We start from the raw sequence: 54,511 nt of genomic DNA on the forward strand, positions 1-54,511 counted from the left end.
ACATCGTCTGCAACGGCATCGAGCTGTCCTCCGGCGCCATCCGCAACCACGAGCCCGACGTCATGCTCAAGGCGTTCGAGATCGCCGGTTACGACCGCGAGACCGTCGAGCACGAGTTCGCGGGCATGCTCCGCGCCTTCCGCCTCGGCGCCCCGCCGCACGGCGGCATCGCCCCGGGCGTCGACCGCATCGTGATGCTGCTGGCCGACGAGCCCAACATCCGCGAGACGATCGCCTTCCCGCTCAACGGCAACGCCCAGGACCTGATGATGGGCGCCCCGACGGAGCTGGACGAGTCCCGCCTGCGCGAGCTGAACATCCAGCTCCGCAAGCCGGCGGCGACGGCAAAGGACAAGACGGAGAAGTAGCCGCCCGCTTTTCTCCTGGTTCCACGTGAAACAGCCCCCGGCCGGACAGGCCGGGGGCTGTTCGCTGTTATGCCGTCGTCGGCGGGAACGGTGCGCGGCGCGGGGAGCAGGTGAAGCGCCGCCTCGGCCAGTTCCGTGAGCGGAGGCCGACCTCGCACGGGGGCGCGGCCTCCACGGCACCTCGTTCCAGGGGCGGTGTTGAACTCATGGGGGCAAGTCAGCCTCCAGCGAAGCCCAGGACCAACCCGGTATGCGGGGGCGTAGGTGGCAGCGGACTCATAATCCGTCGGCCGTGGGTTCGAGGCCCACCCGCCCCACTGCGAGCCGCAGGTGAAGAATCGTTCTCACCTGCGACTTTGGCGTTCCCGGGGTCTGTCGTGCCATCAGGCGAGCCGAGCTCAAGCCTTTGGCTGGGAACGACCTGGAACCAGAGTCCCCCGGCTGGTCCTCATCGCGACGCTGGCGCGGCACGAGCGCCGCCGCCTTCTCGGCCGCGTCCCGCCCGACTCCACCCAGCAGGGCCCTCGTCGACCGCTTGCCCAAGGACCAGGGCGCGGCCCTGCGTATCCGCCTCGACCTCGACCAAGCCGAGCCCGGCCTGCGGGAAGCCGTCGCAGGTCTGCGGCGCCAAGCCGACGGTTCAGCTGGCGACGGCGACGGTCTGCGCAGCGCTATCGCTGCCCGCCTCGCGGACCAGGCCGCTGGGCTGAACGTGTAACTGATCGACCATGCTCTGCGGGCCTGTCTGTGGGGGTGGGGCCGCAGGCAACGCTTGAAGTGAACTCTGCTGCACGTTCGTCCGTGTAACTCGCCGCACAGGAGCGTTGGTTGGTGTCATCATCGCTGCGTGATCACAGGCATACGGCGTCGCGTGGCGCAACGTCAGAGGCTGAAGGCTGATGCGGCGATACGGAAGCTGCGCACGGATCTTGATGTGCTTGGTCTTGAGCCTGCACCCGGTTCGGTGAGAGTGGCGCTTCGAGCGCGATATCAAAGAGCACCGGCCAGCTGGGCAGCATTACTAATTGTGGGATTCTTTGGGCTCAGATGTGTGTCGAAACTGGTGGCGGGTTACATAGACCTCTATGCCCCGGGATGGCTGATAAATGATCTAGAGATACAGGCTCCTGCGTCTGCTCTGAGTAGGGCGGCCTGGCTCCAATTTGTCCGAGATTTTATCGTAGTCGGTAGTTGGCTCCTTCTTGTGCGGCGCGTCATGGTCTCCTTGGGGGTTCGCTTCCGATTGGATGCACTGATGTTTACTCGCGTCGTCATCTGGGTGGATCTAATAGGGGAATGCGCGGATGTTTATCGCTCCGCGAGCAACCGCGCTTTCCATTTGCGGAATCTGTCTCTCAGGTATGCCGTGATGCGGGTGTACGGTGCGCGCTCGATGAGAGGCACTGTTTCCCCGTTCTCCTGGCGGCGTGCGCCGTTGAGGGGGCATGCCTTCAGTGTTGTGGCCGCGCTGAGGGCCGCCGAGTCTCGCCTGGATGTTGAGCCTAGGGAAGCAGCTAGAGAGTTGGCGCGCCTGCTGCTCAAGATCAGCCAGCGATACGCGGATGGGCAAGTGGGGGCTTTGCTCGATCCTGGTGAGCTGACAGCTCCTGCAAAGAGGCGTGAAGCCCTGCGACTCTGCGCTGCGGTCCTGCTTGTCGCTGGGGTTGCTGTTTGTGCTCCCTTGTTACATATTCCTATCCCAGTCGCCGTGGCTGCGGCGGTTATTGCGATTGCGTTGGTCTATCGCAGTGCGCTGGCTACAGGTCTGGGCGTACTGGCTCTACTGTTGCCGCTTTTCTTTCCAGGTAAGTAGTTATCGTGCCGGAGTCATGCTGCGAAACTCGCACCACGTGTCTACTGCCGAAATCAAGGGCGCTCGATGCGGGGCAGGGTCGGACACTGCGCGGCTCTTCCACACGGCGGACACCGTTCGGGCAAACGTGGTGATTGCGGGTGGGGTCGCGGTTTGGTAGGCGGGAACCGATTGGGCGAGCCTCTCGGCTTGTGCCGCGCTGTGGCCAGCGTGGATGAATCGAGGGATGGCGAATGCAGTGTCGGCCCACGCTGGACCAGGGCAGGCAAGGGCCCAGTCCAGTACGCGGATTCCGCCCGTAGTGGTGAGCATGTTGAGCGGCGACACGTCCGAGTGGACGAGGGTCTGGCCTTCAAGGTCAGGAGAGCGGTCCGAGGGGAAGAAGCCAGCCCAGCGGACACGCAGGGGCTTCTTTCGGACCTGCTCGGGCCACGGCGCCTCGGACATGACGGCAAGCGCGTCGAGGAAGGCGCAGAGGTCACGAGAGCCGGGGCTGAGGTCCGGGTGCGGACCGACGAGGTACTCGTAGCCGGCGAGCAGCCACCCGCCGGCGTCGACCTGCCAGAGCACGCGGGGGGCGAGCGGTGCGACGCGGGTCACGCGCGCCTCGTAGTCGTACATCCACGCTGCGGGCTCGTCGCTGCGGGTGCCCTTGACGAAGACGGGCCCGGCGGCGGTGTGGAGGGTGCAGGCGAGACGGGCCATTACGCCGGTCTCCGCGGTCTCCGCGTGCTCGACGGGCCCGGTGTAGGCCTCGACGGCGCTACGGGACTCGGTCGGGAGCTCAAGCCATGCGGTGCGGTCCACCCGCGTACTCCTCGTGCAGAACGGAAGCCGGTCCCCGGCTCGGCCACAGAGTGGCACAAGCCGAGGACCGGCCGCAGGCGGTACGTCAGGCGTACTTGGGACTGTTGTGGCAGTTGGCGTGGCACTGCGAGCAGTCGGCGAGGTCCAGCTCAGGCCAGAACTCCATGTCGATCACGAACCCGGCCGCGACGATCGCGTCGACCGTCCGGGCACGCAGGGCCTTGCCGCCGCCGTGCTCCTCCTTGTCGAGGAACCCGGGCTGATGGTGGACGAACTTGCCGATCGTCCCCGAGCAGAAGTCCTGGTACGCCTGCGTGTGCAGCAGGAAGGCGTGCCAGAAGTCATCGACGAGCGGCGACGGGCTGAGCGGGGTGTCGCTGTACGCGCCGGCCGCGAGGAAGGCGATCATCTGGCCGACGCCGCGGTCGGCCTTGTCGTCGGTCAGCTCGGGGAACTTGGCCTGCATGTTGTACACGAGCGTCGCGCGCAGCTTGGCGCCGATCAGATTCCGCGCGTCGGTCGCGGGACGCTCCTGGATTACGGTCACGGTCCTTGCCTCCTTGGTCAGTGGTGCCTGGACGTGCTGTGTGGCGCCTCGGCCGGCGCGACTGGGGACGGTGCCGACCGAGGCGTGCCCCGCCCGCCCGGGGCCTGTCGGGTCATCCGAGCAGGCGGGGAGATCAGAGCGCCGGGAATCCGGCGTCGGTGACGGCCATCGCCGACGGTGCGTCGCGGTGGCCGAGTTCACCAGTGGTCATGGTGGCGAGCGTGGCGAATCCCGCGGCGGTGCCGAGCACCCATATCCAGCTCAGGAAGCGGCCCACCGGATCACCGGATGCGGCCCCGCGCTGCGCAGCATGGCGCGCGGTCACGCGGCGTTCTCCTGCGCCTGCTCACGCTGGGCGATGAGTCGCTCGAACTGGATCGCGTACAACTCGACCTGGTCCGGGGTGAGGACGAGTAGGGACTCGGCCGTACCGTCGTCGTCGTAGTGGACCAGGACCGGCAGCGCGCCTTGCTGGGCCCGGTGGTCGTACACGGCGTCGCGTCGCATCGGGGTCACGTATGTTGCCTGTGCCGGGACGGGGCGCAGGGTTGTTCCGTCGGCCGGCGCCGACCACTCGTCGCCACCGCCCGGCGGACGCAAGTGGTACGTGCTGGCGCCCACTCTGGGCAGCGTCACGACGACGCCGATTCGGCCGTCCTTGGCGGTGTCTCGGGCGAGGTCGCCGAGCCGTGGGTAGAACGGTCCGGCCGTCCCTAACTCGCCACCCTGTGAAGGGAGATGGGGTGTTGGTCGTCCTGTCATGCCCCAGAAGTTAGGGGCACTTCGGGGGCCCAATATGAATCGGAGGAATACCGCCCTCATCCGTCCAGGTGAAAGCGGTCTGACATGCGGCGCAGCTTCTCGCGGGTGGCGATTCGCTCGGCGTAGACAATGCCTCGGAGGGTCGACCGGGCGATCGGATGGTTCCGTACGAGCTGGGGAGCGATTCGCTCCGCGGTCTCCAGCTCGGCGAGCGCGCGGTCGCGGTTGCCGTCCCACAGCCACGCGCGGGCGAGGTCCATGTGGTGGTGGCCCTGGCGGGAGTTGGGAAGGGCTGCGACGAGCTCGGGGGCCGTGCGGCGGTTTATGACGAGCGCCTTGGTCTGCTCGCCGGTCTCCAGGGCGACGCTGATCGCGTGGATCTGTACGTTGCCGGGGGAGAAGGTGACCGAGTGCCGGTCGTAGATCGGTGGGGCGTGGTTGCCTGCCATCCGGCTGGCGGCGTCGCGAGCGTGGTTGATCCGCTCATCGGCCTCCGCCGACCGGCCGGCGCGGGCCGCGGCGACGGCGGCGCGCAGGTGCAGCGTGCCCCACATCCGTAGGGCGAGCGGCTCGCCAAGCTCGTACTCACGCTGCACGCTGGCGATGGCCTTGTCGGACAGGGTGAGCGAGTCGTCCCAATCGGCTGTAGCCCACATGTCCCAGACGCGCATCCAGTCGGCGAGGGCGGGCATAACGGGGTCGGCCGAGAGGCGGGCGGCCCATGCGGCGCGCTCGGCAGCCATGGCGACGAGCTCGGGGTGTCCGAGGGCGTGCGCGGCGGTGTGGGCGAACTTGCACGCCACTGCGTAGATCGCGAACGCTTCCTCGCGCTCGTGGCCGGTCGCGGCCTCGGCCAGGGCGCGAGCCTCGCGCAGCAGGTCGGGGAGGGTAGCGAGGATCGCTGTGTTGGCCGCAGCGTCCCGCAGGCGGTGCAGGCGGGTCATGTCCCGCCACAGTTCGCCGGACGCGCGCGGTGCGCCGTCGAAGATCGGCGCGAGGTCGTAGCGGCGCAGCTCGCGCAGGATGGACGCCGCCGAGACCTGCCACTGATTCTCGGCGGGGCTGCTCGCGTACGGCCGGCCGATCAGGTCATTGGGATGCACGTGCAACTCGGCAGCGACGAGGTTCAGCAGCCCGACCCGGTCCAGTTCAATCAGGCCGCGTTCCATCTTCGACACCCAGCCCTGTGTCTTTCCAAGCGCAGCAGCGAGGTCAGCTTGCGGCATCCCGAGCCGCAGCCTGGCTCGACGTACCCGACGGCCGATCTCCTCGGCTTCCTCCAACATCAGTGCACTCCCAAGGTGGTGGCAGGCCGTAGCCGCTGAGGCTGTTGCCAGGACGTCACGGCTCATCCGTTTGGGTTCATCTCTCAGCACGGTACCCATGCGACCGGCCCGATGGGGAGCAAGCGATGTGCCCAGCGACCGCGTCCGTGAGAATGCCTGCCGTGAACTACTTCACTGAGACGGGCTGGATGGCCTTCTTCTCCGGCACGGACACCGAGATCGGCCGACAGCGTGGCGTCGAGGCGTGGCACCCGACGACCGGACAGGCCCTCGTCGTAGACCCTCAGCGAGGCAAGCTGAGGCCCGTAACGGACTTTGAGGACTTCTCCCATCTGGAGCGAGTCCACCGGATCGTAGAGGTCATGCCAGGTGGTGGATGGCGAGCGCATTGGGACGACGAGGGCGGAGCACCGCTCACTCAGCCGGTGCTGGCATGGCTGATCAGCTCGGAGGGCAGCGCCACACCCGTGACGGTGGAGCCGAACGGAGACATCGACAGCTCCGGGACAGCGGATCGAATCCTTGCACCGGGGCAAGAGTTGCGTGACGGGTAGTGCTTGGTGCCGCCTGTCTATCGTCCCCGCAGCGCGCGGCTTGCCGCGTCCAGGTGCGGCGCCGACAGAGCGAAATGGTTCACCGGGTTGCGGTAGCTGTATGAGCCGTCGCAGACCCAGGTACCGCCGTTCTCACGCCAGTTCGCCGGCGTCCACTGGCCCTGATTGAGCAGGAGCAGCCTGGCGAGCTCAACAGGGTCCTCGATGATGCTGAGGGCGCTCAACGCAGCGGCCAGACGGGGCGCTGCGGTTTCGGGTATGTCGGCATCCCCGAGCATGGGGAAGAGCAGGAGCAACCGGGCGTTCGGGTCTGTGACACCCGTGAGGGCTTTCTGGTCAGCCGCGGATTCCAGTTCGGACCAGGACAGCCCAGGCCCCATGAAGTGGCCGTCGTCCACGGCGAGTGTGACGGCTTCCTTCCACTCGGGGTGGAAGAGCAGGTAATCGACGCCGCCGTCGCCTTCGAGGTTGCGATAGACGACGTTGAGGACGTATCCGGAGTGCAGGTGCACGGTGAACACAGGCCACTCGTCCGAAGGCAAGACCATTTTGTAGAGCTTCTGAGCGTCGTCCCAGTCCGGGCCGAAGGCGACGGCTTGCGCTTCCTCACCCCGCAGGCTTGAGCCGAGGTGGCATGGCCAGAAGAGCGGCAGGTCGAGGAACCTCGTACCGTCCGCCAGTGGGCCCACTTCGTAACCCGCGATCTCCAGCATTTGGCAGATGATCGCATGGCGGGCCACCGAGCCTGTGGGCGACTCTGCAACGGCCGATCGGCGTCGGCTCGGGATCGCGTCGGCGGCTCGTCGTGTCTGCCCAGCCCGGCGGCAGCTTGGCAGTGGGCTGGGAACCCGATGGGAACGGACGCACCGGAAAGCGGCGGCAGGGAGCGCCACGGCGAGGTGGTGCGCGCAGGCCGTGACCAGCCGGAACGGCAGGGTGGATCCGGCGGCAACCTCCGGACTGTCCTCGATCGGACTCATAATCCGTCGGCCATGGGTTCGCAAGTGGCCCGGCACGAGTAAATGTTGTGATGTGCCCAAGTAGGGGTGGTGAGCATGTCCGTAACCCAGATCGACCTGGATGACGAGGCGCTGGCTGAGGCGATGCGTCTGATGGGTGTGACGACGAAGAAGGAGACCGTCAACATGGCTCTGCGGGAGTATGTGGCTCGCATCAGGAGGCTTGAGGCTGCCGAGAAGCTGGCCCGGCGGGGCGAGAGCGTGGTGAGTTCGAGAAGGCCGCAGCTGCGTACGGCGCTGCCAAGCGCGCGGCGGGCGGCCTTTGAATGATCACGTATCTTGTTGACACCTTTTTCGTGCCCCAGGGGCGCTGCGCCCCTGGGAGGGGCACATCGCCGGAGGGTCCGGCCCCGGGTGCCGCAGCCGTCCCAGTGGCTGCAACGCCCACCACTGCTCGAAGTCACCGGGAATGACCTGCGTGGGGAAGTTGCCAGAACTTGCCACCACGCAGAGCCGGTTCATGCTGCGGCCAGTAGCTCGCACCAGACGAACTTGCCGGAGTCGCCGGTGCTGCTGAGCGGATACCAGCCCCAGCCGTCCGTGCTGTTGCGGACCAGGTCGAGACCGCGCCCGTTCTCGGCTTCCGCAGATGAGTGCAGGGGTGGCGCTGGTGGGGTGGGGTCCGCGTCCCAGACGCCGATGCGCAGTACGCGGCCCGCCCAGCGCAGGCGTAACGCGGCCGGGCCCTTGGTGTGGCGTACCGCGTTGCTTACCAGCTCGGTGGCGACGAGTTCGGCGGTCTCGGAGAGGGGCAGCAGGTCGTGCAGCGTGAGGATCAGACGCAGAGTGCGTCGGGAGACCGTGACCGCGCGGGGGTCGTGGGGGATGTACAGCGTGTATTCCCAGGAGGCGTCGGTGTGCGTGGGCGAGTTCGGCATACGGGAACTCCGTTGAATGCGAGGGCGGTTGTTGGGCGCGGCGGTTCGTGGGCGGTGGCATGTCGCACCCGCCATGGCATGGCGGGGCGGTGCGCTTCCGGGGTCCCGGCGTTTCGCAGCGTGTGCGATGCGTTACCGACCGTAGGGGTAAAGCTTTCCCCCGGTCAAGCCTGGCTGTGATACTCGTACGGTCAACTCACCTGAAAGAGAGGCAACATGCCCGGCAGACGTGTCATCACCGCACGGCAGGAACGGCTGGGAGCTGAGCTGCGCAAGCTTCGTGAGCGGGCAGGCATGACGGGTCGTGACGCTGCCCGAGCCATGGGAGTGGCCGAGAGCAAGATGTCCAGCATGGAAGCAGGCCGGGTCGGTGTCAGTGCCGAACGTGTGCGGCACCTGGCCAGCCAGTACGCGTGCGACGACGCGGTGTTGGTGGATGCGCTGGCAAGTATGGCGATTGAGCGCGTTCGCGGATGGTGGGAGCAATACCGGGAACAGGTGCCCTCCGGATATCTGGATCTGGCCGAGCTTGAGCACCATGCCGCCTGGCTGAAGAACTTCGAGACCGTGCATGTGCCAGGGTTGCTACAGACGGAGCAGCAGGTCCGGGCCATTTTTGCCGCGACCGTGCCGGAACTGTCCGAGGAAGAACTGGAAGTGCGGGTGGGGTTCCGGATGAATCGTCAAGTGGTGTTTGCCGAGGGGCAAATGGACCACTACGAAGCGGTGATTCACGAGGCTGCTCTCCGGATCAGGGTCGCCGATAGCAAGGTTGCACGAGGCCAGCTTCTGCACATCCTGGATCACTCCGAGCTCCCGCACGTGACGGTGCGGGTCATTCCTTTCGACCTGGATGGGTTCGCAGGGATAGGTGATCCGCTGGTGTATGCGGGTGGGCCCGTGCCACCGCTCGACACCGTTCTTATGGACACCCCGCATGGCGGCGCCTTTCTGGATGCGCAGGCGCAGCTCTGCCGGTACCGCGAGGTCGTGCGCAAGCTGGAGGCGGTCTCGCTGGGCGTCATAGAGTCGAGGGACTTCATCCATCGCCTTGTGCGGAGCATGTGAAAGGTCCCGGAATGACAAAGGGCGTCGTCTGGCAGAAGTCCTCGTTCTCCGGCGGGGGCGATTCATCCAACTGCGTCGAGCTCGCCGCACACAACAGTCGGATACGCCTCCGCGAGAGCGATGACCCCGGTACGGAGCTGGCGGTCACCCCGGCCCAGCTGGTCCGGCTCCTGGGCGGTGTGAAGGGCGGGCAGCTCGGCCGGGCGCACGACGGCACGGATCTCTGACCTGTCCTCAGCCTCCGGGTGGTACGGCCGTATGGCCCTCTTGCGGGTTCGCGCTCGCGTGTCGCGGCGTTAACTGGGTTGGGCGGGACGAGGCGTGACGGGGAGCTTGCCCGCGCTGTCTTCACCCACGACCGCTGAGGAGTACCCGTGTCCGTGTACCGTCCGTCGGCCGCCCGGCGTCCCCCGTACGCCGTCTGCGCCGGAACGTGCGCCGCCGTGCTCCTGCTGCTCACCGCCTGCGACAACACCTCCGACTCCGCCACCGGCCCCCGCAAGGGCCGGGTGACCGCATCGGCTACCGCCGGTGTCGCGGGCCCACAGGCCGACGGACAACGGGGGCGGGCCGCCCCCGGTCCGTATTCGCCGCGCATCCGCCCCCGCGAGATCCCCCGGCTGGGGCCGCGGACCAGGACCGCGATCCCGGCGGACTCGCGGCAGGCGCTGGTCGTCACCGGTGACTCCTACGACTCCAGCCTGTCCACCGCGGTCCTGTACACCCGCGACGACGCCGCCCTGGGCTGGCGCGCGGCCACGGACAGATGGCCGGCCCGCAACGCCCTGTACGGCTGGACCGACGAGCACTGGGAGAACGACCTCCGCACCCCGACCGGGGTCTACGGACTGACTTCCGCGGGCGGCCTGCTCGATCCCCCGGGCACCATACTCCCGTACAACCAGAGCCCGGCGTTCGCCGTGAGCGGCGAGGGGTTCGACGGGGATTCCCTCGAAGGTTCCTTCGACTATGTCGTCGCTGTCGACTACAACCGGATCCCCGGCGCATCTCCCCTGGACCAGACGCGTCCGCTCGGCCAGAAGCGGGGCGGCGGCATCTGGATCCATGTGGACCACGACGGCCCGACCCAGGGCTGTATCTCGCTCCCCAAGGGCCGGATGAGGGAACTGCTGCAGCTCCTCGACCCGGCGAAGAAGCCGGTCGTCGTGATGGGGGACGTACCGGCACTGGAGCGGTGAACCGGGAACGGGCCCGGCCTCCGGCCCGTACGCTGGACGCAGTCCGGTTTCCAGCAGGAGGCAGTGATGATCGTGGTTGAGGAGAGTGTGTTGACCCAGGAGGTCTTCGAGGACCTCGCCCGTCACGCCATACGTGCCGAAGAGGCACTGCGTCTGGAGTTCGTGAACGGGAAACTGGGGGTCAAGGCTGTGCCGGACGGGGATCACGGGCGGATCATCGCCTGGCTGATGCAGATCTGTATCCAGTTGGGGCGCGGCATGTGGCTCTTCGGTGAGCAGGGGCTGCATGTCGAGACGTATCGCAAGGGCAATGCGCGTCCTGACGCCGTACTCGCCCCGCTGGAGAACTTCGTCGGCCAGGGCGAGTGGGCCAGCCCCGACGGCGTCCTGATGGTTGTCGAGGTCACCTCCTACGACGAGGACACCGACCGCCGGGACCGCGTCGAGAAGCCGCGCGCCTACGCCGAGACCGGCATTCCCGTCTACCTGCTCATCGACCGCGAAACCTGCGAGGTCAAGGTGCACTCGGAGCCCGATGGCGTGCGGTACGAGCGCGTGGTGACGGTGCCGTACGGGAAGGCCGTCGAACTGCCCGACCCCGTGGGCATCGAGCTGGACACCGAGCCGCTGAAGAACTGGGTCCGCTGACCCGAAGGCGGTGGAGCACGGGAAAGAGCCGGGACCGATCGCGCGGTCCCGGCCCTTTCCCGGTGTACGTGCGTGCGTCCGCTTACGCCGGCTTCTCCTCCAGGCGGGGGAACAGCACCGCGCCCTTCGTCACCGTCACGCCCGCCGGCAGGAGGCCCCATGTGCCGGCGTCCTGGACGCGCTGATCGGACAGCGCACCCAGGGACGCCTCGGCGCCGAGGGAGTCCCACAGCTTCTGCGAAGTCTCCGGCATCACGGAGTTCAGCAGGACCGCGACACCGCGCAGAGACTCGGCCGCCGTGTAGAGGATCGTCGCGAGGCGGGCCTGGCCCTCGGGGGACGTGTCCTTGGCGACCTTCCAGGGCTCCTGCTCCGTGATGTAGCCGTTGACCTGCTTCACGAAGTCGAAGACCGCCAGGATGCCGGCCTGGAAGTCCAGCTCCTCGCCGATCTTCCGGTCGGCCGTGGCGACGGCCTTCGCCAGCCCCTCCTGGACCGCCTTCTCGGCGTCACCCGCGGCGGTGGCCTCAGGGAGCGCCCCGCCGAAGTACTTGCCGACCATGGCGGCGACGCGCGAGGCGAGGTTGCCGTAGTCGTTGGCGAGTTCGGAGGTGTAGCGGGCGGAGAAGTCCTCCCAGGAGAACGAGCCGTCGCTGCCGAACGCGATGGCGCGCAGGAAGTACCAGCGGTATGCGTCGACGCCGAAGTGCGAGGTCAGATCCTGCGGCTTGATGCCCGTCAGGTTCGACTTCGACATCTTCTCGCCGCCGACCATCAGCCAGCCGTTGGCCGCGATCCGGCCGGGCAGCGGCAGACCCTGCGCCATCAGCATCGCGGGCCAGATCACCGCATGGAAGCGGAGGATGTCCTTGCCGACCAGGTGGACGTTGGCGGGGAAGGTCCCGTCGAACTTCTCCTGGTTGGCGCCGTAGCCGACCGCCGTGGCGTAGTTGAGCAGGGCGTCGACCCACACGTAGATGACGTGCTTCTCGTCCCACGGCACCGGGACGCCCCAGTCGAAGGTCGAGCGGGAGATGGAGAGGTCCTGCAGGCCCTGCTTGACGAAGTTCACGACCTCGTTGCGGGCGGACTCGGGCTGGATGAACCCCGGGTTGTTCGCGTAGAACTCCATCAGCTTCGGGCCGTAGGCGCTCAGCTTGAAGAAGTAGTTCTCCTCCTTGAGGATCTCCACCGGCTTCTTGTGGATCGGGCACAGCTTGACGCCGTCCTCGTCCTCGATGAGGTCGCCGGGGAGCTTGTACTCCTCGCAGCCCACGCAGTACGGGCCCTCGTACCCGCCCTTGTAGATCTCGCCCTTGTCGTACAGGTCCTGCACGAACTCCTGCACCCGGTCGGTGTGCCGCTTCTCCGTCGTACGGATGAAGTCGTCGTTCGCGATGTTCAGGTGCTCCCAGAGGGGCTTCCATGCCTCCTCGACGAGCTTGTCGCACCACTCCTGCGGAGTGACGTTGTTCGCCTCGGCAGTGCGCATGATCTTCTGACCGTGCTCGTCCGTGCCGGTGAGGTACCACACCTTCTCGCCGCGCTGGCGATGCCAGCGCGTGAGCACGTCGCCTGCGACGGTCGTGTAGGCGTGGCCCAGGTGAGGAGCGTCGTTGACGTAGTAAATGGGGGTCGAGACGTAGTACGCCGTCGCCCCCTGCTTCTCGGATCCAGTGGCCGCCATGGTCGAAATCCTAACGGCCTGCGGAAGATCGACTCACACCGATAAACCGGGCCTCCGGTGCGGAGATCTCTACGAAACATTCCTTCCGGTAACAAAGACGCATCCTGGGAGGGAGTGAACACGCATGCACGAGGCAGGGGACATCACGATGCGGGTACTGGTTGCCGAGGACGAGGAGATCCTGGCGGAGCTGGTCGCCACCGGGCTGAGGCGGGCGGGGTTCGCCGTCGACACGGTGTACAGCGGCGATGCCGCCCTCGCCTACCTGGGGCTGCACGACTACGACGTCGTCGTCCTCGACCGCGACCTGCCACGGGTGCACGGCGACGACGTGGCGCGGGGGCTGGTCGCCTCCGGCTCGCGGACCAGGATTCTGATGCTCACCGCCGCCAGTTCCATCGAGGACCGGGTCGCGGGCCTCGACCTCGGCGCCGATGACTATCTGGGCAAGCCGTTCGAGTTCCCCGAGCTGGTGTCGCGGGTACGGGCGCTGCGGCGGCGCAGCGCCCGCCCCGTACCGCCACAGCTTCAGCGGCACGGTGTCCGGCTCGACACCGTACGGCGCACCGCTTCCCGGGACGGGCGGGAGCTGGACCTCTCGCCGAAGGAGTTCTCCGTGCTGCAGCTGCTCCTGGAGGCCGACGGCGGGACCGTCAGCGCGGAGGAACTGCTGGAGCGGGCCTGGGACGCCAACGCCGATCCTTCCCCAAGCTCTCAACTCCGTTCGAGCAGGGAGAGACCCCACTCCGGCGCCGTCCGCGTCTGCATGAGCGAGCTGCGGGGGAAGCTCGGGGAACCGGCCCTGATCCGTACGGTGCAGGGCGTGGGGTACGCCCTGTGAAGCGCCCGTCGCGCGTTCCGCATGCCCCGCATTCCACGATCCGGACCCGGATCGCGCTCGTGTACGGCGGGGTGTTCCTGGTTCTCGGGATGGGGCTGCTCACCACCGTCAACCTCGCCTCCCGCGCGGGTACGGACTCCCAGGCGCGCGCCATCGCCCGCACGGCCGCGGTCGTCCAGCCCGGATACGCGGTGAACGGCCCGCTGGTCACCCGGCAGAGTCTCGGGCCGCCCACCGTCTACGACCTGACCGACCACGTCAGCGACGCGGCCGGTCACCAGCTGCTCATGTGGTCCGCGGCCTCGCTGCTCGTCATGACGGCCTGCGCGGTCGGTGTGGGGTGGTGGACCGCGGGGCGGGTCCTGCGGCCCGTCCACGCCATGATGGCGAAGGCGCGCCGGCTGTCCGAGCACACCCTGCACGAACGGATCGCGTCCAGCGGTCCCGACGACGAACTGAAAGAGCTCGGCGAGACGCTCGACGCGCTGCTGGCCCGGCTGGAGAAGGCGTTCGACAGTCAGCGCCGGTTCATCGCCAACGCTTCGCACGAACTGCGGACACCGCTCGCCACCCAGCGGGCCGCCATCCAGATCGGCCTGGACGACCCGACCCAGGAGGATCTCGTACGGACCCGGCGGACGCTCCTGGACAACAACCGGCGCAGCGAACGGCTCATCGACGGGCTGCTGCTCCTGGCGCGCAGCGAACGCGGGCTCGCGGCGAGCGAGCGGGAGGCGGTGGACCTCGCCCAGGTGGTGGCGGAGGAAGCGGCCCGGCATCCGGGCGTCGAGGTCGATGCCGGACCCTGTGCGGTACGGGGAAACCGGCTGCTGCTCGCTCAGTTGCTGGCGAATCTGCTGGCCAACGCCGTCATGTACAACGTGCCCGACGGGACGGTGGAGGTGTCCCTGCTGATGGCCGGTGACGAGGGACTGCTGGAGGTGCGCAACACCGGGCCCGTGGTGGACGCGGCGGACATCCCCGGGCTGTTCGAGCCGTTCCGGCGGGGTGAAGGCAAGGACAGGATGGGGCGCGGTTCCGGGCTCGGACTCTCGATCGTGCGTTCCATCGCTGTGGCGCACGGCGGTACGGTCACGGCGGTGCCGGGCCCCGAGGGTGGGCTCGCCGTGACCGTACGCCTGCCGGTGGATCAGTCCTCGGTCGCCGCTTCGCGGGCCGCGATCCAGGCGGGGAGGGCGGCGAGGACCTCGCGGTAGAACGTGGTGTCCGCGACCTCGCGGGGGGCGGGGCCCGCGTGGAAGAACCCGGCGTTCGGGGCGTTCAGCTTCCGAAGGAAGTCGAAGCCCTTCGCGTCCTCGTCGCCGAATGCGACGAACTGGAAGAACAGCGGCAGCCGCGCCGCCTCGGCCAGCGCCTGCTTGGCGGGCTGCTTGGCGTCCGGCGGGCCGTCCGTCTGGAAGATCACCAAGGCCGGGCCGGTGGCCTCCGACTTCTCGTAGTGCGCGACGACCTCTTCGACGGCGCGGTGGTAGTTCGTACGGCCGAGGCGGCCCAGGCCCGCGTTCAGTTCGTCGATCCGGCCCTCGTGCGAGGTGAGGTCGACCGTGCCGGTGCCGTCGATGTCGGTCGAGAAGAACACGACGGGGACGGTGGCGTTCTCGTCCAGGTGCGCGGCGAGGGCCACGGTGCGGTCGCCCAGGTGCTGGGCGCTGCCGTCCTTGTAGAACGGCCGCATGGAGCCGGAGCGGTCGAGGACCAGATAGACGGTGGCGCGCAGCCCGGTCAGCCCGTGTGCCTTCAGCCCGGCCTGGGCGGCCGTGTACGAGTCGACGAGCCCGGGCGCACGGGACTTGACCTGGGCGAGGGGGAGAGCGGGCTCGGGGGCCGTGTCGGTCGCGGCGGACGCGGCGGGCGCGGGCGCAGGCTCCGGTTCGGCCTCGGCCGGGGTCTCGGCTTCGGCGGCGACGGGCTCGGGCTTCGGCTCGGGCTCGGGCTCGGCTTCGGCGGTGACGAGCTCGGGCTTCGGCTCGGGCTCGACCTCGGTCTCGGCGGCGGGTGCGGCCACCGATTCGGTCTCGGCGGGGGCCTCGGCTTCGGAGGCGACGGGCTCGGGCTCGACCTTGGCCTCGGCGGCGGGTGCGGCGTCCGGCTCGGTGGGGGCCTCGGGCGCCTTGACGGGCTCGGCCTCGGCCTCGGTCTTGGTCTCGACCTTGGCCTCGACGGGCTCGGGCTCAGCGGAAGCCTCGGCGTCGACGGTGGCGGGTGCGGCCACCGGTTCGGCCTCGGCGGGGGTCTCGGCCTCGGCGGCGACGGGCTCGGGCTTCGGCTCGGCCTCGGCGGCTACGGGCTCGGGCTCGACCTTGGCCTCGGCAGCGGGTGCGGCCACCGGGTCGGTCTCGGCAGCGGGTGCGGCGTCCGGCTCAGCGGGGGCCTCGGGCGCCTTGACCGGCTCGGCCTTGGCCTCGGCGGTGACGGGCTCAGCCTCCGGCTCGACCTTGGTGGCAGGCTCGGCCACCGGCTCCGGCTCGGTCCCGGCGGTGACGGGCTCAGCTTCGGCGGGGGCCACGACCTCGGCCTCGGCGGCAGCAGGCGTGGTCTCCGGCTCCGCCTCCGCAGCGACCGGCTCGACTTCGGCTTCCGCAGCGACCGGCTCGGCCTCGGCGACGGGCGCAGCCTCCGCAGCGACCGGCTCGATCTCCGCCTCCGCAGCGACCGGCTCGGCCTCGGCGGTGACGGGTTCGACCTCTGCTCTGCCGGTCTCCGCAGCCACCGGCTCCGCAGTCTCGACCTCCGGCTTCGCCGACTTCGACATCGGCTTCGGCTTCGGCTGCGGCTTCGGGGCCGAGCCCTGGGCCGGGACCGTGGGGATGGACGCCTTGTCGAACGCCGCCGCCACCAGGTCCGAAGCCAGACCGCTGTTGATGGTGGACGACCGGGGAGAGGCGGGGGCCGGTACCGAGGCATTGGTGGCCGGAGCGGTTTCGCGTACCGGGACGGTCTCCGCAGCCGGCTCGTCCACCGTCACCGTGATCGGCTCCGACTCCGCGGGCGCTGTGCGTTCGGTCTGGGGCGGGACCGTGGCCGTCGGCGCCGGCGCGTCCTGCTCCGCACGGTCGCGGCCGAACACCTTGCGCAGCAAGCTCCGAATGCCCATGGGTGAGGCCTTTCGCGTGAGTTGGGTGCGATAAATGTCCGACCTGCGGGAATTCATCCCTGGCCAGGACGGATACGTAAGGTTAGCGGCCGGATCCGGCCGTTCGGCGGTGCGGCCCGCCCGTGGGACAACTGAGCCGCAGCCGAGCCCTGGCCGAGTCCTGCGCGCATGCTGTGCGGGTCTGGTGTACGTCGTTCAAATGTGCCCCCGTCCCCGGCCGGGCCGCCGACTTCAAGTCGGCGAGGGGCACCGGCATCTCCGGACTCGTCATCGAACTGGACGCCGCGCTGCCCGAACAGGGCCTCACCGAGCTGATGGAACAGGCCAATCGGCCCGTCGGGTAGGAGGGGCTCGCGGAGCCGCCGGCATCTACGGCTCCGATTGACGGTCAACCACCGCGTCTGCCGGCAGAGCGACGACGCCACCTCTTCGGAATGGGTGCCGCAGGCCATCACCGGGGTCTCGGACGCGGAGGAAGAACGAGGACTGGGGCACGTCGGACGCCGAGCCGAAGCAGCCACATGGCGGAGGTGATCAGCGACTGCGGCTGATCGGTATGACCTGACCTGACGCGCGTGCCGCACTAGAGTCGGTTGCATGGTTTCCGGTGAGGCGCCGCAGGCGGATGGAAGCGTTCGGGTCGACGTCTGGATCTGGTCGGTCCGGCTGACGAAGACCCGTTCGCAGGCCGCTGCCGCCTGCCGCGCGGGACATGTGAAGGTCGCCGGCGAGCGCGCCAAGCCCGCCCAGACGTTGCACGTCGGCGACGAGGTACGGCTCCGGCACGCGGGCCGGGACCGGATCGTCGTCGTGTCGAAGATCGTGAAGAAGAGGGTCGGCCCTCCGGTGGCGGCGGAGTGCTTCGTCGACAACAGCCCGCCTCCGCCGCCGCGCGAGGTGGCGATCCAGGTTCCGGTACGGGACCGGGGCGCGGGGCGGCCGACGAAGCGGGACCGGCGGGAGATGGAGCGGTTGCGGGGGGCCGGCCCCACGGAGTGACCGGGGTCGTCCGGTAGCCGTTTTGCCCTGGACAGGGGTGGACGACCGGGGGCGAAGCCCGCTCAGCAGCCAGGAGGGTGGTGCCCTTCGGGTCCTGTGTGCGGTGGGGGCTCAGAGCGCGATGACGGTCTTGCCGCGTGCGCCGCCCGTCCGGTTCCGGTCGAGGGCCTGCGGGGCCTTCTCCAGCGGGAGTTCGATGTCGATGGGCACGCGCAGTACGCCCTCGGCGGCGCCCTCGGCCAGGACGTCGAGCAGCACCGGGGTGGGTTCGAGCCGGAAGTCGATGCCGGTCACGCCCGCGGGGAGAGCGGCCCCGGCGGCGACGCCCCGCGTGGTGAGGGCGATCCCGCCGCCGCGTACCAGCGCGGCACGGGCGGCGAAGGCGCCCGGGGCGGTGGAGACCAGGTCGACGAGTGCGTCGACGCCGTCCGGGCAGGTCTCCCGTACCGCCGCTTCGAGGGGGCGGTACGTGGTGTCGATCGTGACGGTGGCGCCCAGGGCCGCCATCCGCTTGCGTTCGTCGCCGCGCACGGCCGCGAGCACGCGTACGTCGCGGGCCGACGCGAACTGGGTCAGATAGCTGCCGACGCCGCCCGCCGCCCCGATGACCAGCAGGCTCTCGTGGCCGCGGAGCACCGCGATCTCCAGGATCTGGGCGGCCGTCATCCCGGCGGACGGCAGCGCCGCCGCCGTACGGAGGGGGAGGCCGTCCGGGACGAAGGTGATGGCGGCGTCCTGCGGTACGGACACGTAGTCGCAGTAGGTACCGGCACCGGCCGTCGGCCCGGCGACCCGGCCGAAAACATTGTCGCCGACCCGGAAACGGTTCCCACCGCTGCCGATCATGTCCACCCGGCCCGCGAAGTCCACGCCGACGACCAGCGGGAACACCCTCGGGGCGGGGCCGTCGCCCAGGGAGCCCTGTGCGGTCTGCCAGTCGCTCGGGTTGAGTGCGGCGTACTCGATCCTGACCCGTACCTCACCGGCTTCCGGCTCGGGCTTGGGTATCTCGACCAGTGCGGGGTCGGCCCGGAACGCGCTGACGGCTATGGCTCGCATATGGAAGACCTCTCAGTCGTCCCCGATCCGGCAGTCACGAGAACCACTCTTCCCCGGCCCGTCCGCCACCGCACGTCGAACCCGGTCCGCTACGGGCGCTGCCCGCCGCCGTGCACTTTGCGCGTCGCCCACAGCCGACCGAGCATCGCGCACAGCGCCACCGCCAGCGCCGTGGCGAACACGATCCACACCGTCGTGAGCAGCGAACTCGTCAGCGCGTCGTACACCGCCGCCACACTGCCCGTCTCGCCGTCCGGCACCTCGGACAGCACCCGGTCGCGGGCGATCGCGATCACCGCGCGCAGCACGAGTGCCCCCAGTGCGAAACCGAACCCGGCCACCGCTGTGGCCGAGAGGGCGGCGAGCGCGGAACGCCCTCGCCCCGGTCCTCCGCGCAACCAGGCCACGACCACGGTCAGGACGGCGAACACGACCGTGCCCACGGCGGGCCAGATGCTGCCGGCCCGCAGCCACCGGAAGGTCTGGCGCAACTGGTCGGCGCGGTCGGCGGAGACGATCGTGATGTCGGTGTGCTGGACCGGGATCCGGTCGGCGAACGGCACCCCGTTCTTCTCCAGGTTCTGTTTGAGCTGCTCCGTCATCGGCGCCAGATCGATGGTCACGGCCTGGCCGGTGTTGCCGTTCAGCGCGGCGGTCACGGCCTCGTGGGCGGTGCGGTTGGCGCTGTTCCACGCGGCCCGGAAGGCATCGGTGGTGGTGAAGGACATCACCGCCTCGTGCAGGAAGTCCCGCACGGTGCTCTGGAGCGGCCCGACGTCCATCTGCTTCATCGCCCCGTCGGTGATGAGGTCGCTGACGGTGCTCCGCACCTCGGGGTCGGAGGCGAGCGGGGCCACCGCCGCGACGTAACGGTCCGTGTTGTCGATCTCCAGATCCACCCAGGCGGAGAGTGCGCTCAGCGGGACGAGCACGGCGAGCAGCACCAGCACCACTACCGCCAGAGCCGCCGAGAGATACGTCCGCACCTCTCCAGGGAATCCTGTACGGGGGCGGCGCGCCCAGGGCCCTGGGCCATCCGAGTTGCCGGGCGGCGCGGCCGGGTGTGCTCTGGAGGGAAAAGGGGCGACGGAAGGAGTTCTCCGCCATGGCCACACATGCAGCGACGCCGACCCGCAGGCGGACCGGGGCCAGGTCAAGTGAACGTCGGCACAGCGCGCTCGCCTGGGCCATACCCGTCACGCTGGGTGCGGCGTACGGCCTCTACGTGTCGTTCATCCTCCGCAACAACGGCGCGAGCGGCGGCCGGCAGTTCTGGTACGGCCTGATCTGCGCGGTGGTGCTCGCGGTTCTCTGCTTCGCGCTGGGCCGGATTCAGCACACCATGATTCCGCTCGCACGCGCAGTGGCGTACGGCGCGCTGACGTCCGCGGCCATCGGCCTGCTGGTCGGACTGACCGATTCGAGCGTGCTGCGGTCCACGGCGCTGGGACTGACGGTCGGCCTCGGGATGTTCGTCACCACGTTCTACATCTTCTACACGAGAGAGAAGACGTGAGCGCGTCTCCCGTCGCATCCTTGACCTTTTCCGTGGGGGAAGCCCCGGCATCAGCGGTGCCGGGGCTTTCCCTTCGGCATGAGCAGGTACGGGGGCGCGCCGACATGAGGACGGGCCCGCGCGGGGCTCGGGCCCGTCCTCATCTGCCACGCGGTTGCGGTCAGTCGCGTACGACCGTCACCGGGCACGGTGCGTGCTGGGTGACATGGAGGCTGACCGAGCCGAGCAGGGTCGCCTTGAAGCCGCTGTAGCCGCGAGCCCCGACGACCAGCAGGTTCGCGCCCTTGGCGCGCTCCAGCAGGGACTGGGCCGGGTTGCCGATCACCACGACCTTGCTGACTGCGGCCGCGCCCTCGGCGCCCAGGGCCTCCTCCAGTGCCTCGGTGAGGGACACCGTCGCCACGGCCTGTGGGTCGAAGTCCTCCGGCATGCCCGGCATCATGGACGCCCAGCTGGTCGCGGGGTACTCCCAGCTGTTGACGGCCTCCACCGTGTCACCGGTCAGTTCGGCCTGGCGTACGGCCCAGTGCAGTGCCTTGATCGACGACTCGGAGCCGTCAACGCCCACCACGATCCTGCCCATCTCTGCCTCCAGCTCTGTTCGGCTCAGTGCGCAGAGGCGTCGTGCGAGAAAATTTCGCACGACGCATCTTTCGCTCCAACTCTAATCAAACCGGACAGGGCTTCGAGCAGAGGGGTCCTTGGTCCGGCCAAGGGCCGACTCGGCCCGGTCGGGGTCGTTTTGGTGCGGTCGGCGGCTACTCGGTCCGGTCGGGGGCCGGCTCAGTCCAGCCGGAGGTCGGCGAGTCGCTGCTCGAACGGCACGACCTCGTCGTCGAGCCCGAGCGCCCTGGATGCCCCGGACGCCGCCCTGCCGCCCGCGATCACGCTTGCGAGCTCGCCGCCCGCACGCCGGATGCGGGACGGCAGGCCGTCGGTGTACTCGTCGCCGGACGAACCCCAGTCCTCCGATGCCGCGTACACGGAGGTCGGTACGACGGTGGCCCGAAGGTAGGCGAAGAGCGGACGCATCGTGTGTTCCAGGACCAGCGAGTGGCGGGCGGTGCCGCCCGTCGCCGCGATGACGACGGGCTTGCCGGTCAGCGCCGTGTTGTCGATCAGGTCGAAGAACGACTTGAACAGCCCGCTGTACGACGCGGTGAAGACCGGCGAGACGGCGATCAGCCCGTCCGCCTCCGTCACCTCCTTGATCGCCTCGTCCAGGGTGCTCGGCGGGAACCCGGTCACCAGGTGGTTGGCGATGTCGACGGCCAGATCGCGCAGCTCGATCACCCGGACCTCGACCGTGCGGTCCTGCTCGGCCGTCAGGCGTTCGCGGGCGGCGCCGGCCAGCCGCTCGGCCAGCAGCCGGGTCGAGGACGGCCGGCTGAGCCCGGCCGAGACGGCAACGATCCTCAGGGGCTCGGTGGCGAACACAGTGGACTGGGTGGACACGGTGGTCAGACCTCCTTCGTGGCGGTACGGGCGGCGACGGCGGGGTGGGCGGGGGCGGAGTCCGGCACTCCGGCCGGCCGCAGGTTGGCGAACTCCTTGCGCAGCACCGGGACGACCTCCTCGCCGAGGATGTCGAGCTGCTCCAGGACCGTCTTCAGCGGCAGTCCCGCGTGGTCCATCAGGAACAGCTGGCGCTGGTAGTCACCGACGGCGTCCCGGAAGGACAGGGTCCGCTCGATGACCTCCTGCGGGGAACCGACGGTCAGCGGGGTCTGCGAGGAGAAGTCCTCCAGGGAAGGGCCGTGCCCATAGACCGGCGCGTTGTCGAAGTACGGGCGGAACTCCCGTACCGCGTCCTGCGAGTTCTTTCGCATGAACACCTGACCGCCGAGGCCGACGATGGCCTGCTCGGCGGTGCCGTGCCCGTAGTGCGCGTACCGCCGGCGGTAGAGGTTCACCATCTTCTTCGTGTGCTCGATGGGCCAGAAGATGTTGTTGTGGAAGAAGCCGTCCCCGTAGTAAGCGGCCTGCTCGGCGATCTCCGGGGAGCGGATGGAACCGTGCCAGACGAACGGCGGGACGCCGTCCAGCGGGCGCGGGGTCGCGGTGAAGGACTGCAGTGGCGTACGGAACTTGCCCTCCCAGTCGACGACGTCCTCGCGCCACAGCTTGTGCAGCAGGGCGTAGTTCTCGATGGCGAGCGGGATGCCCTGGCGGATGTCCTTGCCGAACCAGGGGTAGACCGGGCCGGTGTTGCCGCGCCCCATCATCAGGTCGACACGGCCGTCCGCGAGGTGCTGGAGCGTCGCGTAGTCCTCGGCGATCTTCACCGGGTCGTTGGTGGTGATCAGCGTCGTGGACGTGGACAGGATGATGTGGTCGGTGCGGGCGGCGATGAAGCCGAGCGTGGTCGTCGGGGACGACGGGACGAACGGCGGGTTGTGGTGCTCACCGGTGGCGAAGACGTCCAGGCCGACCTCCTCCGCCTTCTGGGCGATGGCGATGGTGGCCTTGATCCGCTCGTGCTCGCTGGGTGTCCTGCCGGTCGTCGGGTCGGTGGTGACGTCTCCGACGGTGAAGATCCCGAACTCCATGGCGCCCGCCTCCAAATTTGTTGAACGTTGAACCATCTGGCCACACCCTACAACGGAGTGCCCAGGTGGTCTATTCCGCCGGGGAGGACTGGGGGTGCCGTACCCTGGACGGGTTTCGGGGGCCGGTCGCGCCTCTGTCGGATGGAGGCAGGGCTTTGGGCGAGAGCGGCGAGAGCGAGCGCTGGAAGGAGCGCGGTGTCGCCCTGCGCGTCTTCGTCTACGTCTTCGCCACGCACCTCTTCGCGGGCTTCATCTGGATCCTCTTCTACGTGGGCGAGCACGCCAAGAAGTGAGCGGGCACCGAGTGCCCCCCATGGCGGGGCGGCGGTTGTCCCCGAGCGCTTCGAGGGGGTCTGCCCGACGGGGGCGTAGGTCTTCGGTCGCAGGAGATCGGTCTCGGGGACCGGGACGCTGTGCCGATGCGGGCGAGAGAGCCGGATACCTACACTGCGGGCTCGGTGCGCAGACGGGCGTGCCGCTGTCAGGGGAGGAGCGCCGCCGTGCCGTTCACCGGCCAGAGCCATGTCCGTCTTGCCCGGCCGTCCCGTGATCTTGCCGCGGCCGAGAGGTTCTGGGTGGGGGGCCTCGGACTGACGGTCCTGTTCCGCGCCGAAGGGGGCCGGGAACCCGGGGCGCACGATCTGCTCATGGTGGGGCACCCGGACGCGTCCTGGCACCTTGAACTCGTCCACGGCGGCGATCACCCCGACCGACCCCGCCCCACCGACGAGGACCTGCTCGTCCTCTACCTCGACGGACCCGTGCCCCAGGAGCTGGTTGACCGGCTTGAGAAGCGCGGGGGCAAGCGCGTCCTGTCGCCGAATCCGTACTGGAACGAGTGGGGCGTCACCGTCGAGGACCCGGACGGGTACCGGCTCGTCCTCTGCACGCGCGACTGGTCCAACTCCTGAGGAACCCGGACGGCCCGCGCGAGGGGTTCACGGGCGCACCACCTGGGTCATCTCGGCGTCGGGGTCGGGGGCGGGGCTGGGAGCGGGCGCGGGACGGCGTGCGGTGTCGCTGATGCGGATCAGGATGCCGACGAGGGCCCAGTTGGCGAGGACGGAGGAACCGCCGTACGCCAGGAACGGCATCGTCATACCGGTCAGCGGGATCAGGCCCATCACACCGCCGGCGACGACGAAGACCTGCAGCGCGAACGCGCCCGACAGGCCGATGGCGAGCAGCTTGCCGAACGGGTCGCGGGCCGCGAGGGCGGTGCGTACGCCGCGTTCCACGATCAGGCCGTAGACCAGCAGGATCGCCATGATGCCCGCCAGGCCCAGTTCCTCGGCGAAGGTGGCGAGGATGAAGTCGGAGTTGGCGGCGAACCGGATGAGGTCGGAACGGCCCTGGCCGAGGCCGGTGCCGAGGGTGCCGCCGGAGCCGAACGCCCACAGAGCCTGCATCGACTGCTCGGAGTGACCGGCCACGTTCTGGCGGCTGAGCAGGTACTCGCGCATGGGGTCGAGCCAGGCCTGGACACGTTGCTGGACGTGCGGCTCGAAGGAGGCGACGCCGACGGCGCCGCCCGCGGACATCAGCAGACCGAAGACCATCCAACTGGTCCGCTCGGTGGCGACGTACAGCATGATGACGAACATTCCGAAGAACAGCAGCGACGTGCCGAGGTCGGTCTCGAAGACCAGGATCAGGATCGAGAGGAACCACACGACCAGGATCGGGCCGAGGTCGCGGCCGCGCGGCAGGTACAGGCCCATGAAGCGGCGGCTGGCCAGGGCCAGCGCGTCGCGCTTGACCATCAGGTAGCCGGCGAAGAAGACCGCGAGCACGATTTTGGCGAACTCACCGGGCTGGATGCTGAAGCTGCCTACGTGGATCCAGATCTTGGCGCCGTATATGTCGGCGCCCAGGCCCGGGACCAGCGGCAGCAGCAGGAGGAAGAGCGCGCCGACCATGGAGATGTAGGTGTAGCGCTGCAGGGCGCGGTGGTCCTTGAGGAATATCAGCACCACGATGAACAGCGCGATGCCCAACGCCGTGTACATCAGCTGCCGTGGCGCGGATGCTCCCGCCTGCTTGATCGACTGCAGCAGCTCGGACTGGTCCAGCCGCCAGACGGCGACCAGGCCGAGCCCATTCAGCAGCGTGGCCAGCGGCAGCAGCAGCGGGTCCGCGTACGGCGCGGACTTCCGTACGACGAGATGCGCGACACCGGCCAGCAGGCCCAGGCCCAGGCCGTAGCTCAGCAGGCCGGACGGCATTTCGTTGTTGATGGCCAGGCCCACGTTGGCGTAGGCGAACACTGGGACGACGACGGCGAACACCAGCAGTGCGAGCTCGGTGTTGCGCCGGCTCGGCGCGCCGATCGTCGACGTGTGGTGCGACGACGTGTTCGTAGGACTGCTCATCGTGTGACAGGGCCTCTCACGGCTTGCCTACTGCTGACCGCACAGCGAGACGGCCTTTTGCTCTTCCTTCGAGAGGCCGGGGCCGGGAGTGGGTGCGGTAGTGGTCTTGGACGGGGGACGGAGACGGCGACGGGGGCGGAGACGTCGAAGCCGGCGGAGTCGGCGGCGCTGTGGCCTTGGTTGTCGCTTCAGACGTGGAGGAAGCGTGTGTGGTTCCTGCAGTGCCCGTGGTACCGCAGGAACTGCCCTGGCCCGTCCTGGTGTTGTTGTGCGCTGATCGTCCGCCGACGGCAGCCACCGCCGACGCGTCCCCCGGTGGGGATACGGAGCGTGGTACGGGCACGGGAAGGTCGTGTGGGCGGAGCTGACACCGCCCACCCCGTGTGCCGGCCGGTTTAAGCCGTGACCGTTCCGCCCGGCAGCGATACCATCGGCGCATGACCTCCGTACCGTGCCGAAACTGGTGGCGCTCCTTCTAGGAGCGGCCACCTCCATCTGCACGGAACCAGGGCCGTTCGAAACGGACGGCCCTTTTTCTCTGCCCTCGTACGGGTACGGATGCCGATCCCGGCGGGCCGTCCTCCACGCAACCAGCACTCGCGAGGAGAGAGCCCCATGACCACAGCCACCGACACCGCCGCACCCATCGCCGCCGCATCCGCCCAGCGCCGCAGTGCCGAGCTGGAGCGGCTGATTCAGCAGGCACCCGAGAGATTCCGGGTGATGACCGGGGACCGGCCCACCGGGCAGCTGCACCTCGGGCACTACTTCGGCACCCTCCACAACCGCGTCCGGCTCCAGGACCTCGGTGTGGATGTCTTCCTGATCATCGCCGACTACCAGGTGCTCACCGACCGGGACGTCGCCGACCGGCTCACCGACCACATGGAGGGGATGCTGCTGGACTATCTGGCCATCGGGATCGACCCTGCCCGCACCACCGTCTTCAACCACAGTGCCGTGCCCGCGCTCAACCAACTGATGCTGCCCTTCCTCAGCCTCGTCTCCGTCGCCGAGCTGAGCCGCAACCCCACCGTCAAGGACGAGATCGCGCACTCCCGGCAGTCCGCCGTCAGCGGGCTGATGTTCACATATCCCGTGCACCAGGCCGCCGACATCCTGTTCTGCAAGGGCAATCTCGTACCTGTCGGACAGGACCAGCTGCCGCACCTCGAAGTGACGCGAACCGTCGCCCGCCGCTTCAACGAGAGGTACGGGGCGGTCTTCCCGGAGCCGGACGCGCTGCTCTCCGCCGCGCCGCTGCTCCTCGGCACCGACGGCACCAAGATGAGCAAGAGCCGGGGCAACTCCATCGCGCTCTGCGCCACCGCCGATGAGACGGCGCGGCTGATCCGCGGGGCGAAGACGGACACCGACCGGCACATCACGTACGACCCGGAGAACCGGCCCGAGGTGTCGGGGCTGGTGCTGCTCGCCGCGCTCTGTCTGGGCCGTGACCCGCATGGCGTGGCCGAGGAGGTCGGCGCCGGCGGTGGGGCCGCGCTCAAGCGGACGGTGACCGATGCCGTCAACAGCCGACTGGCGCCGATCCGGGCCCGGCGGGCGGAGTACGCGCAGGACATGGCGTACGTACGGTCGGTGCTCCGGGCCGGCAACGAGCGTGCCAACGAGATCGCCGAGGCGACGCTGGACGAGGTGCGGGGGGTGATGGGGGGCGTGCTGTAGCTGCTGCTCACCGAGCGCCGCGCCGGGCGCCCCGCTGAGTGCTCCGCCGAGCGCCCGGCGGAGCGCCCGGCGCCCCAGACATGCGCAAATTCTTGGGCGCGCACCGGCATGTCGCGTTGGCTTGTTGGATGGATTGAGTATGCATCCATCGTGTTGTGGCCCATGCCAACTCGCCGTGCAGTGATCTATTTTCACCATACCGGCTAGGAAATCGGAATGGTGGACCCTGGTCGGGGGCAATAGGGAATGCGCCTGCTTCTTCGATTAGGAGACGAACTCGCATGCGTGGGACGACAGTTGATGCGCTGTCCAGATAAAACGTTCTGGCGGTCGGATGAATTGACTTCGCCAGGGATGCTCAGAAGGTCCAACTGCCGTCCGGAGGGGCGCAGGAGATGCGGCCGAGCCGTTCAGTCGGTGGCCTGTCGACCGCTATTGTTGAAAGGCGTTTTAGCTGGAGCTGATTATCGGGTGTGGTGACGATCGGCATTCCGCTGATTCCTGGCCATTACGGCTCGGCAAGCGGACGGCAGATCAGAGTTTGATCACACGGTTACCGGCCGGCTCGGTGTCCATCTCTAACGCGATGTCACTGCCCGTCGTCCGCGGAGCAGTTCCGCGAGTCCGCGCCGGGTCGCCGCAATCACCACGCGGTCCTCGGCGCACAGTACGTGCCCGGGGTGCAGGTCCCAGACCAGGCCCGAGCGGCGGTCCGGGGTGGCGGGCGTGGCCGTGGCCAGGTCCGGGCGGCGGTCCTCGGGCGGGGTGGCGTCCAGGGCGAGGACCCGCCAGGCGCCCGCCCGGAACGCCTGCTCCACCGTGCGGCCCTCCAGCTGCGGGTGGCCCGCCACCTCGACCGCGGCGAACAGCATCACCTTTCGCTCCACCGGTATGGCACCCAGGATCTGCCGGCCCATCATGGCGACCGCGAAGGACGGGGCCGCCAGGTGGGACACGGACCGGGAACGGGTCACGGCCTGGGGGTGGGCGGTGCGCAGGGTGCGGTAGACGGCGGTGGCGAACTCGTCGTCGAACAGGCGCAGGGCGACGCGCAGGTCCGGCTCGACCGAGCGGGCGTACAGCGCGGCCTCAAGGTTGGTGGTGTCGCTGCTGGTCAGGGCCAGCAGCGCGCGGGAGCGCTGGATCTTCGCCGCCTCCAGCACGCCCTCCTGGGTGACGTCGCCGAGGACCACCGGTACGTGCAGCCGCCGGGCCACGGGGATTCCGCGCGCGTTCGGGTCGTTCTCCACGCACACCACGGGGATGCCGAGCTCACGCAGCCGGACGAGAACCCGCGTACCGATCTTGCCGAGGCCGAGCAGCACCACATGGCCGGACAGTCCGCGCGGCGGGCGGCGCAGGGACGATGCCGTACGCAGTGAGCCGAAGGCTTCCAGGACACCCGCCACGAGAAGCGGCAGCAGCATCAATCCGGCGGCGCCGGAAAGGAGTTGGATGACCTGGCGGGCCGTCGGGTCGCCGGTCGCGGGGTCGCCCATCGCGAACAGGTCCAGCAGCGTCAGATACGCGGCGTGCAGCGGGTCGTCGCCGGTGGTGAGCGTCGAGGCGACGGCGAGGGCCACGACGGCCAGGCCGACGCCCAGCGCCGACCAGCGCAGCCGCCGGGAGAAGAACTGGCTGAGCGGTGCGCTTCTGCCGCCCATCCGGGGCGGTGGACCGGCCGGGGCCGCCTGGCTGACCGCCTCCAGGACGATCGTGCCGCGGCCCGTCGCCGCCGCCACCTGCCGTTCGTCGGGCAGGAGTCGGGGGCCGTCGGCGCCGCTGCTGTCGGAGCCTTCGGCGCCCGCCGGGTCATGGGTGGTGGAGGAGAGCAGCGCGAGGGTGCACAGACCGGGGTCGGCGATCCGGCCGTCCTCGGGCGGGGTGCGTTCGGCGGCGCGCAGCAGCAGGCCCTCCGCCTGGATGACCTTGCTGGAGCCGGTGAGGGCGGTCGCCGCGAGAGCGGGGGCGGCGGTGTCGGCGTCGGAGAGGACGGTGGTGGACGCGTCCAGCGCGGCCGGGTCGAGGCCGGGCGCGGTGACGGCGGCGGCCTGGTCGAGCAGGGTCTCCAGATACTGCCCCAGCTTGCGGTTGTAGAGCCGGATGACCAGCCGGACCCGGGGGTTGAGGCGGCGGGCGGTCAGCGCGGCGCGGATGTTGCGCTCGTCGTCGTCGTAGACCAGGGCCAGTGCGGCGGCCGATTCGACGCCCGCTTCCTCGAAGGCCTCGTCGGAGGGTTCCGGGGCTTCCAGGATGCGCACCGCTTCGACTCCCGCGTTGGTGTCGGAGCTGTCGGCGGTCCCGTTGCCCCCGTTGCCCAGGTTGCGGTTCATCGCCGCCGACATCCGGCCGAACAGCGTGGCTGCCCGCCCTCGTTGGGTCAGCGGCAGCTCGGGACGGCGCGGGTCGCGTCCCGGCGGGAGCAGCAGCGTGACCCGCTCCCCGTACACGTACCGCAGTTCCACCGCCAGTCGCTGGGCGAGCGCGTCGTCGCCGCAGACGACCATGTGGCCGCTGAAGGGCGAGTGTTGGGGCTGCTGGGCAAGTGTGGACACGAAGCCCAGCATGCCTTGCCCACCTCCGATGTTCGACCGGTTCGGACCGCCGGTTCGGGCCGGTCAGTGATCTTCGGGTGCCGTGGTGCGCGGGGCCGCGTGGCGGGGCGGCTGCGACGGGCCGGCGAGCAGATGGCGCGGGTCCGCGACCCGGACGATCGCCGACTCGACGGCCGCGATCCGGTCCGCGAGCAGCCCCAGCGCGGCGACGGCACGCGTCACCGGGTCGCCGTCCGGGCCGCCGAGCGCCTGCGTGCGGACGTAGGAGGCGGTGATCGCTGACCAGCGTGCGGACTGTTCCGCGGTGAGGTGCCCACGCAGCGCGGCGAGCTTCAGCAGGTTGGACTCCGCGCCCGAGGTCAGCGTCTGGGCCTCGCCCGCGTAGTGGTCGTCGATCACGGCGAGGAGTTCCGCGTCGTTCATCACCGGCACGATCCGCTCGGCGATCTTGTTCATATTGCGGTAGGAGCCCTGCAGCCGGAAAGGCGGCTCGGTGCGCGTCGCGTCCGTCCGGGCAGCCGAGGCGATGTACGCGGCGTTCACGGCCAGGACCGTGTCCCGGGCGGTCAGCAGGTGGCGCAGCACGGAGACGATCCGGTCCGCCTCGGCGGGCGTGTACGGGTGGTCGAGCCGGTCCGTGCGGGCCGCCTGATCGGTGCCGGAGGCGAGCCGTACGAACTGGGCGAGATCGTCGCGGGAGCGCCCGGCGAGCGGCGCGAGCACCGGGTTGGCGGTCAGCGCGTTCTCGATGAAGCTCAGCGCGAAGACGTCCTCGCGGCCGCTCAGTACCTCACCGAGATTCCACACGTCGGCCCGGTTGGCGAGCATGTCGGGGATACGGAACCGCTCGCCCGACTCGGTGTACGGATTACCCGCCATGCACACCGCGAACCGCTTGCCCCGCAGGTCGTAGCTGCGCGGCTCGCCGTCCCGTACGCCCTCGATCCGGCGGGTGGCGTCGCAGAGCGGAATGAACTTCTGGAGCAGTTCGGGCGAGGTGTGCTGGATGTCGTCGAGGTAGAGGAGCGTGTTGTTGCCCGTCTCCAGGGCGAAGTTGATCTTCTCGATCTCCTGGCGGGCGGTCGCGGTACGCGCCTGTGCCGGATCGAGGGAGGTCACGTCGTGGCCGAGGTTCGGACCGCTGATCTTGACGAGGACCAGGCCGAGCCGGTCCGCGACGTACTCCATGAGCGTCGTCTTGCCGTAGCCGGGCGGCGACACGAGCAGCAGCAGGCCCTGCGAGTCGGTGCGCCGGTCGGCGTCGGCGGTGCCGATCTGCTTGGCGAGGCTGTCGCCGATCAGCGGCAGGTACACCTCGTCCAGGAGCCGGCCCCGGACGAACGCCGACATGACGCGCGGCCGGTGGTCCTCCAGCCGGAGCCGGGCACGTTCAGCGGCCACGAGTGCGGTGCGCAGGCGCTGATAGGCGCGGAATCCCGGGACGGCGGAGGTGCGGAACTCGGCTGTGCGGGCGAGGAGTTCGTCGAGGCGGACGGTCAGCCGGCCTCGGTCGATACGCGGGTGGGTGCCGAGCAGCCCGTCCACGGTCGCGGTGAGCGGTGCCTCGCATTCGTACCGGGCGAGCGACCGCTCCGGGCAGAGTTCCACGGCGACGGCCTCCGCCAGATCGCCCCGGTCGACCTCCGTGCCGCTCGCGGCGGCGTACGAGGCGAGCCAGCCCTCGACGAGCTGGCGCCGGGCGGGCAGATCGTCGTGGAGGGCCGCGAGGTCCTCGTCGTACGCCGAAGAGTCCGTCGTGCGACGGAATTTGTCCAGGAACGTGCGGGTTGCGGCACTCGTGACGAATCCGTCCGGGCCGCTCGTCAGCTCCTCGAAGAGGTACGCGGCGACGGCCCGGGAATCGTCGCCCCGGATGACGTCCGCCCATTCCTCCTGAAGGCCGGCTATGGCCGGAGCGAGGCCGAACGTCTCACGGGCGCGGGCCAGCGAGAGGGCCCGCCGGGTCCAGGAGGTGCGCCGGGCCTCGTCCGTCCCGTGCGCCCAGAAGAGCTGCGCCGCCGCCCGTACGGCGGGCGGGCAGCGCAGCAGCCCCGCTCCGGCGTGCAGCCGCAGCAAAGTGGTGAGGATGGCGGTGGCGTCCTCGTCGTGGACACCGCGCTGGTAGCCCTCGTCGTACGCGGACGCCGCCGACTCCCGTACCAGAGACATCAGTTCGGCCGCGCTCAGGGCGGCGAGGGCGTCGGCGCCCTGCTCGTCCAGGAGCCGGGCGGCCAGATGCTCGGCGCGGTAGACGTGCGAGGACTCGGAGGGCAGCATCCGGTCCCAGTACGGGCGGGTCACCTCGAAGGCCGGGTCGGTGACCGGCGCCCGGTAGTCCGTGCCGGTGAGGGCGAACGCGAGCCGGTCCCCGTGCGGGACGAGCGTCAGGTCGAAGGGCTGGGTGTTCACGGCGAACCGGTGCCGGCCGAGACGGATCGTCGCGCCGCCGTCCGCGTACAGCTCACCGCGGTCGCGCAGGGCCCGCCCGGCCTCCTGGCGGGCGGCCAGCAGCTGCCCGTCCAGCTCCTCGGCGCGCACCGGGTCGCCGAGTTCCCGCAGCTCGTCCGCGGTGCGGCGGACCTTGGCGACCATCGGGTCGGAGGCGAAGTAGGTGTGGACGGCGTCCAGGTCGGTCAGGGTGGCCAGCCGCCGGGAAACCGTCTCGAGGACCCGGGCCGCCGAGCCCGCCAGCCGCTCCGCCCGCCGGGCGCGGGCGTCCTGCAATGTCTGCTTACGGGCCGAGAACGCCTCGTAGACCTCCGTCCGCCGCCCGGCCAGCTCGGCGAGGAAGTCGTCGAACTCCGCGAACCGCGACTCCAGGTTCTCCAACTGGAGCAGCAGCCTGGCCAGTTGCTCGTCACAGGCGTCCGGGGTGCCCGCTGCGGCCAAGGCGCCCGTGACGGCCTGCCCGAGCAGCGCGAACTCGGCGGCGAACTCGGCGCGGCCCTCGTGGTCCAGGAGCTCGCGCCGACGCGCGTCGAGAGTGGCGCGGGCCCGGTTCACCCCGCCGAGGGCCTCCGCGATCCGCTCCAGGATCGACGTACGGACCGTCGCGTCACCGATGTCGAGCCCGGCGACGACATCCGTGACGGTGCTCAGGCCGTCCGTCATCTCCGTCAGCCGGTCGCCGAGCGCCGAGGCGTCCACGACGGTGGTGAGCGCGGACGCCTCGGCGGCCAGGCGCGCGATGTCCTCGTGATAGCCGGCGAACGCATCGTCCCTGCCGAGGAACGCGACGGCGCGCTGGGCGGCCGATTCGATGTCGGCTGCCGTGGCGGCGCTCAGTGCGGCGATCCGCTCGGTGTCCGCGTACCGCATCTCGGCAAGCGTCGCCAAACGGCCGTGGGCACCGCGCAGTTCGGTGAGCTGGGCGACCCAGGCGGCGGCCGAGCGCGGGGCCTCGCCACGGATGCGGCGGACGAGAGCGGTGAGCCGGTCGGCCGTCTCGGTGAGGGCGTCGGCGGCCTGCCGGGTCAGCTCCTGCACCGTCTCGAACTCGGTGAGGACCTGTTGCGCGGTGGCTCGTAGGTCCGCCAACGGGACGGCGAGCGCGCCGAGTTCGGAGTCGGTCAGCCAGTGGTAGCGGTCGGTCGCGCGGGTGCAGTCCGCGACCAGCCGTGTGTACACGGCGGCGGTCGGCGTCGTCTCGGCGGCGCTGTTCGCGAGCGCGAGGCAGTCGGAGATGCCGCGCACCAGATCGGCGTTGCCGACCCGGGCGAGCGGACCGGTCCCGGCGGGGCGAGAGGCGGCGTGGGTGTCGGAGACGTACGGGGTCCGCCAGCGCTGCAACGGGTGGACCCGGGCCGGTTCGTCGCCCGTGGCGGTACCTCGCAGGAGGACGAGCGTGCCGTCGTCGAGCAGGGCGTGGCCGCGGCCCTGGAGGGGGGTGGCGACCTCCTGCCGGATCAGGTTGTAGGGCAGGAGCAGGCTGCGGCCGTCGTCGGGGGAGCGGAAGACGTAGAGGACGTCCTCACCGTTCGGGGAGCGGATCGCGCCCTCGAAGACCGGGGCGGTGAGCGGTTCGGCGATGTCGAAGGTCTTGGCGGTGCCGGTGGTCAGGTAGTAGCCGCCGGGGAAGATGATCCCCTGGTCCTCCGGGAGCCGGTGGCAGGCGGGCCCGATGAGGTCCAGCCGCAGGACCGTGCCGAGCAGTGTGTTGAAGACCAGATGCCGCCAGGACTCCTCGTTGTACGGGCGGACGCGGAGCAGGATCAGCGGGCCGATCACGGCGTGCTCGACATCCGCGTCGGCGAGGGACTGGAGGGGTTCGGTGACCGGCTCCTGGTAGATCCCGTCCGGGGTGTCGGTGTCGTTGACCGTCTTGACGGTGAGGGTGCCGCCGAGCGTGTCGACGAAGAGGACGGCGCCCGTGCCGTCCCCGTCCCCGCCCACGGCGATGTGCGGGTGCCGGCCGAGGACATGGGACTCGCGGCCCGCGACGGTCCAGGTGAAGTCGTGCGACGGCGGGAAGACGTGGTCGCGGTCGCCGCGCGCGTCGAGGAACGCGCCGGGCGAACCGTCCGGGGCGAGCGCCCAGCGCAGTACCCGGACACCGTCGGCGCTCTCGCCGGTACGGAAGACGGCGAGCAGCCTGCCGTCCACCCGGCGCAGCCGAAGGAGGCGGGCGTCGCGGTAGTAGCGGTGCAGGGCGGTGAATTCGCGTACGAAGGCCTCGTCTTCGAGCAGGTGGCCTTCGCCGTGGGGTGTCCCCTCCAACTCGGGGCCGTACAGCGCGAGTACGTCGCCGAGCTCGGCCGGCTCTGCTGCCCCGGGGCCCCGTTCGAACCCGAACAGCAGCCGGCCGCCGACGGCCACCAGGTCGCGGGGGACGGATGCCTGCTCGGTACGGATCTGCTCGGTGCCGCTGAGCCGGAGCTCGGTCGACCCGAACTCCTGCGTGCGCCGTGCGTTGAGCGCCTCGGCGCGGCTCGCGAGATCGGCGGCCTGCGCGTTCAGCCTGCGGCGCAGCACGTCGTAGGTCCCCGCGTCCACATCGCCGCCGGGCGGCGCGGTGAGTGTGGTGTCGGTGTCCATGCGTACGGCTCCCTACGAGGTGTGTGGTGCGGGTTGCGCGCCCTTCGGCCGCGCTGTGTCCTCAATCGCCGGACGGGCGTGATCTGCCTGACGTATTGGATTTGCCGCGCCCGTCCGGCGATCGGAGTTCGCCCTACGCGACCGGTGTCCCGTTCTGGGAGGCGGGTACGTGACCGGCACCCGCCCCGGTGACCGCTGAGACCGGTACGTCCGCCAGGCCCAACTCCTGGGCCACCGTCAGCAGTTTCTGCACCTGTGCCGGCGCGACTCCCGCCCCCTGCGACCGCATCATCCGCATCAGCAGCGCCGACACCGTCAGGTTCTGCACGTCCCCTGTCGACACCGACCCCAGCACCCTCGTCAGATCGTCCGTGAACGACGACGTGCCGTTCAGCCACGGCCCCGCAAGCGCCTTCACCGTGTCCGAGTTCTCGACGAACCCGTCGAAGCTCTTGCCCATCGCGATGGACGAGACGAGCCGGTCGAAGAAGACCGACTCCCCGCCGACGATGTCGATGTCGGCGTTCTCCAGCCCCGTGGCCAGCACCGTCGCCTGCGCCTCGGCGACCTGCCGCTGCACATCGAGCCCGGCCAGCCGGATCTCCTTCTCCGCGGCGAGCCGCAGCCGGTACTCCTCGTGGCCGCGCGAGGCGTCGTCCAGCGCCGCCATCGCGGCCGCCTTCTCGGTGAGCCCCGCCGCCTCGGCCTTCAGCTTCTCGCCGATCATTGCCGCGTCGGCCGTCGCCTGGGCCTGCGTACCCTCCGCTGCCGCGAGCGCCTTGAGCCTGGCCCCCTCCGCCTCGGCCTTGAGCCGGGCGGACGCGGCCTGGGCCTCGGCGAGACCGGTCTTCTCGATGACGTCGGCCTCCGCGTCACGTACCTGAACCTCCGCGAGCCCGGGCGCCGCGGACTCCGCCCGGATGCCCTCGGCCAGCCGCAGCTTCGCCCGGGCGTCCAGGTCCGCGGTCTTCAGCCTGGCCTCGGCGAGCGTCAGCTGCTCGGCGGCCAGGTGGGTGGCCGCCGACTCCGCGGCCTCCGCGGCCTTGATGTCCTTGACCAGCTTCTCCTGGGCCTCCGCCTCGGCGGCGATGATGACCGACCTGCGGGTGCGCTCCGACTCCTCGACGGCCCGCAGCGTCTTGATGGACTCCTCCTGCTCGGCGACCGTACGGTCAACGGCGATCCGCTCCCGGATCACATCGGCGACCTCGCGGCGCTCGGCCTCGACCTCCTTCGTCGCGGCGATCCGGTTGAGTTCGGTCTGCCGCTCGCGCCCGATGACCTCGATCAGCCGGTCCTTCTCGATGCGCTCGTTCTCCACGGCGATGACACGCTCACGGTTCTTCTGCGCGACGGCGATCTCCCGGGCCTGGTTCTCGCGCTGGATGCCGAGCTGCTCCTCGGTACGGATGAACGCGGCCTGGGCGCCGAGCCGTTCCTCCTCCTGGACCTGGGCGGTGGCGGCCTCCTCACGGGCGCGCAGCGTCTCGACCTCGCGGCGCTGCTTGATCTCGGCCTCGGCCTGCCGGCGCTCCAGCTCCAGAATGGTTTCGCGGGCGTCGACGTTCTGCCGGGTGATCTCCTTCTGCTCGGTGCGCTGGAACTCGTTGGTGCGCACATGCTCGATCGCCGTCAGTTCGGTGATCTTGCGGATGCCCTGTGCGTCGAGGATGTTGGCGCCGTCGAGCTGCGTCATGGGCGTCTGCTCAAGGAAGTCGATCGCGGCGTCGTCGAGGTGGTAGCCGTTCAGGTCGGTCCCGATGACCCGGATGATCCGGTCCCGGAACTCCTCGCGCTTGGTGTACAGATCGACGAAGTCCAGCTGCTTGCCGACGGTCTTGAGCGCCTCGGCGAACTTCGCGGCGAAGAATTCCTGGATCGCGACCTTGTCGCTGGCCCGCTCCGTACCGATGGACTGGGCGACCTTGATGACGTCCTCGACGGTCTTGTTGACACGCACGAAGAAGTTGATGTGGATGTCGGCGCGGATGTTGTCCTGGCAGATCAGGCCCTCGCGCCCGGTGCGGCGGATCTCGATGGTCTTCACCGAGATGTCCATGTACTCGGCCTTGTGCAGCACCGGCAGGACGACGGCGCCGGTGAAGGTGACATCGACCTTCTTGGTCTTGGAGATGATCAGTGCCTTGCCCTGTTCCACCTTGCGGAAGAGCCGGCTGATGACGAGAAGCAGGGCGACGGCGATGAGCAGGGCAACGGCTACGAGCACACCGAAGCCCAGGGTGATGGCATCCATGACAGTCCTTGGCGGCTGGTGAGGAAGGTGGAGAGGTCAGAGGTTTCTGCCCGGACGGTCGGGCGGTTTCGGCGACGCGGCTGCCAGGGACGGGACGGTCAGCCGGAGCGACGCGGGGTGCGGCGCGCACCTGAACGGGTACCCGGGCGCGGGCTCGTGTGCGGCTTCGGCGGTCCCGGGTCCAGCGCCTTGTCGTACGGCGAGACCCAGAAGAACTCGCCCTCGTCGTCGTACGCGTACAGGAGCCCCGCACGGCCCGAGGTGAGAACCGCGTCGTCCGTCGGACCGAGCAGCCTGACCTGGACGATCGCGGTGGAACCGTCGGCCGCTGCGACTTCGGCCTGGCCGAAGTCGGAGCTGACGGAACCGGTACGGATCGTGCAGACCCGGCCGAGGAAGTCCTGCCGCGACGGAGGAGGCTCGTCCGGGAAACGCCGGCGCACCAGGCGTGCCAGCACCCGCATCACGGCCCAGGCGATCAGCAGCGCCCCGGCGAACACGGCACAGGCGAGCCCCGCGCGGGTGATGCCGGTGACATGGCTGCGGTGCAGCAGGACCGTACCGGTCAGGCTCGTGAACCAGCCGACGGCGACCATCACGGACACCGAGACGGTGACCGGCACCCCGCCGATCCCGGCCATGCCGGTGTCGAGGTCCCCGTCGAAGGAGTGGTGGTCGGCCGCACCGGCCAGTACGAGGAGCCAGAAGAAGACGACCACGACCAGCGCGGCGCCGAACAGGACGGCGGGAAAGGCGGTTGCTGCGCTCAGGAACTCCTGCATCGGTCCACCCCCTTGTTCTTACAGGCGGTCCGGTGGTGCCCCCGGTGCCGCGGCGCCGCAGAGAGCGTGGCCGCAGCAACCGGGGTCTTCCCCCGTGTCCCCCGTGTTCCCCCGGTTCGTGCTGACCGGATCGTGTCACTCGGGCCGTGGCATCGCACTGCCGGATTCCGGCAATCTTTATGTGTCCTTGATGCCGGGCACCGGCACCGGCCGGTATGCGTTGGGTGAGTGTCAACGTCGCGTCAGGACTTGAGGAGTGCGCGTGCCGGAGCCGGAGATTTCCGACGAGTATCTGGGGAACTTTGCCCGTATTCTGGCCGATGTCGCCGCCACCGGCCGCCGGTTGACCCGGGACGAGCTGGACACCCGTCGGCTCCTGGGCCGGGAGGCCGCCGAGGCCGGATTCCAGCTGCGCGCCCTGGTCCGCCTCCATCTCGCGGCGACCCGCACCGCCTGGCCGCAGGCCGCCTGTGCCGATGCCACGTCCACCGACTCCGTGCTGGCCGCGGTCGAGCAGGCCGTCGACGCCTTCGCCTCGGGCTTCGAGCGGGCCCAGCGGCTCACCGTACGGCGCGAGGAGGCGGCGCGCCGCGAGTTCATCGACGATCTGCTGTACGGGCGCAGCGATCTGGGCCGGCTCGCCGAGCGGGCCACCCGGTTCGGGCTGCGCCTCGCGCGCGCCCACGCGGTCGCGGTGGCGACGGGCCCGGAGGCGTACACGGAGACCGACTCCGTGCCGCGCGCGGTCGAGGCGGCGCTGCTCACGCGTTTCAGCGGCCGGAAGATCCTGATCACGACGAAGGACGGGCGCCTGGTCTGTGTCGCCCCCGGCAGCCAGCCCGATGTCCTGCGGTATTTCGCCAAGCAGTCGCATGCGGCGACGGATGGCGGCCGGGTCGCGGTCGGCCGCCCGCACCCGGGCCCCGGAGGTGTCGTCCAGTCGTACGACGAGGCGCTCGACGCACTCGATCTCGCGGAACAGATGAATCTGGACGATCCGGTGCTGTACGCCGCCGACCTGCTGGTCTACCCGGTGCTGACCCGGGACCGACAGGCGATGGCCGATCTGGTGCGCAGTGAGCTGGGCCCGCTCCAGCAGGCCCGCGGCGGCGCCGAACCTCTCCTGAAGACGCTCACCGTCTACTTCGACGCGGGCTGTGTGTCCGCCGAGACGGCCCGTCGGCTGTCACTGAGCGTGCGGGCGCTCACGTACCGGCTGGAGCGGATCCATCAGCTGACCGGTTCCGATCCGTCCGACCCGGTGCACCGTTACACGCTGCAGACGGCGGTCATCGGCGCCCGGCTGCTGGGCTGGCCGGCCAAGGAGCTTTGACCGCCTGGGCGGTGGGGCAGGAGTGTGACCTCATCTGCGAGGTCGGTGGCCGCCCCGCTTCTTCGTCAACGCCCGCACCGGGTAGCGGCGGTGGCCCCGGATCTCGGATACGGGCTGCGCCGACGGGCCCCGGCCGCCGGGGTGTTGGCCCGTCCGGGGGCCTGCGCGGTCAGTTGGGGATCGACGGTGAGGACGGTGACGCCGAGCGGAATGCCGAGCGCGCGCAGGGCCGGTTCGGAGAGCCTGATCCAGGACTGACCGTCGCCCAGGGTGGCGGCGAGCCGGTGCACGGAGGTGAAGCCGACAGCTGTGCGGTCGCCCAGCGGCGTACGGAAGAACCGTGCCGTCCAACCGGTGGGGCAACTGGCCGGTCCCGACCGGACGGGGACGAAGAGCGGTCCGGCCGGACCGGGTTCAAGAGGTTCGGGGTCGTCCGTTCCGCTGCGGTCGGACATGGTGTGCCTCCTCGACGGGCCCGGGTGCATGTTGTGCTGCACTCATCACGTTATGCCCGTATGTGAGGGGAGCCGGCACGGCCCTGACGTGCACTTGACGCGAGACCCCGCACCCGTGACGCGACGCTGACGCGTGCTGCGGGGAGCCGGGGCCCGGGAAGGGAGTGGCCGGAGGTGTGCATCGGGGGAGTAGCACACCCCCGGCCTGCCGGGCACGGACCGGTGGTCGGTCGGACCGTGGTTGATCCGGCGCTATGGGGGGTGGGACCGGGCGGAGCCGGTCCGTCGAGCAGGGGGAGGCTCAGAGGTCGAACTCGTGCGGCGGAAGGTCGAGCGCGAAGCACGCCTCCCGGACGACGGCCTGCTCAGACTTGTCGAAGTCGCCGTCGGCGCCGCCGATGACGATACCGATCTGGATGACGGCACGCGCCTCGGTAGGCTTCTTCTTCGCCTTGCCGATCTCCTGGAGCACGCTGACCTTGCCGAAGGCGAAGTCGGCGGTGAGCTTGTTCACGTAGTCGTTGAAGCGGCGCTGCAGATCGTCCGCCGGGAAGTTCTGCAGAACTTCGTTGGAGGCGATCAGCGTGGCGACACGCTGGCGCTCGGACGGGTCGATGGAACCGTCGGCCGCCGCGACCAGGGCGCACATGGCCATGCTCGCGTCACGGAACGCGCCGCTCTTCAGGTCGTTCTTCTTCGCTTCCAGCTGCGACTGCATCGACGAAGCGGATTCCTTGATCCGATCCCACAGTGCCATGACGTCTCCATACGTTGCGTTGCGTTGTGTTGCCGGAACGAATTTCAACTCTACAGGCGTGTAGAAGTTAGCGGGAAGGGTGTCCGCTGTGTCCCGGAAACTTCGTTAAGACCGACCGGCCCATGGGAGGCGGCGTCGCGGGCTCCTTCTCCCACCCCCTATGTGCGGTCGGTCCAAGTAGGATGCTGCGACGCCGCTGCTGACGCGGTATCGCAGAAGGGCGGACCCCAGATGGACTCGGCCAGGCCCGGTCACCACCCGGACAACGAGCCGCCCCACGAGGAAGTGCCCGGCGCCGTACGCCCCGGTCCCGTACGCCCCGACAGCCGGCGGCTCCGCAGGCGCGGGCAGGGCGAACTGGAGGCCCAGGTCCTCGCCGTACTGCACTCGGCGAACGGCCCCGCGACGGCCGGCTGGGTGCAGGAACACCTCGACGGCGACCTCGCGTACACCACCGTCATCACGATCCTCTCCCGCCTCTACGCGAAGAACGCCGTGACCAGGACCCGCGAGGGCCGCTCCTACACCTGGACGTCCGCCTCCGACGAGGCCGGTCTCGCGGCCCTGCGGATGCGCCGCGTACTGGACGGCGAACGGGACCGGGACGCCGTGCTCGCCCACTTCATCTCGTCCCTGTCCCCGGGCGACGAGGAACGGCTGCGCGCGCTCCTGGCCCGCGCGGCCGCCCCGGACAACCCCCCTGACACGGAAGGCCGATAGCGGTCCGATGGGTGTCTTCGTCTGTCTGCCGCTCGTGCTGCCGCTGACCGCGCTGCCGATCGCGCGCCTCGCCGAGCAGCATCTGCACCCCCGCAGCGCGACCCGGCTGCTCGCCGTCGTCGGCACGCTGCTCGCCCTGTGCAGCACGCTGTGCCTGGGCCTGCTGATGGTGGTCGGTACGGCCCAGCTCCCGGGCAATCCACTGCCGGACAGCTGGTCGGACCCCGAGGTGCGGGACGCGGTGCCGTACGAGGTGAAGGCGGGCATCGTTGCGATCGGTGTGCTGGCGGCGGTACTCGGGGCATGCGGGTGGACGGTGTACCGCCATGTGCGGCTGCGCATCCGGGCCGGCCGGGCCCTGTCCGCCGCCCCTTTTGCCACCTCGGGCGATGTCGCCGTGCTCCCGGACCCGGAGCCGTACGCCTATGCGCTGCCCGGCAATCCGGGCCGGGTCGTCGTCTCGACCGCGATGACCCGGTGTCTGGACGACCGTGAGCGCCGGGCCTTGATCGCCCATGAGCGGGCCCATCTGGCCGCCCGTCACCACCGCTATCTCCTGGCCGCCCAACTCGCCGCCCGGGCAAACCCGTTCCTGCTGCCGTTGCGTACGGCGATGGCGTTCAGCACCGAACGATGGGCGGACGAGGAGGCCGCACGTGCGGTCGGCGACCGGCGAGTGGTGGCGGTCGCGGTCGGCAAGGCGGCGCTCTTCTCGCACCGTGCCCCGGACGCCTCGGTCGGCTTCGCCGCCTTCGCGAGCTCCGCTTCGGCGTCGGGCCCCGTACCGCGCCGGGTGGCGGCGCTGCTCGCCCCGGTTCCGCCGGGGCGGCTGTGGCCGCCGTCGTCCGCCCATGCCGCGCTGGCGGCACTCGTCGCGACGGTGGGAACGGCGGTCTCGGCGTTTTCGTCGCTCAACGCGGCGGTGACGCTGGTGCGGATCCTGCACGCGGCGACCCCGCTATGAGCCGTACGGGCGACCCCGCTATGAGCCGTACGAAGGAGACCGGCCCGCCGACGTGCCGGCCACGGTCCGGGCTCCCGTCGACACCGAACCCATGGCCACGCAGAGCCGGCACGTGACCCGAGCCCCATCCGGAAGAGCTGGACCGGCAGCCGTGCGACCCTGTGCCGCCGGCCGGTCGAGGACGTCACGGCGGGCCGCCGCAGCGAGATTGCCGCGATCGTCGAACGCCTCGCCCCGGAGCGGCGCACTGCCCCGGTCGACGGGCTGACCGCGTTCACCGTGGCGGGCGGTGAACCGCCTGTGCCGGGGGGACGGCTCGGACGGGTACCCGCTGGGCCGGACGTCCGGCCTCCCCGCCCCCCACGGCGTTCGACCTCAGTCGGCGGAGGAGACGAACTCCTCCTGCACGGCGGGCGCCGGACGGGCCGCGGAGACTTCGCCGTCCCCTGTCCCGCCCTTACCGTTCCGGTCCCGCCACGCCTGGATCCGGGCCACGGCCGGCTGGGTCCAGCGGGCGGTGAGCGGTCCGACGATGACGAGGATGAGGACGTACGCGGTGGCGATGGGCCCGATACGGGGCTCGGTCGCCACGGCCAGACCGGCGATGACGATGGAGAACTCACCGCGTGCGACGAGCGTTCCGCCGGCCCGCCAACGCCCGCGCGAACCGATCCCGGCCCGCCGGGCCGCGTACCACCCGGTGCCGATCTTGGTGAGTACGGTGACGACGGCCAGCAGCGCCGCCGGAAGCAGCACCGGCGGAATCTCCGACGGATTGGTGGAGAGCCCGAAGAACACGAAGAAGACGGCGGCGAACAGATCCCGCAGTGGCGTCAGCAGCTTGCGCGCCCCCTCGGCGACCTCACCCGAGAGCGCGATCCCGACCAGGAAGGCCCCGACGGCCGCGGAGACCTGCAACTCCTGTGCCACGCCGGCCACCAGGACGGTCAGCCCGAGCACGACCAGGAGCAGCATCTCCGGGTTGTCGGAGGACACGGCCCGGCTGATCAGCCGCCCGTGCCGCAGCGCCAGATAGAGCACGAACCCGACGGTGCCGAGCGCGATGAGCAGCGCGATGCTGCCCCCGGCGAAGCCCACGCCCGCGAGTATCGCGGTAAGCAGTGGCAGGTACACGGCCATCGACAGGTCCTCGATGACCAGGACACCGAGGATGACGGGCGTCTCCCGGTTGCCCAGCCGCCCCAGATCGGTGAGCACCTTCGCGATGACGCCGGACGACGAGATCCAGGTGACACCGGCCAGTGCGACGGCCCCCACGGGCCCCCACCCGAGCAGCAGCGCCGCCACCGCCCCCGGGGTCGCGTTGAGCACGAAGTCCACGGCGCCGGACGGATACTGCGTCTTGAGACTGGTCACCAGCTCCGAGGCGCTGTACTCGAGACCGAGCAGGAGCAGCAGCAGAATGACCCCGATCTCGGCGCCGACGGCGGTGAATTCCTCACTGGCCCCCAGCGGCAGCAGCCCGCCCTCCCCGAAGGCGAGCCCCGCCAGCAGGTAGAGCGGGATCGGTGAGAGTCCTATTCGTCCGGCGAACCGTCCGATGATGCCGAGGCCCAGAATGACGGAGCCGAGCTCCACCAGCAGCGCGGTCGTGTCGTGCACGGTCAGCCCTCCGCGATGATCTCGAAGAGCGCGTCGACGCCCTCACGTGTACCCACGACAACGAGCGTGTCCCCGATGGCCAGCCGGAAGTCCGGCCCGGGCGACGGATGCGCACTGTGCGTCCGCAGCACGGCCACGATCGAGGCCCCCGTCCGCGTCCGCGCCTGTGTGTCCCCGAGCAGCCGCCCGCCGTACGGGGAGCGCGTCCCGAGCGGTATGTGCTCGGTGACGAGATCGATGCCCTCGGTCCGTACGGCGTCGATCGGCGCGGCGTCGATGAGGTGCGCGAGACCGGTGGCCTCCTGCGGTGTCAGGGGTACCGAGAGCCGGCACGAATCAGGATCGTCCTGGTCGTAGAAGCCGATGAACCGCCGCCCGTCGTGGTGGACGACGACGGAAATGTGCTGTCCCGACTCGGTCGTGTAGTCGTACTGCACACCGACTCCGGGCAGCGTGGTGCGGTGGGTTCCCATGGCTTCCTCCCGAGAGGTACGGCGGTTCATTGACTTATTTGGCGATCTCTTTAGCTGCGCATTACCTTATCCGGAGGCTTCCGCCGCCTCCTGCGCCCGCCTCCGTGATGCCGCCCCCAAGCGTGGGCGAGGTCGTAAACTCGCCCGGACCGGTGTGTGGCCGGGGTCACCTCCCGGGCGGGCCGCAGCAAACGGACGGAAGGGCCGGGAATGGCGCGCAGTCGAGAGCTCAAGTTCCGGGTGGTCACGTCGTTCCAGCGGCATGTCGTCAACCCGCTCGCCAGACGGTCGCGGTCGCAGACGCTCCTGGAGACGACGGGCCGAACCTCCGGCCTCCCGCGCCGCACCCCGGTCGGCGGCAGCCGCGTGGGCCTGGAGTTCTGGCTGGTCTCGGAGTACGGCGAGAAGTCGCAGTACGTACGCAACATCCAGGCCGACCCCCGGGTCCGGGTCCGCATCAAGGGCCAGTGGCACACCGGCACCGCCCACCCCCTCCCCGAGGACGACGCCCGCGCCCGGCTCAAGAGGCTGCCGCGGTACAACAGCGCCGTGGTGCGGGCCCTGGGGACGAACCTGCTGACGGTGCGGGTGGATCTGACGGACTGACGCCGGGCTCCACCGGTTTGGACGTGCGTGTGCCCGGCCGGTGCGGTGCCGGCCGGGCACGGGCGGGGTGCGGGCCGGATCAGTCGGTGATCTCGATCTTCCCGTTGGCGGATGCGGCGGGGGCCGCGTCCGGGGCCCGGTCGGGCAGATCGGCCGAAGTCGCGACAGCCGCACCGCCCTTGAGGTTCTTCAGCAGGGCTGCCAGGTCGACTCCCGTGGTGGAGCTGAGGAGTTCCATGCCCTGGGCGACGTTGTCCGTGACCGTACGGGACAGCCGGCTCGCGCCGTCCGTCGAGATCACGGTCATCTTGTCGATGGCGCTCAGCGGCTCGGATGCCTTGGCGACGACGTGCGGCAGCACCTCGACCAGCATCTGGAGCACGGCCGCGTCGCCGTACTGGGCGAAGGCGTCCGCCTTCTTCTGCATGGCCTCGGCCTCGGCCGCACCCTTGGCCGCGATGGCCGCGGCTTCCGCCTCGCCCTCGATGCGTACGGCGTCGGCGAGGGCCGAGCGGTGCAGCTTCTCGCCCTGACCGGTCAGCCGGGAGCGCTCGGCGTCCGCCTCGGCCTCCTTGACCTGGGCGATCCGGCGGGCCTCGGCCTCCTGCTCGGCCTGGTAGCGGGCGGCGTCGGCGGGCTTGCGGACCTTGGTGTCGAGTTCGCGGTCGGTCAGTGCGGCCTGGCGCTGGGCGACCTTCTCCTGCTCCTCCAGGACTTCCTGCTGGCGGGCCGCTTCGGCGAGCGGGCCCGCCGCGTTGGCCTTGGCCGCGGCGGCTTCCGTCTCGGCCTTGATCTCGGCCTGCTTGAGGTAGAAGGTCCGCTCGGCGATCGCGATCTCCTCGGCGGCCTTGAGCCGGGCCTGCTCGGAGGCGCGCTTGGCGATCGCCTCGGCGATGTCCGCCTCCTGCTTGGCGCGGGCGGCCTCGGGGCGGCCGAGGTCTTCGAGGTAGGAGCCCTCGGTGGTGATGTCCTGGATCTGGAAGGCGTCCAGGATCAGGCCCTGCCCGGAGAGGCTGGCCTCGGCCTCCTCCGCGACCTGGCCGGCGAACGCGGCACGGTCGCGGATGATGTCCTCGACCGACATCCGGCCCACGATGGCGCGCAGTGCGCCGGAGAGCACTTCCTGGGTGAAGCCGACGATGCCGTCCTGCTGCTGGAGGAATCGCTGGGCCGCGGCCCGGATCGCTTCCTCGCTGCCGCCGACCTTGACGATCGCGACGCCTTCGAGGTTGGACTTCACACCGCGCAGGGTGACGGCTCCGCGTACGGCCACCGGGATGTGCCGGCTGGACAGGTCCAGGGTGAACTTCTGCTGGACGAACGGGACGACGAAGACTCCGCCGCCGACGACGACCTTCTGGCCGCTGTTGTCGATGCTGGTGCGGCCGGTCACCGGGTCGGTCGACTTCTTGCCGCGGCGTCCCGTGATGATGAACGCCTCGCTGGGCCCGGCGACCTTGTAGCGGGTGATGACGACGAGGGCGAGCAGTACCAGGAGTACGACGACTCCTATGACTGCGGTCACGACTGGGCTCATAAGGGTGTCCCCCCTGCCTCCCTGCGGGGACGGCAGCTTGTTTTCGGGCGGGGTATCGGCTCGGGCGGTGGTCAGCGCTCGACGGGGCGGACCGTGACCGAGGTGGTCGACAGCGTGGCCTCCACCCAGATCTCGGTTCCGCGTTCGACCGGCACCGGGCTTTTCGCCGCCAATTTCACCGGCTGGCCCGCGAGGTGCAGCAGGACCTCGCCGTAGCCGTCGGCCGGGATGGCCGTGACGACCGACCCGGACGTGCCGACGAGATCGTCGCTGCGCGGTGTGGTGCTGGTCTGGTCCCGCATCAGGGCCCGGCTGAACTTCCAGGTCAGCCAGGCCGCGATGATCCCGGCCAGCACTCCGGCGGCGGTTGCGGCGACCGTACCGGCGCCGGTGGTGCCGAGCACGATCGCGCCGCCGAAGCCGAGCATCGAGAGAAATCCGGCGATGACGGGGAGGGACAGGAGGCCGTCGAAGAGGCCGTCCAGTACGCCTCCGAGGAGACCTTCGAGGATGCCGTCGAAGATCAGGGACAGGGCGAGCAGGACGATTCCCGCAATGCCGAGACCGAGAAACAAGGTCACGTGATCACCTTCCCCGATCTCCGAAATTCCCCGAACATGTTTCCCCCGAACATTTCCGTCGAACTGGCTGGATGATCCCATACATACCCGGCATCAGATACTGCCGGGTTCCGGCAATCTTTTAGGCGCCTTTGATGCCGGAGAGTTGTTCGGTCAGCGTGTCCAAAGACTGGAACGTGGCCCCGAGCAGTGCGACATGCTTCCGGCGCAGTACGTCGTCAGGACCGATGAGGAAGACCGCGCCACACTCCGATACCGGGTGCCGTGAGCCGTACGCCCGGGCGGTCTCCCGTCCGGCGTCCGCGAGCAGCGGCATGCGCGGCCCGTGGGCGCGGGGGAACGGCTCATGGCTGTCCACACCCTGTGGACTGATTGTGCTCGCTACGGATCCGGCTCCCGCACCAGGAGACACGTATGACAGAACCGTCGTCCGCCGTCCGCCCGTCCGCGGCCGTGCTCCTGCTGCACGGCGGCACGAAGACGGGCCTGGGCCCGCCCCTGCCCGGCCCGCTGAACCTGCCCGCGGTGCGGATGCGCCCGTTCGCGCGGGCGATCGCCGCGGCGACGGGCGACGGTGCCACGGGCGTTCTCGTACGCACCGCCCGCTACACCCACCGCGGCTGGAACGGCCTTCGCGATGACCCCTTCCACGACGCCGTACGCGCCCTCGACGCCCTGCGCCATGAGGCCGACGAGATCCCGGTGGTCCTGGTCGGTCACTCGATGGGCGCTCGCGCCGCCCTTCGTGCCGCCGGTCATCCGCTGGTACGCGGGGTGGTGGGCCTCGCCCCGTGGTGTCCGGCCGACGATCCGGCCACCCAGCTCGCCGGCCGTGATGTGGTCCTGCTGCACAGCACCCGCGACCGCATCACGAGCCCCCGGGCATCCCAGTCCTTCACCACCCGCGCCCGCCGCGCCGGTGCCCACACCTGTCTGCTCGCGATCCGGCGCAGCGACCACGCGATGCTCCGGCGCGCCCGGACCTGGCACACGCTGACGACACGGATCGCCACCGGCCTGCTGGGCCTGGCCCCGCTCCCCGAGGCGGTCGCGACGGCACTGCGGCTTTCGTCGGATGCTCCGGCGGCGCGCGGAACCCTTGACCTCGACCGGCTCGACCTCGACCGACCGGACTACGCCTGGACCGGGCCCGGCTCCGGGCCGTCCATCGGGAATCGGTAGACCGTCGACTCCCTGGCCCGGAAGCCCAGATGCTCGTACAGCCGGTTCGCGGCGGCGCGGTCCGGCCGGGAGGTGAGGTCGACGGTCCGTGCGCCCGCCTCCCGGGCCGGCGTCAGCGCCTCCTGCGTCAGCAGGGCCGCGATTCCCTGCCCGCGCGCCTCGGTGTCGACGACGACGTCTTCGATACGGGCCCGCAGCCCGGTCGGCACGGGAAGCAGAAGCAGCGTCAGCGTTCCGACGACGCTGCCCGCGGCGCGAGCGACGAGCACCGTGTTCGTCTCGCACCGCACCAGCCGGTCGACCGCCTCGTGATCCAGCGGCCGGGCGGTCGAGGACAGTTGGGGCAACAGCCGTTCGAAGGCGGCCACGATCTCCCCAGTCGCTTCGTGGACGATCTCTACGTCGAGGCTCATGGCGCGGAGCCTGTAGCGGGCGTTGGGGGAGGTGTCGTGGTGCAGGGGCGGGAGAACGGGCGCACCCTGGTAGAGAGGTGATCGTCATGGTGCACACAACAGTCGGGTGGCATGTGGACCTGGAATTCGAGGAGGACACTCACCGCACCCGCGCGGCCGCCCTGGTGCGGCTTCCGGACGGGAACGAGGTGCGGGCCCATGGATATGCGAGCCGTCACCCCTCCGACAAGGATCAGCCGAGGGTCGGCGAGGAGATCGCGGGAGCCAGAGCACTCAATGAGCTGGCGATGAAGATGCTGACGAAGGCGCACGACGAGATCGACGAGGCGTCCGGCCGGACATCGCACCCGCTCACCTGAAACCCCCGCCCCTTGGGGCGTAGTGGCCCAGGAACATGTCGACGCCGCTCGTGATCAGACGGTCCGTGGTGGCGTCGTCGATGGCTGTTCCGTACGAGCTGAAGACCATGTGGGGGAAGACCAGGAGCGCGTACAGCTGAATGATCGCCGTCTCGAGGTCGGGGATGTCCAGTCGGCCCCGTTACGCGAGGCTGCGCAGGGCGTCGGCCACGGCCGGATGGTAGCCCGCCGGACCGTTTTTGCCATGCGCCGGGGAGTTCCGGAAAGCGGTGGAGTCCGGCGGCGATGAGGTTGCGCGGCGCGATGACGGCGGCGTTGCCGCGTACGGCAGAACACCCGGGCGCGGGCCGTGTGCGCGGTCGTCGCCGGGGCGCTGGTGCCTCGCGGGAAGCCGGAGGAGGCCGGGGGGCCGCACGTGCACTGAGGGGGAAAGCCGGGCCCGGCCGGTGAATGAGGGCGTGACAGGGCCCGGCTGCGGATGCGCGGCGGGGGCGGCCGGTCGACGATTGAAGGCCGGGAAGCGGGACGTCCGTGCCCCGCCCCAGGAGGTTGACGTGCAGGCCGATGCGTACGCCGACAGCGCGGTGCCGTTCGACCCCGCGGCCCTGGCGGCCCTGGTCGACGGCACCTTGGCCGGGGTGGGTGTGCTCGACACGGGGCTGCGCTATCTGTACGTCAACCCGGCCCTCGAACGGCTCAACGGCATTCCGGCCGCCGAACACCTCGGGCGCACCGTCTGCGAGGTCCTCCCGGGGGTCGACGCGGGCGAGGACGTGATGCGGGCCGTGCTCGCCGACGGGAAGCCCCGCGAGGTCAGCGGAGTCACCACCGCCGCGGCGGGCTCGGTCCGGCGGTACTGGCACGGGGCGTACCACCGGCTGGAGGTCGGCGGGCGGATCGTGGGCCTGGCCGGGATCGTGCTGGAGGTCAAGGCCTCGGACAAGGGGCGGCGCGAGCTGGAACAGGCCCGGCGGCATCTGACCATGCTCGACACCGCGGCCGCCCGGATCGGCACCACGCTCGACATGGACACCACCTGTGCGGAACTTGCCGATCTCGTCGTGCCGGGGCTGGCGGACCTCGCCACGGTCGAGGTGTTCCCGCCCGACATCGCCGCCCCGGTACGCCCGGCACCCGCCGGTGTGCTGCGGCTGCGCAGGGCGGCGCTGACGGCGGTGGCCGGGCTGCGCGACGAGCTGTCGGGGTTCGGGCTGACCGGCGAGTACGTCGACTTCCAGGAGGGCGCCGCCGTACAGCGCTGTCTGGCCGCCAACCGGCCGGTCGTGGAGAACCTCGCCACCGACGAACAGCTCAGCCGTTCCGCTCCCTCCCCCGAACGGGTCGCCGCCTACCGAGCCCTCGGGCTGCATTCGGCGGTCACCGTGCCCGTCGCGGTACGCAGCCGTCCGCTCGGCGTCCTCTGCCTGATCCGGGCGGGGGACTCACCGGTCTTCACGGACGAGGACGTGGTGGTCGCCCGGGAACTCGCCGGCCGGGCCGCCGTCGATCTCGACCACGCCCGCCGGTACGCCCACGAGCACACCATCGCTCTGGAGCTGCAGCGTTCCCTGCTGTCCGAGCCGCGCCCGCCGCATCCGCACATCGAGATCGCCACCCGTTATCTGCCGGCCGACCGGAGCGTGATGGTCGGCGGCGACTGGTTCGACGTCATCCCGCTGCGGGACGGACGGCATCTGAAGGCGATGGGCGATGTGATGGGCCACGGGGTGGAGGCGGCGGTCGCCATGAGCCACTACCGCTCGCTGCTGCGGATGTTCGCCGACGACGAGCTGCCGCCGCACCGCATCCTGGAACAGCTGGACCGGATGGTGGAGCGGTCCGGACTGGACCGGGCGGCTACCTGTCTGCTGGTCGTCGTCGACCGGTACGGCGAGGCGTGCGAGGTGGCGAGCGCCGGGCATCTCCCGCCGGTGCTCATCGACCCGGGGAAGGCCGGAACCCGGGTGTGCGACGAGGTAGTGGTGGGCCCGCCGCTCGGCACCGGGCTCGGCGGGTACCGGACGACGCTGGTGGAGTTCGGACCGGGCGCGGTGCTGTTCCTGTACACCGACGGTCTGGTGGAGCGGCGCGGCGAGGACATCGACACCTCGGTCGGCCGCCTCAGGGAACTGACGCTGCCCGAGAGCGGGAGCCTGGAGGATCTGCTGGACGAGGTCCTCGAACGGTTCGGACCGGGTGCAGAGGACGACATAGCGGTACTGGCTTCACGCACCCGCCCCCACGCCGCGCCACCTCCCGCGGCCTGCCGCCGGAAGGGGCGACACCTCAGCCCAGCTCCGGGCTGGTGATGCCGAACAGGCCGGTGTGGTCGACGTCCGGTGCCGGGCCCGTGTGCATCCGGGCGGTCTCGAACGACGGGGTGAGGCCCAGCTGTTCTGCGACGTGCACAGCGGCCGGGTTGATGTCGGGTACACCGATCGCCACCGGGGTGCGCAGAGACATGGAGACCTACTTCTCCGGCTCGCCATGGGCGGTGCCGCCGTCGTCGCCGGCCGTGCTCCGCCGTCCCCTGGCGTCCTCCAGCAGGGAGAGCGCGAACTGCAGCAGCTCCGGCGGGAGACCGTCCTCGTGCCGGCCCGCTGATCTCCCCCGTACGCCGTTCAGCGAGAAACTGCAGACCGGCGACGACGTCGTCGACGACCTCGGACTCCTCCTTGAAGAACCGCCAGTCCACGCCGAAGCCCAGACCGAGCGCCTTGAGGATGTCCTCGGACGGCCGGGTCACCTTTCCGGCAAGGATGTTGGAGAAGTAGCTGTGCGAGAGAGATCCGCCGCGTTCCTTGACCAGGTCGGCGAAGACGCGCCCCGAGATCTTCTGACCGGGGAACGTCTTCTCGACCATGTACTCGACCTTCTGCTGCAACGTCCGCAGCCCCGGCGCGCGTTCCTCGACGCTGTCCATCCGGCCCCCACGTGTCCGCCCCGTCCGACCGGTGCCGCACGGCCTTCGAATTCGGTCAACGGGCTCGAACTGTAACGAATCCTGACGTGGCGTCCTCAGCGTGGGAGGCGGCTCGGAACACTGCACGGGAACAGGCTTGCGCAATCACTTTGCGTCACTGTTAACTCGAGAAAACATGGGCAGGGGACCACGAGGGGAGTCTCCTGCCCGTGAAGTCTTCAAGCGCAAAAGGGGCATTGTCCGCATCTGGGTGTAGCCCTTCACGACGGGGGATGCGTGAAGGGCTACACGCACATTATGGCTGCTGGTCAGGTCGTCATCAACTGACCGGTCGGTCAGTGGGTGTTGAGGGTGCGGGGCCGCGGCGCCGGATCCGCCCCGTGCCGGCCCTGCGTCGTGCCGCGTCACCCGGACGGCGGCGGGCGCGCCGGGCGGGGCGCCCGACCGGTTGCGCGGCTTCGGCGCAGCTAATTTCCCCGCCCGGACCACGGAAATCTGTCGCGGCTATGATAGAAGCGATGGCTCGCACAATGAGATTTTCTCTTTCGGTCAACGAAGTCAGCGATGCGCGGCAGGTGCAAATGCCCACAGGAACTCCTCCGCACGCCACCGACCGGCTCGATGACGACGACTACCCCGCCTACACCATGGGCCGCGCCGCGGAGATGATCGGTGCCACGCCCGCTTTCCTCCGGGCGATCGGTGAGGCCCGCCTGATCACCCCTCTGCGGTCCGAGGGCGGCCACCGCCGCTACTCCCGCTACCAGCTGCGCATCGCGGCCAGGGCGCGTGAACTCGTCGACGGCGGCACGCCGATCGAGGCGGCCTGTCGCATCGTGATCCTGGAGGACCAGCTCGAAGAGGCCCTGCGGCTCAACGCGGAGCTGCGTCGGCCCGCGACGGAATCCGGCGATGCGGCGGGCTCCTGAGGCGGTCGGACCCGGGCGTGCGCTTTGGCCTCCGTGGCGCCGGGGACGGGTGAACGTGGTGCCGGGGGCAGGTGAACCTGGCGCCCGGGACGGGTGAATATCTATTGCCGTCGGCACAGAATTCCATGCAATGTGCGACAAGAGTTTATGGCGTATGCGGTGGAGTGTAATTACCCGCCGCGCCCGGACGCTTCCACCGTGCTACTGTGGATGAAGTTGCAGTTGTGGTTCCCAAAGACTCCAAGTGCCCTCTTCGGCTTCATGTGTCGATGAGTGCACTTTTGTATTTTCCGGCGCTTTGTTCCGGATGGGGTAATCATCGCGGCGACGCGGGATTCGCGCAGTGTGAATCCCCGGGCACTGCCCCCAGAAGGAGATAAAAACATGGCTACTGGCACCGTCAAGTGGTTCAACGCGGAAAAGGGCTTCGGCTTCATCGAGCAGGACGGCGGCGGCCCTGACGTCTTCGCCCACTACTCGAACATCGCCTCCAGCGGTTTCCGCGAGCTGCAGGAAGGCCAGAAGGTGAACTTCGACGTCACGCAGGGCCAGAAGGGCCCGCAGGCGGAGAACATCACCCCCGCCTGATCCCGCTGCTCCGGCGCCGACGCGCTGTGATGCTTGCGCAGCTGGGGCCCGCACCTTCGGGTGCGGGCCCCAGCTCGTTGTTTTTTCCCGCGTCCGGTACGCCTCATTCTTCGCAGCCGGGCTTGTACACGTATGTCAACGGCCCGTTCTTGCGATTCCTGCGCCGCTCGTCGCTCAGTGAATTCCTCGATACGCGCCATATCGAGGAAGGGTTCTGTATGAACCGCGATCGCACAGCGCGCCCGAACGACCGATACTCCCGCACCCGCTCCGGCGGATCCACCGCTTCCGGCGGCGGATTCCGCTCGCAGTCACCGGGCCGCCAGGGCGGGCAGGGCGCCGGCCGTTACGGCGCGTCCGACCGGCGTTCCGGAGGCTTCGGCCGCAGGCCCGCCGCCAAGCAGGGCGAGTTCGCGCTGCCGAAGACCATCACCCCTGCGCTGCCCGCCGCGGCGGCCTTCGCGGACCTGGACATGCCCGCGCCCCTCCTGGCGGCGCTCGCCGCCGAGGGCGTCATCACGCCGTTCCCGATCCAGGGGGCCACGCTGCCGAACTCCCTCGCGGGGCGCGATGTGCTGGGCCGCGGCCGGACCGGTTCCGGCAAGACACTCGCCTTCGGCCTGGCCCTGCTGGCCCGTACCGCGGGCAACCGGGCCGACGCCCGACGCCCGCTGGCCCTCGTGCTCGTCCCCACCCGGGAGCTGGCCCAGCAGGTCACCGACGCGCTCACCCCGTACGCCCGCTCGCTCAAGCTGCGCATGGCCACCGTCGTCGGCGGCATGTCGATCGGCCGGCAGGCCAGTGCACTGCGCGGCGGGGCCGAGGTCGTCGTCGCCACGCCCGGCCGGCTCAAGGACCTCATCGAGCGCGGCGACTGCCGGCTGGACCGGGTCGCCATCACCGTCCTCGACGAGGCCGACCAGATGGCCGACATGGGGTTCATGCCGCAGGTCACCGAACTGCTCGACCAGGTGCTGCCGGAGGGGCAGCGGATGCTGTTCTCGGCGACCCTGGACCGCAACGTCGACCTGCTGGTCCGCCGCTATCTGCACGACCCGGTGGTCCACTCGGTCGACCCGTCGGCCGGCGCTGTGACGACGATGGAGCACCATGTGCTCTACGTGCAGGGCGCCGACAAGTACGCCACCACGACCGAGATCGCGGCCCGCGACGGCCGGGTGATCATGTTCCTGGACACCAAGCACGCCGTGGACAAGCTCACCGACCATCTGCTCAACAGCGGGGTGCGGGCTGCCGCGCTGCACGGCGGCAAGTCCCAGCCGCAGCGCACCCGCACCCTGGCCCGGTTCAAGACCGGGCACGTCACGGTGCTGGTCGCCACGAACGTCGCGGCGCGCGGCATCCACATCGACAACCTCGACCTGGTCGTCAACGTCGACCCGCCGAGCGACCACAAGGACTACCTGCACCGCGGCGGCCGCACCGCCCGCGCCGGTGAGTCCGGCAGCGTCGTCACGCTGGTGCTGCCGGGCCAGCGCCGTGAGATGACCCGTCTGATGGCCGACGCCGGGATCATCCCGAAGATTGCCCAGGTCCGCTCCGGCGAGGCCGAGCTGAGCCGGATCACCGGCGCGCAGACGCCCTCGGGGGTGCCCGTCACCATCACCGCACCGCTGACCGAGCGGCCCAGGAGCGGCGGCGCGTCGTCC

The 54,511-nt window shown here is 69.9% G+C and carries 53 protein-coding genes, 1 tRNA gene and 3 pseudogenes (2 of these 57 only partly in view); 27 read left to right on the forward strand and 30 right to left on the reverse strand.

Annotated features, from left to right (window positions below):
- The 3 genes from aspS to ABTZ94_RS00550 form a co-directional block, all read left to right on the forward strand.
- A protein-coding gene (gene aspS / locus ABTZ94_RS00540) for an aspartate--tRNA ligase (RefSeq protein ID WP_351196023.1) crosses the window boundary here: on the forward strand, positions 1 to 368 show its end. Its footprint begins 1,417 nt before the window's first position; only the last 368 of its 1,785 coding nucleotides appear in the window; its start codon lies off the left edge, out of view; it ends in the stop codon at positions 366 to 368.
- Positions 369 to 623: 255 nt separating this feature from the next.
- Positions 624 to 685 (forward strand) — tRNA-Ser (locus tag ABTZ94_RS00545).
- A 218-nt stretch (positions 686 to 903) separates the two neighbouring features.
- A complete protein-coding gene (locus tag ABTZ94_RS00550) occupies positions 904 to 1,086 on the forward strand; it encodes a hypothetical protein (protein WP_351196024.1) in 183 nt (60 codons plus the stop codon).
- Positions 1,087 to 2,181: 1,095 nt separating this feature from the next.
- On the opposite strand, the gene ABTZ94_RS00555 is transcribed toward ABTZ94_RS00550, so the two are convergent.
- The 5 genes from ABTZ94_RS00555 to ABTZ94_RS00575 form a co-directional block, all read right to left on the reverse strand.
- The gene (locus ABTZ94_RS00555) at positions 2,182 to 2,988 is read right to left on the reverse strand and encodes a phosphotransferase (RefSeq protein ID WP_351196026.1); all 807 of its coding nucleotides are present in this window, start codon (positions 2,986 to 2,988) and stop codon (positions 2,182 to 2,184) included.
- 85 nt (positions 2,989 to 3,073) lie between these two features.
- Positions 3,074 to 3,535 carry a glycine-rich domain-containing protein gene (locus ABTZ94_RS00560; protein WP_351196028.1) on the reverse strand — a complete coding sequence of 154 codons (462 nt, stop codon included), beginning with the start codon at positions 3,533 to 3,535 and terminating at the stop codon, positions 3,074 to 3,076.
- Positions 3,536 to 3,668: 133 nt separating this feature from the next.
- Positions 3,669 to 3,860, reverse strand: coding sequence for a hypothetical protein (locus ABTZ94_RS00565; RefSeq protein ID WP_351196030.1), 192 nt, complete (start codon positions 3,858 to 3,860; stop codon positions 3,669 to 3,671).
- Positions 3,857 to 4,297, reverse strand: a complete 441-nt coding sequence (locus ABTZ94_RS00570; RefSeq protein WP_351196032.1) for a hypothetical protein — start codon at positions 4,295 to 4,297, stop codon at positions 3,857 to 3,859. The genes ABTZ94_RS00565 and ABTZ94_RS00570 overlap by 4 nt, the downstream gene beginning before the upstream one ends.
- Positions 4,298 to 4,353: 56 nt before the next feature.
- Complete coding sequence (locus tag ABTZ94_RS00575; protein ID WP_351196034.1) at positions 4,354 to 5,583, reverse strand: helix-turn-helix domain-containing protein; 1,230 nt, start codon at positions 5,581 to 5,583, stop codon at positions 4,354 to 4,356.
- Between the two features lie 152 nt (positions 5,584 to 5,735).
- Here ABTZ94_RS00575 and ABTZ94_RS00580 point away from each other — a divergent pair, with 152 nt between their 5' ends.
- On the forward strand, positions 5,736 to 6,137 hold the full coding sequence (locus ABTZ94_RS00580) for a hypothetical protein (RefSeq protein ID WP_351196132.1): 402 nt from the start codon (positions 5,736 to 5,738) through the stop codon (positions 6,135 to 6,137).
- Between the two features lie 17 nt (positions 6,138 to 6,154).
- On the opposite strand, the gene ABTZ94_RS00585 is transcribed toward ABTZ94_RS00580, so the two are convergent.
- Positions 6,155 to 6,850 carry a hypothetical protein gene (locus ABTZ94_RS00585; RefSeq protein ID WP_351196036.1) on the reverse strand — a complete coding sequence of 232 codons (696 nt, stop codon included), beginning with the start codon at positions 6,848 to 6,850 and terminating at the stop codon, positions 6,155 to 6,157.
- 342 nt (positions 6,851 to 7,192) lie between these two features.
- Here ABTZ94_RS00585 and ABTZ94_RS00590 point away from each other — a divergent pair, with 342 nt between their 5' ends.
- The gene (locus ABTZ94_RS00590; protein WP_502967152.1) at positions 7,193 to 7,426 is read left to right on the forward strand and encodes a type II toxin-antitoxin system VapB family antitoxin; all 234 of its coding nucleotides are present in this window, start codon (positions 7,193 to 7,195) and stop codon (positions 7,424 to 7,426) included.
- 188 nt (positions 7,427 to 7,614) lie between these two features.
- Here the strand turns inward: ABTZ94_RS00590 and ABTZ94_RS00595 are convergent, their stop codons facing one another.
- The gene (locus ABTZ94_RS00595; RefSeq protein ID WP_351196038.1) at positions 7,615 to 8,034 is read right to left on the reverse strand and encodes an ATP-binding protein; all 420 of its coding nucleotides are present in this window, start codon (positions 8,032 to 8,034) and stop codon (positions 7,615 to 7,617) included.
- A gap of 216 nt (positions 8,035 to 8,250) precedes the next feature.
- Here ABTZ94_RS00595 and ABTZ94_RS00600 point away from each other — a divergent pair, with 216 nt between their 5' ends.
- From ABTZ94_RS00600 to ABTZ94_RS00615, 4 genes are all read left to right on the forward strand, one after another.
- Complete coding sequence (locus ABTZ94_RS00600; RefSeq protein WP_351196040.1) at positions 8,251 to 9,102, forward strand: helix-turn-helix domain-containing protein; 852 nt, start codon at positions 8,251 to 8,253, stop codon at positions 9,100 to 9,102.
- 11 nt (positions 9,103 to 9,113) lie between these two features.
- Complete coding sequence (locus ABTZ94_RS00605; protein WP_351196042.1) at positions 9,114 to 9,329, forward strand: DUF397 domain-containing protein; 216 nt, start codon at positions 9,114 to 9,116, stop codon at positions 9,327 to 9,329.
- A gap of 147 nt (positions 9,330 to 9,476) precedes the next feature.
- Positions 9,477 to 10,301 (forward strand): L,D-transpeptidase family protein, encoded by an 825-nt coding sequence (locus tag ABTZ94_RS00610; protein ID WP_351196044.1) that lies wholly within the window; start codon positions 9,477 to 9,479, stop codon positions 10,299 to 10,301.
- Between the two features lie 66 nt (positions 10,302 to 10,367).
- Entirely contained in the window at positions 10,368 to 10,949 is a 582-nt protein-coding gene (locus ABTZ94_RS00615; protein WP_351196046.1) for a Uma2 family endonuclease, read from the forward strand.
- A gap of 82 nt (positions 10,950 to 11,031) precedes the next feature.
- Here the strand turns inward: ABTZ94_RS00615 and metG are convergent, their stop codons facing one another.
- Positions 11,032 to 12,636: a methionine--tRNA ligase gene (gene metG, locus ABTZ94_RS00620; protein ID WP_351196048.1), complete on the reverse strand. Its 1,605-nt coding sequence runs from the start codon at positions 12,634 to 12,636 to the stop codon at positions 11,032 to 11,034.
- Positions 12,637 to 12,784: 148 nt separating this feature from the next.
- On the opposite strand from metG, the gene ABTZ94_RS00625 reads away from it, so the two are divergent.
- Entirely contained in the window at positions 12,785 to 13,477 is a 693-nt protein-coding gene (locus tag ABTZ94_RS00625; protein WP_351196134.1) for a response regulator transcription factor, read from the forward strand.
- Positions 13,474 to 14,694: a sensor histidine kinase gene (locus tag ABTZ94_RS00630; RefSeq protein WP_351196050.1), complete on the forward strand. Its 1,221-nt coding sequence runs from the start codon at positions 13,474 to 13,476 to the stop codon at positions 14,692 to 14,694. Before ABTZ94_RS00625 ends, ABTZ94_RS00630 begins: the two co-directional genes overlap by 4 nt.
- Here the strand turns inward: ABTZ94_RS00630 and ABTZ94_RS00635 are convergent.
- Positions 14,628 to 16,592: a VWA domain-containing protein gene (locus tag ABTZ94_RS00635; protein WP_351196051.1), complete on the reverse strand. Its 1,965-nt coding sequence runs from the start codon at positions 16,590 to 16,592 to the stop codon at positions 14,628 to 14,630. The two genes, ABTZ94_RS00630 and ABTZ94_RS00635, sit on opposite strands and share 67 nt — an antisense overlap.
- Positions 16,593 to 16,714: 122 nt before the next feature.
- Between ABTZ94_RS00635 and ABTZ94_RS00640 the strand changes: the two genes are divergently transcribed.
- The gene (locus ABTZ94_RS00640; RefSeq protein ID WP_351196053.1) at positions 16,715 to 16,936 is read left to right on the forward strand and encodes a hypothetical protein; all 222 of its coding nucleotides are present in this window, start codon (positions 16,715 to 16,717) and stop codon (positions 16,934 to 16,936) included.
- Between the two features lie 253 nt (positions 16,937 to 17,189).
- A complete protein-coding gene (locus tag ABTZ94_RS00645; RefSeq protein ID WP_351196054.1) occupies positions 17,190 to 17,591 on the forward strand; it encodes an RNA-binding S4 domain-containing protein in 402 nt (133 codons plus the stop codon).
- Between the two features lie 111 nt (positions 17,592 to 17,702).
- On the opposite strand, the gene ABTZ94_RS00650 is transcribed toward ABTZ94_RS00645, so the two are convergent.
- Together ABTZ94_RS00650 and ABTZ94_RS00655 are read right to left on the reverse strand one after the other, a co-directional pair.
- A complete protein-coding gene (locus ABTZ94_RS00650) occupies positions 17,703 to 18,650 on the reverse strand; it encodes an NADP-dependent oxidoreductase (RefSeq protein WP_351196055.1) in 948 nt (315 codons plus the stop codon).
- Positions 18,651 to 18,739: 89 nt separating this feature from the next.
- On the reverse strand, positions 18,740 to 19,636 hold the full coding sequence (locus ABTZ94_RS00655) for a hypothetical protein (RefSeq protein ID WP_351196056.1): 897 nt from the start codon (positions 19,634 to 19,636) through the stop codon (positions 18,740 to 18,742).
- A 119-nt stretch (positions 19,637 to 19,755) separates the two neighbouring features.
- Here ABTZ94_RS00655 and ABTZ94_RS00660 point away from each other — a divergent pair, with 119 nt between their 5' ends.
- Positions 19,756 to 20,166: a hypothetical protein gene (locus tag ABTZ94_RS00660; protein ID WP_351196058.1), complete on the forward strand. Its 411-nt coding sequence runs from the start codon at positions 19,756 to 19,758 to the stop codon at positions 20,164 to 20,166.
- Between the two features lie 160 nt (positions 20,167 to 20,326).
- Here the strand turns inward: ABTZ94_RS00660 and ABTZ94_RS00665 are convergent, their stop codons facing one another.
- The 3 genes from ABTZ94_RS00665 to ABTZ94_RS00675 all read right to left on the reverse strand — a co-directional run bounded on the left by ABTZ94_RS00665 (position 20,327) and on the right by ABTZ94_RS00675 (position 22,715).
- Positions 20,327 to 20,749, reverse strand: a complete 423-nt coding sequence (locus ABTZ94_RS00665; protein ID WP_327274239.1) for a universal stress protein — start codon at positions 20,747 to 20,749, stop codon at positions 20,327 to 20,329.
- A gap of 200 nt (positions 20,750 to 20,949) precedes the next feature.
- Positions 20,950 to 21,603, reverse strand: a complete 654-nt coding sequence (locus ABTZ94_RS00670) for an FMN reductase (protein WP_351196136.1) — start codon at positions 21,601 to 21,603, stop codon at positions 20,950 to 20,952.
- 23 nt (positions 21,604 to 21,626) lie between these two features.
- Positions 21,627 to 22,715 (reverse strand): LLM class flavin-dependent oxidoreductase, encoded by a 1,089-nt coding sequence (locus tag ABTZ94_RS00675; protein ID WP_351196061.1) that lies wholly within the window; start codon positions 22,713 to 22,715, stop codon positions 21,627 to 21,629.
- Between the two features lie 155 nt (positions 22,716 to 22,870).
- Between ABTZ94_RS00675 and ABTZ94_RS00680 the strand changes: the two genes are divergently transcribed.
- The gene (locus ABTZ94_RS00680; RefSeq protein ID WP_351196063.1) at positions 22,871 to 23,008 is read left to right on the forward strand and encodes a DUF6126 family protein; all 138 of its coding nucleotides are present in this window, start codon (positions 22,871 to 22,873) and stop codon (positions 23,006 to 23,008) included.
- A 207-nt stretch (positions 23,009 to 23,215) separates the two neighbouring features.
- Positions 23,216 to 23,626 carry a VOC family protein gene (locus tag ABTZ94_RS00685; protein ID WP_351196064.1) on the forward strand — a complete coding sequence of 137 codons (411 nt, stop codon included), beginning with the start codon at positions 23,216 to 23,218 and terminating at the stop codon, positions 23,624 to 23,626.
- A 27-nt stretch (positions 23,627 to 23,653) separates the two neighbouring features.
- Here ABTZ94_RS00685 and ABTZ94_RS00690 read toward each other — a convergent pair whose 3' ends face one another.
- The gene (locus ABTZ94_RS00690) at positions 23,654 to 25,087 is read right to left on the reverse strand and encodes an FtsW/RodA/SpoVE family cell cycle protein (RefSeq protein WP_351196066.1); all 1,434 of its coding nucleotides are present in this window, start codon (positions 25,085 to 25,087) and stop codon (positions 23,654 to 23,656) included.
- A 615-nt stretch (positions 25,088 to 25,702) separates the two neighbouring features.
- Here ABTZ94_RS00690 and trpS point away from each other — a divergent pair.
- Positions 25,703 to 26,773 (forward strand): tryptophan--tRNA ligase, encoded by a 1,071-nt coding sequence (trpS, locus tag ABTZ94_RS00695; RefSeq protein ID WP_351196068.1) that lies wholly within the window; start codon positions 25,703 to 25,705, stop codon positions 26,771 to 26,773.
- A gap of 578 nt (positions 26,774 to 27,351) precedes the next feature.
- Here trpS and ABTZ94_RS00700 read toward each other — a convergent pair.
- The 4 genes from ABTZ94_RS00700 to ABTZ94_RS00715 form a co-directional block, all read right to left on the reverse strand.
- Positions 27,352 to 29,340 (reverse strand): NAD-binding protein, encoded by a 1,989-nt coding sequence (locus tag ABTZ94_RS00700; RefSeq protein WP_351196070.1) that lies wholly within the window; start codon positions 29,338 to 29,340, stop codon positions 27,352 to 27,354.
- A gap of 51 nt (positions 29,341 to 29,391) precedes the next feature.
- Positions 29,392 to 34,362 carry a DNA repair ATPase gene (locus ABTZ94_RS00705; protein ID WP_351196072.1) on the reverse strand — a complete coding sequence of 1,657 codons (4,971 nt, stop codon included), beginning with the start codon at positions 34,360 to 34,362 and terminating at the stop codon, positions 29,392 to 29,394.
- 133 nt (positions 34,363 to 34,495) lie between these two features.
- Positions 34,496 to 36,616 (reverse strand): flotillin family protein, encoded by a 2,121-nt coding sequence (locus ABTZ94_RS00710; protein WP_351196074.1) that lies wholly within the window; start codon positions 36,614 to 36,616, stop codon positions 34,496 to 34,498.
- Positions 36,617 to 36,714: 98 nt separating this feature from the next.
- The gene (locus ABTZ94_RS00715) at positions 36,715 to 37,398 is read right to left on the reverse strand and encodes a hypothetical protein (protein ID WP_351196076.1); all 684 of its coding nucleotides are present in this window, start codon (positions 37,396 to 37,398) and stop codon (positions 36,715 to 36,717) included.
- Positions 37,399 to 37,660: 262 nt separating this feature from the next.
- On the opposite strand from ABTZ94_RS00715, the gene ABTZ94_RS00720 reads away from it, so the two are divergent.
- Positions 37,661 to 38,731: a PucR family transcriptional regulator gene (locus ABTZ94_RS00720; RefSeq protein WP_351196078.1), complete on the forward strand. Its 1,071-nt coding sequence runs from the start codon at positions 37,661 to 37,663 to the stop codon at positions 38,729 to 38,731.
- A gap of 65 nt (positions 38,732 to 38,796) precedes the next feature.
- Here the strand turns inward: ABTZ94_RS00720 and ABTZ94_RS00725 are convergent, their stop codons facing one another.
- Positions 38,797 to 39,186: an SAV_915 family protein gene (locus tag ABTZ94_RS00725; protein WP_351196080.1), complete on the reverse strand. Its 390-nt coding sequence runs from the start codon at positions 39,184 to 39,186 to the stop codon at positions 38,797 to 38,799.
- A gap of 301 nt (positions 39,187 to 39,487) precedes the next feature.
- Complete coding sequence (locus tag ABTZ94_RS00730; protein ID WP_351196082.1) at positions 39,488 to 39,943, reverse strand: tellurite resistance TerB family protein; 456 nt, start codon at positions 39,941 to 39,943, stop codon at positions 39,488 to 39,490.
- Positions 39,944 to 40,174: 231 nt separating this feature from the next.
- Between ABTZ94_RS00730 and ABTZ94_RS00735 the strand changes: the two genes are divergently transcribed.
- Positions 40,175 to 40,663, forward strand: coding sequence for a BlaI/MecI/CopY family transcriptional regulator (locus ABTZ94_RS00735; RefSeq protein ID WP_351196084.1), 489 nt, complete (start codon positions 40,175 to 40,177; stop codon positions 40,661 to 40,663).
- A 7-nt stretch (positions 40,664 to 40,670) separates the two neighbouring features.
- Positions 40,671 to 41,627 (forward strand): M56 family metallopeptidase, encoded by a 957-nt coding sequence (locus tag ABTZ94_RS00740; RefSeq protein WP_351196086.1) that lies wholly within the window; start codon positions 40,671 to 40,673, stop codon positions 41,625 to 41,627.
- Positions 41,628 to 42,002: 375 nt separating this feature from the next.
- On the opposite strand, the gene ABTZ94_RS00750 is transcribed toward ABTZ94_RS00740, so the two are convergent.
- Complete coding sequence (locus ABTZ94_RS00750) at positions 42,003 to 43,250, reverse strand: cation:proton antiporter (protein WP_351196088.1); 1,248 nt, start codon at positions 43,248 to 43,250, stop codon at positions 42,003 to 42,005.
- Positions 43,251 to 43,252: 2 nt separating this feature from the next.
- Complete coding sequence (locus tag ABTZ94_RS00755) at positions 43,253 to 43,723, reverse strand: cation:proton antiporter regulatory subunit (protein ID WP_351196090.1); 471 nt, start codon at positions 43,721 to 43,723, stop codon at positions 43,253 to 43,255.
- 210 nt (positions 43,724 to 43,933) lie between these two features.
- Here ABTZ94_RS00755 and ABTZ94_RS00760 point away from each other — a divergent pair, with 210 nt between their 5' ends.
- On the forward strand, positions 43,934 to 44,329 hold the full coding sequence (locus ABTZ94_RS00760) for a nitroreductase/quinone reductase family protein (protein WP_351196092.1): 396 nt from the start codon (positions 43,934 to 43,936) through the stop codon (positions 44,327 to 44,329).
- 79 nt (positions 44,330 to 44,408) lie between these two features.
- Here ABTZ94_RS00760 and ABTZ94_RS00765 read toward each other — a convergent pair whose 3' ends face one another.
- The 3 genes and pseudogenes from ABTZ94_RS00765 to ABTZ94_RS00775 all read right to left on the reverse strand — a co-directional run.
- On the reverse strand, positions 44,409 to 45,866 hold the full coding sequence (locus tag ABTZ94_RS00765; RefSeq protein WP_351196094.1) for a flotillin family protein: 1,458 nt from the start codon (positions 45,864 to 45,866) through the stop codon (positions 44,409 to 44,411).
- A gap of 71 nt (positions 45,867 to 45,937) precedes the next feature.
- Positions 45,938 to 46,447: an NfeD C-terminal domain-containing protein gene (locus ABTZ94_RS00770; RefSeq protein WP_351196096.1), complete on the reverse strand. Its 510-nt coding sequence runs from the start codon at positions 46,445 to 46,447 to the stop codon at positions 45,938 to 45,940.
- 121 nt (positions 46,448 to 46,568) lie between these two features.
- Positions 46,569 to 46,820: pseudogene (locus ABTZ94_RS00775) on the reverse strand (peroxiredoxin); the annotation flags it as partial.
- A gap of 41 nt (positions 46,821 to 46,861) precedes the next feature.
- Here ABTZ94_RS00775 and ABTZ94_RS00780 point away from each other — a divergent pair.
- A complete protein-coding gene (locus ABTZ94_RS00780; protein WP_351196097.1) occupies positions 46,862 to 47,629 on the forward strand; it encodes an alpha/beta fold hydrolase in 768 nt (255 codons plus the stop codon).
- Here the strand turns inward: ABTZ94_RS00780 and ABTZ94_RS00785 are convergent.
- Positions 47,581 to 48,042 carry a GNAT family N-acetyltransferase gene (locus ABTZ94_RS00785; protein ID WP_351196099.1) on the reverse strand — a complete coding sequence of 154 codons (462 nt, stop codon included), beginning with the start codon at positions 48,040 to 48,042 and terminating at the stop codon, positions 47,581 to 47,583. The two genes, ABTZ94_RS00780 and ABTZ94_RS00785, sit on opposite strands and share 49 nt — an antisense overlap.
- Before the next feature lie 86 nt (positions 48,043 to 48,128).
- On the opposite strand from ABTZ94_RS00785, the gene ABTZ94_RS00790 reads away from it, so the two are divergent.
- Positions 48,129 to 48,401 (forward strand): DUF1876 domain-containing protein, encoded by a 273-nt coding sequence (locus tag ABTZ94_RS00790; protein WP_329840423.1) that lies wholly within the window; start codon positions 48,129 to 48,131, stop codon positions 48,399 to 48,401.
- Here the strand turns inward: ABTZ94_RS00790 and ABTZ94_RS00795 are convergent.
- Complete coding sequence (locus ABTZ94_RS00795; protein WP_351196138.1) at positions 48,394 to 48,573, reverse strand: TetR family transcriptional regulator C-terminal domain-containing protein; 180 nt, start codon at positions 48,571 to 48,573, stop codon at positions 48,394 to 48,396. The genes ABTZ94_RS00790 and ABTZ94_RS00795 overlap by 8 nt on opposite strands.
- Positions 48,574 to 48,955: 382 nt before the next feature.
- On the opposite strand from ABTZ94_RS00795, the gene ABTZ94_RS00800 reads away from it, so the two are divergent.
- Positions 48,956 to 50,710, forward strand: a complete 1,755-nt coding sequence (locus ABTZ94_RS00800; RefSeq protein WP_351196101.1) for a SpoIIE family protein phosphatase — start codon at positions 48,956 to 48,958, stop codon at positions 50,708 to 50,710.
- Here ABTZ94_RS00800 and ABTZ94_RS00805 read toward each other — a convergent pair.
- Together ABTZ94_RS00805 and ABTZ94_RS00810 are read right to left on the reverse strand one after the other, a co-directional pair.
- Positions 50,688 to 50,849: pseudogene (locus ABTZ94_RS00805) on the reverse strand (GNAT family N-acetyltransferase); the annotation flags it as partial. The gene ABTZ94_RS00800 and the pseudogene ABTZ94_RS00805 sit on opposite strands and share 23 nt — an antisense overlap.
- Before the next feature lie 21 nt (positions 50,850 to 50,870).
- Positions 50,871 to 51,324, reverse strand: a pseudogene (locus ABTZ94_RS00810) (hypothetical protein).
- 581 nt (positions 51,325 to 51,905) lie between these two features.
- Here ABTZ94_RS00810 and ABTZ94_RS00815 point away from each other — a divergent pair.
- The 3 genes from ABTZ94_RS00815 to ABTZ94_RS00825 form a co-directional block, all read left to right on the forward strand.
- Complete coding sequence (locus ABTZ94_RS00815; RefSeq protein ID WP_351196103.1) at positions 51,906 to 52,253, forward strand: MerR family transcriptional regulator; 348 nt, start codon at positions 51,906 to 51,908, stop codon at positions 52,251 to 52,253.
- Between the two features lie 384 nt (positions 52,254 to 52,637).
- Positions 52,638 to 52,841 carry a cold-shock protein gene (locus ABTZ94_RS00820; protein ID WP_215030177.1) on the forward strand — a complete coding sequence of 68 codons (204 nt, stop codon included), beginning with the start codon at positions 52,638 to 52,640 and terminating at the stop codon, positions 52,839 to 52,841.
- A gap of 218 nt (positions 52,842 to 53,059) precedes the next feature.
- A protein-coding gene (locus tag ABTZ94_RS00825; RefSeq protein ID WP_351196106.1) for a DEAD/DEAH box helicase crosses the window boundary here: on the forward strand, positions 53,060 to 54,511 show its 5' portion. Its footprint extends 111 nt past the window's final position; the window shows 1,452 of its 1,563 coding nt (coding positions 1-1,452); it begins with the start codon at positions 53,060 to 53,062; its stop codon lies beyond the right edge, outside the window.

The sequence above is a fragment of the Streptomyces sp. NPDC002785 genome, assembly GCF_040295565.1.
Classification (GTDB): Bacteria; Actinomycetota; Actinomycetes; order Streptomycetales; family Streptomycetaceae; genus Streptomyces.

What these genes read in the sequence shown, in the direction of transcription:
- ABTZ94_RS00760 (WP_351196092.1), top strand. Translation starts at nt 43,934, where the DNA reads ATGGCGCGCAGTCGAGAGCTCAAGTTCCGGGTGGTCACGTCGTTCCAG.
- ABTZ94_RS00755 (WP_351196090.1), bottom strand. Translation starts at nt 43,723, where the DNA reads ATGGGAACCCACCGCACCACGCTGCCCGGAGTCGGTGTGCAGTACGAC.
- ABTZ94_RS00730 (WP_351196082.1), bottom strand. Translation starts at nt 39,943, where the DNA reads ATGGCACTGTGGGATCGGATCAAGGAATCCGCTTCGTCGATGCAGTCG.
- ABTZ94_RS00785 (WP_351196099.1), bottom strand. Translation starts at nt 48,042, where the DNA reads ATGAGCCTCGACGTAGAGATCGTCCACGAAGCGACTGGGGAGATCGTG.
- ABTZ94_RS00600 (WP_351196040.1), top strand. Translation starts at nt 8,251, where the DNA reads ATGCCCGGCAGACGTGTCATCACCGCACGGCAGGAACGGCTGGGAGCT.
- ABTZ94_RS00590 (WP_502967152.1), top strand. Translation starts at nt 7,193, where the DNA reads ATGTCCGTAACCCAGATCGACCTGGATGACGAGGCGCTGGCTGAGGCG.
- ABTZ94_RS00725 (WP_351196080.1), bottom strand. Translation starts at nt 39,186, where the DNA reads ATGTCCGACCGCAGCGGAACGGACGACCCCGAACCTCTTGAACCCGGT.
- ABTZ94_RS00690 (WP_351196066.1), bottom strand. Translation starts at nt 25,087, where the DNA reads ATGAGCAGTCCTACGAACACGTCGTCGCACCACACGTCGACGATCGGC.
- ABTZ94_RS00635 (WP_351196051.1), bottom strand. Translation starts at nt 16,592, where the DNA reads ATGGGCATTCGGAGCTTGCTGCGCAAGGTGTTCGGCCGCGACCGTGCG.
- trpS (WP_351196068.1), top strand. Translation starts at nt 25,703, where the DNA reads ATGACCACAGCCACCGACACCGCCGCACCCATCGCCGCCGCATCCGCC.
- ABTZ94_RS00580 (WP_351196132.1), top strand. Translation starts at nt 5,736, where the DNA reads ATGCCTGCCGTGAACTACTTCACTGAGACGGGCTGGATGGCCTTCTTC.
- ABTZ94_RS00570 (WP_351196032.1), bottom strand. Translation starts at nt 4,297, where the DNA reads ATGACAGGACGACCAACACCCCATCTCCCTTCACAGGGTGGCGAGTTA.
- ABTZ94_RS00645 (WP_351196054.1), top strand. Translation starts at nt 17,190, where the DNA reads ATGGTTTCCGGTGAGGCGCCGCAGGCGGATGGAAGCGTTCGGGTCGAC.
- metG (WP_351196048.1), bottom strand. Translation starts at nt 12,636, where the DNA reads ATGGCGGCCACTGGATCCGAGAAGCAGGGGGCGACGGCGTACTACGTC.
- ABTZ94_RS00820 (WP_215030177.1), top strand. Translation starts at nt 52,638, where the DNA reads ATGGCTACTGGCACCGTCAAGTGGTTCAACGCGGAAAAGGGCTTCGGC.
- ABTZ94_RS00790 (WP_329840423.1), top strand. Translation starts at nt 48,129, where the DNA reads ATGGTGCACACAACAGTCGGGTGGCATGTGGACCTGGAATTCGAGGAG.
- ABTZ94_RS00715 (WP_351196076.1), bottom strand. Translation starts at nt 37,398, where the DNA reads ATGCAGGAGTTCCTGAGCGCAGCAACCGCCTTTCCCGCCGTCCTGTTC.
- ABTZ94_RS00575 (WP_351196034.1), bottom strand. Translation starts at nt 5,583, where the DNA reads ATGTTGGAGGAAGCCGAGGAGATCGGCCGTCGGGTACGTCGAGCCAGG.
- ABTZ94_RS00595 (WP_351196038.1), bottom strand. Translation starts at nt 8,034, where the DNA reads ATGCCGAACTCGCCCACGCACACCGACGCCTCCTGGGAATACACGCTG.
- ABTZ94_RS00815 (WP_351196103.1), top strand. Translation starts at nt 51,906, where the DNA reads ATGCCCACAGGAACTCCTCCGCACGCCACCGACCGGCTCGATGACGAC.
- ABTZ94_RS00665 (WP_327274239.1), bottom strand. Translation starts at nt 20,749, where the DNA reads ATGGGCAGGATCGTGGTGGGCGTTGACGGCTCCGAGTCGTCGATCAAG.
- ABTZ94_RS00625 (WP_351196134.1), top strand. Translation starts at nt 12,785, where the DNA reads ATGCGGGTACTGGTTGCCGAGGACGAGGAGATCCTGGCGGAGCTGGTC.
- ABTZ94_RS00740 (WP_351196086.1), top strand. Translation starts at nt 40,671, where the DNA reads ATGGGTGTCTTCGTCTGTCTGCCGCTCGTGCTGCCGCTGACCGCGCTG.
- ABTZ94_RS00675 (WP_351196061.1), bottom strand. Translation starts at nt 22,715, where the DNA reads ATGGAGTTCGGGATCTTCACCGTCGGAGACGTCACCACCGACCCGACG.
- ABTZ94_RS00585 (WP_351196036.1), bottom strand. Translation starts at nt 6,850, where the DNA reads ATGCTGGAGATCGCGGGTTACGAAGTGGGCCCACTGGCGGACGGTACG.
- ABTZ94_RS00735 (WP_351196084.1), top strand. Translation starts at nt 40,175, where the DNA reads ATGGACTCGGCCAGGCCCGGTCACCACCCGGACAACGAGCCGCCCCAC.
- ABTZ94_RS00650 (WP_351196055.1), bottom strand. Translation starts at nt 18,650, where the DNA reads ATGCGAGCCATAGCCGTCAGCGCGTTCCGGGCCGACCCCGCACTGGTC.
- ABTZ94_RS00660 (WP_351196058.1), top strand. Translation starts at nt 19,756, where the DNA reads ATGGCCACACATGCAGCGACGCCGACCCGCAGGCGGACCGGGGCCAGG.
- ABTZ94_RS00780 (WP_351196097.1), top strand. Translation starts at nt 46,862, where the DNA reads ATGACAGAACCGTCGTCCGCCGTCCGCCCGTCCGCGGCCGTGCTCCTG.
- ABTZ94_RS00700 (WP_351196070.1), bottom strand. Translation starts at nt 29,340, where the DNA reads ATGCTGGGCTTCGTGTCCACACTTGCCCAGCAGCCCCAACACTCGCCC.
- ABTZ94_RS00765 (WP_351196094.1), bottom strand. Translation starts at nt 45,866, where the DNA reads ATGAGCCCAGTCGTGACCGCAGTCATAGGAGTCGTCGTACTCCTGGTA.
- ABTZ94_RS00710 (WP_351196074.1), bottom strand. Translation starts at nt 36,616, where the DNA reads ATGGATGCCATCACCCTGGGCTTCGGTGTGCTCGTAGCCGTTGCCCTG.
- ABTZ94_RS00605 (WP_351196042.1), top strand. Translation starts at nt 9,114, where the DNA reads ATGACAAAGGGCGTCGTCTGGCAGAAGTCCTCGTTCTCCGGCGGGGGC.
- ABTZ94_RS00705 (WP_351196072.1), bottom strand. Translation starts at nt 34,362, where the DNA reads ATGGACACCGACACCACACTCACCGCGCCGCCCGGCGGCGATGTGGAC.
- ABTZ94_RS00615 (WP_351196046.1), top strand. Translation starts at nt 10,368, where the DNA reads ATGATCGTGGTTGAGGAGAGTGTGTTGACCCAGGAGGTCTTCGAGGAC.